The sequence below is a fragment of the Microcoleus sp. BR0-C5 genome (genome assembly GCF_036705045.1).
Classification (GTDB): Bacteria; Cyanobacteriota; Cyanobacteriia; order Cyanobacteriales; family Microcoleaceae; genus Microcoleus.
Window position 1 is genome coordinate 29,513 of sequence record NZ_JAUBTR010000025.1, and the last position, 57,671, is coordinate 87,183.

General features: G+C 46.4%; 46 protein-coding genes (1 of these 46 cut by a window edge). 24 read left to right on the forward strand and 22 right to left on the reverse strand.

The window, feature by feature from the left end; all coding sequences use genetic code 11:
* From QUB08_RS14280 to QUB08_RS14300, 5 genes are all read left to right on the forward strand, one after another.
* Positions 1-1,603 (forward strand): CHAT domain-containing protein (locus QUB08_RS14280; protein ID WP_333225307.1); only part of this gene is annotated, 1,603 nt, incomplete at its 5' end.
* Entirely contained in the window at positions 1,603-1,809 is a 207-nt protein-coding gene (locus QUB08_RS14285; protein WP_333129680.1) for a hypothetical protein, read from the forward strand. The genes QUB08_RS14280 and QUB08_RS14285, both read left to right, overlap by 1 nt.
* 146 nt (positions 1,810-1,955) lie before the next feature.
* The gene (locus QUB08_RS14290) at positions 1,956-4,364 is read left to right on the forward strand and encodes a dynamin family protein (RefSeq protein WP_333225308.1); all 2,409 of its coding nucleotides are present in this window, start codon (positions 1,956-1,958) and stop codon (positions 4,362-4,364) included.
* Positions 4,365-4,421: 57 nt separating this feature from the next.
* Positions 4,422-5,051: a hypothetical protein gene (locus QUB08_RS14295; RefSeq protein ID WP_333225309.1), complete on the forward strand. Its 630-nt coding sequence runs from the start codon at positions 4,422-4,424 to the stop codon at positions 5,049-5,051.
* 11 nt (positions 5,052-5,062) lie between these two features.
* A complete protein-coding gene (locus tag QUB08_RS14300; protein WP_333225310.1) occupies positions 5,063-7,354 on the forward strand; it encodes a dynamin family protein in 2,292 nt (763 codons plus the stop codon).
* A 186-nt stretch (positions 7,355-7,540) separates the two neighbouring features.
* On the opposite strand, the gene QUB08_RS14305 is transcribed toward QUB08_RS14300, so the two are convergent.
* Both QUB08_RS14305 and QUB08_RS14310 read right to left on the reverse strand, forming a co-directional pair.
* The gene (locus QUB08_RS14305; protein WP_333225311.1) at positions 7,541-8,437 is read right to left on the reverse strand and encodes an Rpn family recombination-promoting nuclease/putative transposase; all 897 of its coding nucleotides are present in this window, start codon (positions 8,435-8,437) and stop codon (positions 7,541-7,543) included.
* A complete protein-coding gene (locus QUB08_RS14310; RefSeq protein WP_333225312.1) occupies positions 8,437-8,595 on the reverse strand; it encodes a type I restriction-modification system subunit M N-terminal domain-containing protein in 159 nt (52 codons plus the stop codon). The genes QUB08_RS14305 and QUB08_RS14310 overlap by 1 nt, the downstream gene beginning before the upstream one ends.
* A 262-nt stretch (positions 8,596-8,857) precedes the next feature.
* Here QUB08_RS14310 and ccsB point away from each other — a divergent pair, with 262 nt between their 5' ends.
* Positions 8,858-9,928 carry a c-type cytochrome biogenesis protein CcsB gene (gene ccsB, locus QUB08_RS14315; RefSeq protein ID WP_333225313.1) on the forward strand — a complete coding sequence of 357 codons (1,071 nt, stop codon included), beginning with the start codon at positions 8,858-8,860 and terminating at the stop codon, positions 9,926-9,928.
* Between the two features lie 96 nt (positions 9,929-10,024).
* Here ccsB and QUB08_RS14320 read toward each other — a convergent pair whose 3' ends face one another.
* The gene (locus QUB08_RS14320; RefSeq protein ID WP_333225314.1) at positions 10,025-10,204 is read right to left on the reverse strand and encodes a hypothetical protein; all 180 of its coding nucleotides are present in this window, start codon (positions 10,202-10,204) and stop codon (positions 10,025-10,027) included.
* Positions 10,205-10,223: 19 nt separating this feature from the next.
* Here QUB08_RS14320 and QUB08_RS14325 point away from each other — a divergent pair, with 19 nt between their 5' ends.
* Positions 10,224-10,649 carry a KGK domain-containing protein gene (locus QUB08_RS14325; protein ID WP_333225315.1) on the forward strand — a complete coding sequence of 142 codons (426 nt, stop codon included), beginning with the start codon at positions 10,224-10,226 and terminating at the stop codon, positions 10,647-10,649.
* Positions 10,650-10,775: 126 nt separating this feature from the next.
* Positions 10,776-11,828 carry a tRNA lysidine(34) synthetase TilS gene (tilS, locus tag QUB08_RS14330; RefSeq protein ID WP_333225316.1) on the forward strand — a complete coding sequence of 351 codons (1,053 nt, stop codon included), beginning with the start codon at positions 10,776-10,778 and terminating at the stop codon, positions 11,826-11,828.
* Here the strand turns inward: tilS and hmpF are convergent.
* Positions 11,825-13,570, reverse strand: coding sequence for a pilus motility taxis protein HmpF (hmpF, locus tag QUB08_RS14335; protein WP_333225317.1), 1,746 nt, complete (start codon positions 13,568-13,570; stop codon positions 11,825-11,827). The two genes, tilS and hmpF, sit on opposite strands and share 4 nt — an antisense overlap.
* A gap of 748 nt (positions 13,571-14,318) precedes the next feature.
* Here hmpF and QUB08_RS14340 point away from each other — a divergent pair.
* The 7 genes from QUB08_RS14340 to QUB08_RS14370 all read left to right on the forward strand — a co-directional run bounded on the left by QUB08_RS14340 (position 14,319) and on the right by QUB08_RS14370 (position 29,322).
* Positions 14,319-15,404: an RNA-guided endonuclease TnpB family protein gene (locus QUB08_RS14340; protein WP_333225318.1), complete on the forward strand. Its 1,086-nt coding sequence runs from the start codon at positions 14,319-14,321 to the stop codon at positions 15,402-15,404.
* Between the two features lie 357 nt (positions 15,405-15,761).
* The gene (locus QUB08_RS14345) at positions 15,762-17,000 is read left to right on the forward strand and encodes a response regulator (protein WP_333154718.1); all 1,239 of its coding nucleotides are present in this window, start codon (positions 15,762-15,764) and stop codon (positions 16,998-17,000) included.
* Positions 17,001-17,698: 698 nt separating this feature from the next.
* Positions 17,699-18,232 (forward strand): chemotaxis protein CheW, encoded by a 534-nt coding sequence (locus tag QUB08_RS14350; RefSeq protein WP_039887356.1) that lies wholly within the window; start codon positions 17,699-17,701, stop codon positions 18,230-18,232.
* Between the two features lie 147 nt (positions 18,233-18,379).
* On the forward strand, positions 18,380-21,472 hold the full coding sequence (locus tag QUB08_RS14355; RefSeq protein ID WP_333225319.1) for a methyl-accepting chemotaxis protein: 3,093 nt from the start codon (positions 18,380-18,382) through the stop codon (positions 21,470-21,472).
* Positions 21,473-21,529: 57 nt separating this feature from the next.
* Positions 21,530-22,432 (forward strand): helix-turn-helix domain-containing protein, encoded by a 903-nt coding sequence (locus tag QUB08_RS14360; RefSeq protein ID WP_333225320.1) that lies wholly within the window; start codon positions 21,530-21,532, stop codon positions 22,430-22,432.
* Positions 22,433-22,483: 51 nt separating this feature from the next.
* Positions 22,484-27,805 (forward strand): response regulator, encoded by a 5,322-nt coding sequence (locus QUB08_RS14365; protein ID WP_333225321.1) that lies wholly within the window; start codon positions 22,484-22,486, stop codon positions 27,803-27,805.
* Positions 27,806-28,071: 266 nt separating this feature from the next.
* Entirely contained in the window at positions 28,072-29,322 is a 1,251-nt protein-coding gene (locus QUB08_RS14370; protein ID WP_333225322.1) for a Rid family detoxifying hydrolase, read from the forward strand.
* Positions 29,323-29,384: 62 nt separating this feature from the next.
* Here QUB08_RS14370 and QUB08_RS14375 read toward each other — a convergent pair whose 3' ends face one another.
* The 3 genes from QUB08_RS14375 to QUB08_RS14385 form a co-directional block, all read right to left on the reverse strand.
* The gene (locus tag QUB08_RS14375) at positions 29,385-29,762 is read right to left on the reverse strand and encodes a hypothetical protein (RefSeq protein ID WP_333225324.1); all 378 of its coding nucleotides are present in this window, start codon (positions 29,760-29,762) and stop codon (positions 29,385-29,387) included.
* A 4-nt stretch (positions 29,763-29,766) separates the two neighbouring features.
* Positions 29,767-29,982, reverse strand: coding sequence for a hypothetical protein (locus QUB08_RS14380; RefSeq protein WP_333225325.1), 216 nt, complete (start codon positions 29,980-29,982; stop codon positions 29,767-29,769).
* A 376-nt stretch (positions 29,983-30,358) separates the two neighbouring features.
* Positions 30,359-32,512 carry a polyribonucleotide nucleotidyltransferase gene (locus QUB08_RS14385; RefSeq protein ID WP_333225326.1) on the reverse strand — a complete coding sequence of 718 codons (2,154 nt, stop codon included), beginning with the start codon at positions 32,510-32,512 and terminating at the stop codon, positions 30,359-30,361.
* A gap of 568 nt (positions 32,513-33,080) precedes the next feature.
* Between QUB08_RS14385 and QUB08_RS14390 the strand changes: the two genes are divergently transcribed.
* The gene (locus QUB08_RS14390) at positions 33,081-37,871 is read left to right on the forward strand and encodes an SNF2-related protein (protein ID WP_333225327.1); all 4,791 of its coding nucleotides are present in this window, start codon (positions 33,081-33,083) and stop codon (positions 37,869-37,871) included.
* Between the two features lie 97 nt (positions 37,872-37,968).
* Here the strand turns inward: QUB08_RS14390 and QUB08_RS14395 are convergent, their stop codons facing one another.
* On the reverse strand, positions 37,969-38,160 hold the full coding sequence (locus tag QUB08_RS14395; protein WP_333225328.1) for a hypothetical protein: 192 nt from the start codon (positions 38,158-38,160) through the stop codon (positions 37,969-37,971).
* Between QUB08_RS14395 and QUB08_RS14400 the strand changes: the two genes are divergently transcribed.
* Entirely contained in the window at positions 38,134-38,961 is an 828-nt protein-coding gene (locus tag QUB08_RS14400; protein ID WP_333225330.1) for an SWIM zinc finger family protein, read from the forward strand. The two genes, QUB08_RS14395 and QUB08_RS14400, sit on opposite strands and share 27 nt — an antisense overlap.
* A gap of 275 nt (positions 38,962-39,236) precedes the next feature.
* Here QUB08_RS14400 and QUB08_RS14405 read toward each other — a convergent pair whose 3' ends face one another.
* Together QUB08_RS14405 and queG are read right to left on the reverse strand one after the other, a co-directional pair.
* Positions 39,237-39,875, reverse strand: a complete 639-nt coding sequence (locus QUB08_RS14405; protein WP_333225331.1) for an HAD-IA family hydrolase — start codon at positions 39,873-39,875, stop codon at positions 39,237-39,239.
* A gap of 308 nt (positions 39,876-40,183) precedes the next feature.
* Complete coding sequence (queG, locus tag QUB08_RS14410) at positions 40,184-41,308, reverse strand: tRNA epoxyqueuosine(34) reductase QueG (protein WP_333225333.1); 1,125 nt, start codon at positions 41,306-41,308, stop codon at positions 40,184-40,186.
* 278 nt (positions 41,309-41,586) lie between these two features.
* Between queG and QUB08_RS14415 the strand changes: the two genes are divergently transcribed.
* The 3 genes from QUB08_RS14415 to QUB08_RS14425 all read left to right on the forward strand — a co-directional run bounded on the left by QUB08_RS14415 (position 41,587) and on the right by QUB08_RS14425 (position 43,324).
* A complete protein-coding gene (locus QUB08_RS14415) occupies positions 41,587-42,549 on the forward strand; it encodes an orange carotenoid protein N-terminal domain-containing protein (RefSeq protein ID WP_333225334.1) in 963 nt (320 codons plus the stop codon).
* A 130-nt stretch (positions 42,550-42,679) separates the two neighbouring features.
* The gene (locus QUB08_RS14420; protein WP_333225335.1) at positions 42,680-42,808 is read left to right on the forward strand and encodes a hypothetical protein; all 129 of its coding nucleotides are present in this window, start codon (positions 42,680-42,682) and stop codon (positions 42,806-42,808) included.
* 81 nt (positions 42,809-42,889) lie between these two features.
* A complete protein-coding gene (locus QUB08_RS14425; protein ID WP_333225337.1) occupies positions 42,890-43,324 on the forward strand; it encodes a nuclear transport factor 2 family protein in 435 nt (144 codons plus the stop codon).
* Between the two features lie 341 nt (positions 43,325-43,665).
* Here the strand turns inward: QUB08_RS14425 and QUB08_RS14430 are convergent, their stop codons facing one another.
* The 3 genes from QUB08_RS14430 to rsmH form a co-directional block, all read right to left on the reverse strand.
* A complete protein-coding gene (locus QUB08_RS14430; RefSeq protein WP_006633914.1) occupies positions 43,666-44,088 on the reverse strand; it encodes an ATP-binding protein in 423 nt (140 codons plus the stop codon).
* A 507-nt stretch (positions 44,089-44,595) separates the two neighbouring features.
* On the reverse strand, positions 44,596-46,269 hold the full coding sequence (locus QUB08_RS14435) for a SpoIIE family protein phosphatase (RefSeq protein WP_333225338.1): 1,674 nt from the start codon (positions 46,267-46,269) through the stop codon (positions 44,596-44,598).
* 562 nt (positions 46,270-46,831) lie between these two features.
* Positions 46,832-47,683: a 16S rRNA (cytosine(1402)-N(4))-methyltransferase RsmH gene (rsmH, locus tag QUB08_RS14440; protein ID WP_333225339.1), complete on the reverse strand. Its 852-nt coding sequence runs from the start codon at positions 47,681-47,683 to the stop codon at positions 46,832-46,834.
* 108 nt (positions 47,684-47,791) lie between these two features.
* Here rsmH and QUB08_RS14445 point away from each other — a divergent pair, with 108 nt between their 5' ends.
* The 4 genes from QUB08_RS14445 to QUB08_RS14460 all read left to right on the forward strand — a co-directional run bounded on the left by QUB08_RS14445 (position 47,792) and on the right by QUB08_RS14460 (position 50,998).
* Positions 47,792-48,976: an NAD(P)H-quinone oxidoreductase subunit H gene (locus tag QUB08_RS14445; protein ID WP_333225340.1), complete on the forward strand. Its 1,185-nt coding sequence runs from the start codon at positions 47,792-47,794 to the stop codon at positions 48,974-48,976.
* 86 nt (positions 48,977-49,062) lie between these two features.
* Positions 49,063-49,401: a type II toxin-antitoxin system RelE/ParE family toxin gene (locus QUB08_RS14450; protein WP_333225341.1), complete on the forward strand. Its 339-nt coding sequence runs from the start codon at positions 49,063-49,065 to the stop codon at positions 49,399-49,401.
* Positions 49,394-49,753 (forward strand): transcriptional regulator, encoded by a 360-nt coding sequence (locus tag QUB08_RS14455; protein ID WP_333225343.1) that lies wholly within the window; start codon positions 49,394-49,396, stop codon positions 49,751-49,753. The genes QUB08_RS14450 and QUB08_RS14455 overlap by 8 nt, the downstream gene beginning before the upstream one ends.
* 9 nt (positions 49,754-49,762) lie before the next feature.
* Entirely contained in the window at positions 49,763-50,998 is a 1,236-nt protein-coding gene (locus QUB08_RS14460; protein WP_333225344.1) for a class I SAM-dependent methyltransferase, read from the forward strand.
* A gap of 11 nt (positions 50,999-51,009) precedes the next feature.
* Here QUB08_RS14460 and QUB08_RS14465 read toward each other — a convergent pair whose 3' ends face one another.
* The 9 genes from QUB08_RS14465 to QUB08_RS14505 form a co-directional block, all read right to left on the reverse strand.
* Positions 51,010-51,192 (reverse strand): DUF5615 family PIN-like protein, encoded by a 183-nt coding sequence (locus QUB08_RS14465; RefSeq protein ID WP_333225345.1) that lies wholly within the window; start codon positions 51,190-51,192, stop codon positions 51,010-51,012.
* A 156-nt stretch (positions 51,193-51,348) separates the two neighbouring features.
* Entirely contained in the window at positions 51,349-51,573 is a 225-nt protein-coding gene (locus tag QUB08_RS14470; RefSeq protein WP_333196244.1) for a DUF433 domain-containing protein, read from the reverse strand.
* An 83-nt stretch (positions 51,574-51,656) separates the two neighbouring features.
* Entirely contained in the window at positions 51,657-52,232 is a 576-nt protein-coding gene (locus QUB08_RS14475) for a hypothetical protein (protein ID WP_333225346.1), read from the reverse strand.
* A gap of 2 nt (positions 52,233-52,234) precedes the next feature.
* On the reverse strand, positions 52,235-53,458 hold the full coding sequence (locus QUB08_RS14480; RefSeq protein WP_333225348.1) for an AAA family ATPase: 1,224 nt from the start codon (positions 53,456-53,458) through the stop codon (positions 52,235-52,237).
* A 73-nt stretch (positions 53,459-53,531) separates the two neighbouring features.
* Positions 53,532-54,656 (reverse strand): DNA cytosine methyltransferase, encoded by a 1,125-nt coding sequence (locus QUB08_RS14485; protein ID WP_333225349.1) that lies wholly within the window; start codon positions 54,654-54,656, stop codon positions 53,532-53,534.
* Between the two features lie 96 nt (positions 54,657-54,752).
* A complete protein-coding gene (locus QUB08_RS14490) occupies positions 54,753-55,502 on the reverse strand; it encodes a Uma2 family endonuclease (protein ID WP_333225350.1) in 750 nt (249 codons plus the stop codon).
* Between the two features lie 272 nt (positions 55,503-55,774).
* A complete protein-coding gene (gene hisS, locus QUB08_RS14495; protein WP_333225351.1) occupies positions 55,775-57,052 on the reverse strand; it encodes a histidine--tRNA ligase in 1,278 nt (425 codons plus the stop codon).
* A gap of 151 nt (positions 57,053-57,203) precedes the next feature.
* Entirely contained in the window at positions 57,204-57,485 is a 282-nt protein-coding gene (locus QUB08_RS14500) for a hypothetical protein (protein ID WP_333127370.1), read from the reverse strand.
* A gap of 34 nt (positions 57,486-57,519) precedes the next feature.
* Positions 57,520-57,671: the 3' portion of a photosynthetic electron transport-dependent transcriptional regulator PedR gene (locus tag QUB08_RS14505; protein WP_006633901.1), read on the reverse strand. Its footprint extends 124 nt past the window's final position; 152 of the gene's 276 nt are visible here — the last part of the coding sequence; its start codon lies off the right edge, out of view; it ends in the stop codon at positions 57,520-57,522.

The following is a 57,671-nucleotide window of genomic DNA, read 5'->3' on the forward strand; positions in this document are numbered from 1 at the left end:
CGCACCCACAATTACTCCCAATCCAGCGCCGGTACCCAATGTTTTGCCGATCGCACCCACAATTACTCCCAATCCAGCGCCGGTACCCAATGTTTTGCCGATCGCACCCACAATTACTCCCAATCCAGTGGTTGCGCCTGCTGCTGCGCCCATAAATCTCGCACCGATACCGACACCGGAACTCGTAGCCAACCAGCCTCCCAGCACAAATCGTTTATTTTCCCCCAGCTTGCAAGAGCAAAACCAGATATCTAATTCCTTGCAACAGCGCAATTCACCTCCCGCGTCTGCGAATCTTGACGCTTCCAAGTTGCCACCTAACCTGGGCGCAGTTATTTTTCCCGTCGAGGAGAGATTTACCAGTGAGTTTGTCGATTACCTAAATTTGCCATCAACAAATACGATCGCCACCCTAGAAGATGCCCAAAATACCCTTCGCGGTGTCCAACAAGCCACAGGCATCAAACCAGCTCTCATTTATATCAGCTTTGTACCCAGGGGTTCTACAGTCGATCGGCCTTATAGCAGTTCCCCCGTTTTGCGCGTAGAACAGCAAATTCAAGCCTCTGACGAACTGGAAATGATGGTGATCGCCCCCGAAGGTGTCCCCGTTCGCCAGCGCGTCCCTGGAACCTCTCGCGCCCAGGTAATGGAAGCTATGGAGAGATTTCGCGCAGAACTGACTAATCCGGTAAAGCGCAACACTAAAAGTTATTTGCCCTTGGCTCAGCAGCTCTACCAGTGGATGGTAGCGCCGCTGGAAGCAGAACTGCAAGCCAAAGGCATTGAGAATTTATCTTTTATCTCAGATGTGGGGTTGCGATCGATACCGATGGGCGCCCTGCACGACGGCAAAGGCTTTCTGGTAGAGCGTTACAGTGTTGGCTCAATGCCGAGTCTGAGTTTGACAGATAGCAGCCCCGCTAATTTCAAAAATACCCAAGTTCTGGCAATGGGGGCGTCGCAATTTCCAGAGATGAGTCCTTTGCCTGCGGTGGAAATAGAAGTATCGACTATTACCCCGCAGCAGTGGCCGGGTAAGTCTTTCTTGAACGAAGCTTTCACCCTTGCCAATTTGAAATCGCAGCGCCAGCAGCAGCCTTTTGGGATGATTCACTTGGCTACCCACGCTGAATTTCGATCGGGAAACCCCAGCGAATCCTTTATTCAGTTGTGGGATACTAAATTGCGTTTGGATCAGTTGCGGCAAATGGGATGGCACAGTCCGCAAGTGGAAATGTTAGTTTTGAGTGCTTGCAAGACTGCTGTGGGCGATCGAGAGGCCGAGTTGGGCTTTGGCGGGTTAGCGGTGCAAGCCGGGGTTAAATCGGCTATGGCGACTCTCTGGTATGTCAGCGACGAGGGCAGTTTAGGATTGATGGCGGAGTTTTACGGGCAGTTAAAAACTGCTCCGATTAAAGCAGAAGCACTCCGGCAAGCGCAATTAGCGATGTTGCGGGGAGAGGTGCGAATTGAAGGGGGGATGCTGCACACTTCTGTTGGCAATCTGCCGTTACCCCCGGAATTGGCAAAAACGACGAGTCAGAATTTCTCTCATCCTTATTATTGGTCTGCTTTTAGAATGATTGGTAATCCTTGGTAATGAGGTTTGTTTTAGTCGATCGACTGTTGGCTAATTGTGCAGGAGTTCGATCGGCGGCGTTGGGGAATATGGGTATAATCGATCGCAATTTAGAGCAATCTTTCGGCGTTTGTGCGATCGTTTCATACCTGGATTCAGCAACACCCGCTGATAATCTAATTGAAGACCTGCAAAAATCTGAAGAGCCTATTTGTAAATTTATTTAAATAAAGAAAGTGCGCTCGCCTCTTTATAGGTATGGTATAATACCGTAGAGTCATAATTAAACAGTGCGGCTGTCAGCCCTCTATCAGTTGCGACTCAAATATGTTAACTAGGATACATATTCACTATCAACACCAGTATTTAACACATGAGTAAACAATTATACAAAGTTTTTGACGAAGTAGAATTCAAAGCTCAACTGCTTGCTAAATACTGGAATAATTTTTACACAGAAATTTCCGAGCATTTACCAGATACATATCAGCCGGAAATGCAAGAACTCTCTATGAAGTTAGACGAGGCTTTAAGCAATCTGGTCGATCAACTTCGTAATCCGACTCTGACTCTGGCGACTACAGGAACAACCAGTAGCGGGAAAAGCACTTTGGTGAACTTGTTGTGTGGAGCCGAAATTGTCCCCGTAGCCGTAAGTGAAATGAGCGCAGGGGCAGTCACTATCGAATATAGCAAGGAAAAGTCTCTAATAATCCATGAAACACCAGGAGCATTGTGGGAGTGTGGAGAATGGAGAGGTATCAGAGAGGAGAAAATTTATCAGCGCTTATACGAAGCAATGATAAGTTATATCGAAAACAGAGAAAAACAACCGAATTTAGCTTGTCCACAATCTACAATCTTTTACCCTTTCCGGCTTGTCAAAGAGTCTCAACTGGAACTACCCCAAGGAACAAGGGTAAAAATTCTTGATTTACCTGGTTTAGCGTATGTGGGCGATCGAGGTAACGCAAATGTTATTCAACAGTGCCGAGAGGCATTGTGCATAGTAACATACAATAGTGCAGAAACCGATGCACAGAAAGTAAAAAGCTTATTGCAAGAAGTTGTACAGCAGGTCAAAGATTTAGGTGGTTCCCCTGCGCGGATGCTTTTTACTCTTAATCGTATTGATGTTTTCCGAGCCGATAGAAATTGGCCTGACACAGAAAATCGCTTTGTTGAAAATGCTATCCGCAGTATTAAAACTGAATTGACTGAACAATTAAAAGAATATACAGAAGATATTGAGAAGTTGCAGGTTGTAAAACTTAGTACATGGCCTGCTTTACTGGCTCTTCAGATCCAAAATCATGATGAGATATTCAGTGTTGATGCGTGTAAAAAAGCGGACAACAATTTTAATGGATTAATTGATGAAGATATATTAGAAGACCTGCCACGTAACGTACAAAAATGGTCTAGACACGACCGAAACCGAGTTTCTGAAGCATTATGGAAAAAATCTTATGCAGAAGAGTTTCAGCAGCACTTAAAGGAACATATTACTCAACACTTCCCACAGCTAGTAATTCCACAAATTATAGAACGTTTTAATCTGGCTGCTGGAAATGCAGTAACGGAATGGGCAACACAAACAACAACAGCCATTCTGAATAGTTCAGAAGCACGTTATCAACAGGAATGTAAAAAAATATCAGAGATTAGGTCATCACTTGAAGGCTTCTTAGAAACTAGCGATGGAAACTTAAAACAGCCGTTTGAAAAACTAGATACAAAAGTCAAACAGGTTCTCGCAAAACAGTCACAAGATGACGTTGTGAAGTATATAAGAACCATAATTTCGGAACTCCAGCAGGACAAACCATACAAGGAATTAGGAGAAAAATTATTTCCACTTTACTCATGGGAAAATGAATTTCAAAAAGGAATTAACCAAGTATTGGAAGCAGTGGCAAAGTCTTTAGAAACTGGAAGGGTAGACTTAGACAGCCCGAATTTAAAAAAAGCAAATGTTTTACAGGTCAATTTACTAGCAAAAAACTTGAACCGTTTAGTTGGCTTAGGCTACAAGACTTCCGTTGCTAAAGAAGGAAAAACAATGGAAGCAAGAACGGAGGCTGATAAAAACAAACTCAAACAACTTAATGAGGAACTCAATGAACTAGCTATCCATCTTAACATTGTTATACAGGATGTATTAAAACAGATTTCTACTCAAGAATTAAATAGAATTCATGAGGCTGTGTCCGAATTGTTTCGTTGCCATTTGTCTTATTTTGAAAATAAAGCAAATGATATTGCACCTGACATAGCGATTAAATTTCCTGAATCAGAACTGATTAAAGTCGAGAGTCATTTAACATTTAATTTTAGATTTCAAGCAGGATTTCCTATTACAAAAGAAACTTGGGAGGAAGCAGTACAGGTTGAAAGACAAAAAAGAACTTGGTATACATTGTGGATAGGGAAAAAAACCATTTATGAAACCGAATATCGAACCCGTTCTAGCGATAATGCTGATATACCAAGCGTAGAAAATTTACTTGAAGGGTGGGTAATGCAGGCAAAAGGGGAAGACTCAGAAAGAGTAAATCAAGTTGCAAGCTGGTTACTAGAACTAATTGATTGTCTAAAAAAAAATGTAGACAAAATTCAGACTGATATTATTGACCGTTATCAAGAAAGGCTCGATAAGGCAAACCAAGAAATTACTCTAGATTATGAAAAGCAAAGAAACGTCTGGCAACCTATGAAACAAAAAGCTCAAAACCTAGCAGAAGAGTTTTCTAGCTTAGGAAAAATCTGGAAAATTAACTGAATTGACAATTAATTTTGTTAATTTAAAATCCTTGCTCTATCCCAAAGATATAATGACATGAATCCGCAGATAAATGGTAATATAATTAAGCTGGGGATAGAGATTTCAAAAAATGCACGTAAGTTAGGAAGTAATTTGGAAGGTAATGATATGAACTTATTTCAAAGTATTGGCCAAAGTATTGGCAAATTTGTTGACGAAAAATTGGACAAATGTGGTGAAGAAGTTGGCAAATTTTTGGGAAAAAAAGAACGAGAAGTAGGAGATAGTCGCCAAATTAAGCCATTAGATAGCTCTCCACCACGACCAAAAGTTCCTGTACCTGTAGCTTTGTGTCTTGTTGTACCAGCATCGGTGGTAGGACATTTAAGAAACAATAACCCAATTAATGTGTCTGACATAGAAAAACTCATAGATAATTCTTTATATTTTCTATGTACAACTCCTCAAGAGGCTAATGCTAACCAGCCACGTATAGAAACAACAAACGAAGATATTACAAATGTTAGCGAACAGAGGGAAATTTATGTCAGAATTGACATTGCTGATGGGGAAGACATGATTGGGAAAAAAGTCCCATATAGTTTAAAGAGAAATCTGCCTTCCAATGGACAAGGTGTGGTTAGACAATTAGCTTGTCTGAAATATCTCTCTGTATCTGGCTTAGAAAACTTTAACCGCGTTTAAGGAACCTCAAAATGGATTGGAAAACAGCATCTTCTTACTATGAAGCTCGTCTTAGCGACGCTCTAAACGTACAGCGACACGCGCTTAGTTTGGCTATGTTACCCCAGGCTGAAGTTCCTGCTAGATTAAAAGACGTACTTTTACAAGAAGCAGAACCAACTCGCCGCCAACTTGAAAGGCTCAAAAAGTGCGAGTTTCGCATAGCTGTTGTCGGGTTAGAGAAAGCAGGAAAAAGCACCTTTATTAATGCTTGGTTGCAATGTGATTTACTTCCAGCAAAGGGAGGAAGATGCACATTTACCACAACACAAATTTATTCAGTTGAAAACGAGTCTGAACAAAGGCTGGAAGTACAAGCGAGAACCGAAGAAGAGTTTATCAACTTACTCAAGGAACTGGAGAAAGTAGGGGCGAAAGAAGACCTAAATACTACACGAGTAAACGAAATAACGTTACAACAGGTACGAAAAGAAGGTAATCTGACTTTTCCTTTTACTAGACTCGAAGATATTAGAGAACCACTCAAGAAGTATGTAGCAGATGAAAAGTATGCTCACGCTGTTTTAGAGGCGAGACTTTATACTAACAAACTTGCTCAAGCTGAAGGGATTGTTTTTTATGATGTTCCCGGTTTAGATTCAGGTTTAGCAAAGCACGTTGATGAAGCACAAGCCATGCTCTCTGACTGTGATGCGGTGATATTGGTACAGCGGTTTACTAGCCTCCGAGAAAAGGAACTAGAAATCATCAAGTTTACCGAACTTGGCGATAAAAACGTCACCGTTGCTGATAAACTTTTTGTTTTTTTAAGTCGGATTGATTCATTAGGTAGTGCAGAGGCGCTTAAAACACATATTGAAGAAGCATCTCAAGACTGGTTAAAGCGTGCAAAGCTTCCACCTGAACGCATTGTATATGGTTCAGCCGGAGCCTATCTAATGTTGAATAGTTTAGCAGGAGAACAGACTAAGTTAGAGATTGGGGACGCAACCCATATTCAAGCTCGGTTAAAAACATTAACTGGAATTACCGATGAAGAAACTCTCAATAAAAATGGCACGGGGATTCCAGAAATTAAGGAGAAAATATTTAACTATATCAACACTGAGCGTGTCTCTATTTTAAAGAAAAGATGCGAAGCGTCTATTAATAAAATTTTCAGCAATTCTGAAGAAATTTATCTTACAGTCAGCAAAAAGTATCCAGAAAATCCTGAAGAAGCCAAGCTTTTTGAAGAAAATAATCGGCGGGTTTTATTTACAGAATGGTGGAATCGAAAATGGGAAACCATCAAAGCTGACTTACAAAAATACTATGAATATTCTGTTGTCAACAAATCCTTAGACAGTTCTAATGCTAAGTCATTCACTCAAATAGAAAAATTTAGAGAACGATATTTACAAATCGTTGACAACGAAATGCAGAAACTCAGGGAGGAAACATTTAAAAAGAAAGATACCATCTTTCTTGCTAACTCAAATCCAGAGTTTGACCGCATGAAAGCCAATTTTGCTTGGCGTGATGATTTGTACGGTGATATTAGTAAGCTTCTCTCTGCAATTGCTCATCAACTTGCTTTAGAACTTAAGGATGAAGCATTGAAATTAGTTGAATATATGACAAGTTTATTATGGGAAAGTAATCAAGTAAAACCCAGGCTCATTGAAAATTCAGAGGAATATTTTTTAGCGAAACTAGAGAATAGCTTAAGCGTATTATTTTTACGCTTTGCACGTCCAGTTGCTGAAGCGCTGATTCGCGGTCCCGTTAATAGTGATACTCGAAATAAAATCATCAAAAGTTTAGGGGTAGATATTGAAATTATTGATAACTACTATAGTGGGGAAGAATCTGCATTTAGGGTTCTCAAGAAATATGTAAAATATGGTTCAGATTTACTATTTAATTCGGAGATTCGGCAACAAGTATTAGGAGTTACAGGAGTAGCAACACAAATTGCTGGGTATGTTTATCAAGATATAAAATCGCCCCAAGAATCTGTAGTTTTCGAGGTAGAAAATGATATTAATGCGTTTGAAGAATACTTACGCTATGCAATCTTCAGTGCTGCTGGTTTCGAGTCATACTGTATTCAAGAACTGAAGGGTTTAGTTGATAGTTTCCGAGACAAAGAAGGTACTTGGACTGGCGTTGCTCTCAATGAATGGTTGCAGGGAAATCCACTTCTGTTTGCTGAAATACCTAATAATTTGAAGTCACAAGAATCGAATTTAGAAGTTAGCGAACGATTGAGGCAATTATCTATTGCCTTAAAAAGAAGTCGATCGCCGGAGGTACTGTGAGTGACTGAAACTACAGAAAAGTCGCCGAAAAAATACCCGCCCCGATCGCACCCTTAACATCCTCTCAGCAACGGCGGATGCACCAAAAGAACCCCAAAACCCAGGAAGTAGAGGGGGAGTACGTTTGATGTGTTTGTGCGCGTAAATGGCGCGATCGCCTCCTCAAACGTAATCCCTAACATCGCCTCAATCTTCCTGCGGCAAATTTTCCAGCCAAACCTCTAAATCCTCGATCGACTGAAAATCTAACAATTCCTCTGCTAGAGTTTCAATTTGCTCGATCGACAAATCAGCAATTTGGGTGGTGATAGATTCCGGCAATGTTCCAACTCGCCGATTTAACAGACGGCGATTTAACAGACGTAAAATCAAGGCTCTTCCTTCTTGTTCGCGGCCTTGTTCAATGCCTTGTTCGATGCCTTGTTCGATGCCTTCTTCCTTAGCTTCCCGATAAAACCGAGTTTCCTCAAGCGTAATCCCTAACATCGCCTCTGCCTCCCTTCGGTTCAAATTTGTAAACTTGTAAACCAGTATCGTCGTCAGCATCTCTATTATGGCGCGGCTCGCTGCCTCCGATTCCTCCCGCTGCGATCGCGCCAGCAACAATCGCGCCGCTTCGGGCGTACTCGCTTCGTCGATCGTCGTCAACGCCATCAGCGCCACTCCCAGCGGCAACTGTTCAATATCCCCCAACTCATCCAAATATACGCGATGCACCTGATTGCTGTTCAAGAGCGATCGATACGGATGCGTTTCTGATTGTTCAGTCGATCGACTCGGATAAATTACCACCGCTTCCCAATCAGTAAACCGCTGACGGTTGCGATAAAAATACAAAAACGACTCACCAAACAATCTCTCATAAAGCAATTCATCGCGCTGAAACTGCACCTCACAAAAATATACAACTCCAGGCTCAGCATCCGGCGGCAAAAACACCCCATCAATTTCAAACTTTGGTTCCTTCACAGCAACCGAGTCAAATCGATACTGTTCCGCATTCGATGGTGAGTCTTCCAATAGCTCAAACAGCAGCGTCGGAGCTTCTTGAAATAACTTGTAAAATATTGAATCTCGACGCATTAACTCAACATCTCCTCTAGCCTGTGCAACTTATCCAACCGTCGCAAAAACAGCAAGTCGGTAATCTGCTCAATTAATTCTAAAGGATTCGAGATACTCCCAGACAAAAAAGTATTCCATATTTTGTCAACTGGCGATCGAACTTCACCCCTCAGCATTCGGTGTTTCCCTTCTTTGAACTCGTCGAAGCTCAAGCCGTCAGCCAGAATCAACAAGCGTGACTTAACGGGATCACACTCGTCTGGCGGGTCAATGTTAGCTTGCTTTGTGCGTCCGGGCGATCGCCCGGACGCACCTCAACAACCGCCAAAAACTCATAATTGCCACAAAAATTCAAAATCCCAAACCCAAAACTCCCGAAGCCCAGTACGATCGATCTAGTTAGCAAAAATAAGTAAAAACATTACCGGAGTAATTTTTATGGATCTGGTCGTACTCCAGAACTGGCTGGACAACATCTCCTTCGCCATCTTGTTCTCAACAATGCTCATTTACTGGGTGGGCGCAGCATTCCCCGGCATTCCCTACCTATCCGCCCTAGGCACCGCAGGAATGGCCGTCGCCAACCTCTCCATCGCCGCTTTACTCGGTTCTCGATGGATAGAAGCCGGGTACTTCCCCTTAAGCAATCTCTACGAATCCCTATTTTTCCTAGTTTGGGGAATCACCGCCATCCACCTAGTCGCGGAAAACATGAGCCGTTCCCGCTTAGTAGGAGTAGCCACATCCCCCGTAGCAATGGCAATATCCGCCTTTGCAGCCCTGACTCTCCCCGACACCATGCAATCGGCAGAGCCCCTAGTACCAGCCCTCAAATCCAACTGGCTGATGATGCACGTTAGCGTCATGATGCTCAGTTACTCAACTTTAATGGTAGGAGCATTGCTGGCGATCGCCTTTTTAATCGTCACCCGCGGCCAAAAAATCGAACTCACCGGTAGTTCCTTCGGCACCAACAGCAACCGCAACGGCAACTACCGCCTCCAACGCCCTCAAAACCCCGAACCTCAAATTGCAGAAACCAGCGCCGACAGCGCCTTAGCTTTCAGCGAACCCTCTTTCAACTCCAACAATAACGGTTTGGGCACCACCGCAGTGCTCGAATTAGCAACCGTTCAAACCCCATCAACCGCCCCAACTCAAACCGCAGAACTTCTCTCGCCCCAGCGATTGAATCTAGCAGAAACTCTTGATAACATTAGCTATCGCATCATCGGTTTAGGATTCCCCTTACTGACAGTTGGCATTATTGCCGGTGCGGTTTGGGCTAACGAAGCTTGGGGATCGTACTGGAGTTGGGACCCGAAAGAAACCTGGGCGCTAATTACTTGGTTAGTATTTGCTGCCTACCTGCACGCCCGCATCACTCGCGGCTGGCAGGGAAGACGCCCAGCAATTTTAGCCGCCACAGGTTTTGTGGTAGTTTGGATTTGCTATCTAGGCGTTAATCTGTTAGGCAAAGGTTTACATTCCTACGGTTGGTTTTTCTAATTCCCGATCCACCAAGGGGCCACAGAAGAACAGGATAAGTCAAAGAATCGGGATTAGTCTCATCTCCGGTTGTAGGGTGGGCAATTCCCACCTTACTCAACCAGCGAGATTATAATAATTAACTCCCTCTTCCTTCTTCCCTTTTTTTACCAGATCGCGAAGTCGAAGGGCCTTCCTTCTTCCCTCTTCCCTCTTCCTTCTTCCCTCTTCCTTCTTCCCTCTTCCTTCTTCCCTCTTCCTTCTTCCCTCTTCCTTCTTCCCTCTTCCTTCATTCATTAAAATAGAGACAATTAATATGGACGAATCGCCAATATTTCCCAAACAAGACGATGTTGTGTCTGCCCCTACCAGCGCTTTGATGTATCAATGTACATTCAAAGTCAGCGAATTTATGGCAATTATGCAGGCGAAATTGGTAGACGAAAAATTATTCTCAGACGGCTTGGATTGCGAGCTATTAAGTGCTGGCAAAGACTGGACTAAAGGAAAACTTAGAATGCGTCTGGAGTTCATTCCGCTAGAACCTGAAATCAAAGAACAAAAAGCCCTTCCTGCCGCTGCCGAAATATCAGAACCTGTGCAAAACTACGCCGTAGATAGCTCAAATCAAACCGATATAGATGAGTCATTAAAGCAATGTGACTCTACAGAAATAAGTAATCATTTTCCTATTTCTAGGTATCCAGACCGCGACCCCCAAAGTATAGGAATGTGGAGCTAGGAAGGCAAAGACTGAGAGATTGGGAGAGGGGATGTTTCCCCTTCTTTGCTCAAAATCCATCGGTTAAATCCCGGACACTGCTCGTTTTCTAACTTCCTGATTTTTGCTTAATGAAAAACTGCTCTCATGGCTGAATCTTCCAATTGGACGCACCTGCACGCTCAAGTTCACAGGACGCTGCTGTACCGACAAATATTGCCATCAAATCAGCGATTGCTAATAGCAGTATCGGGCGGACAAGATTCTCTGTGTTTAATTAAATTACTGCTAGATTTGCAGCCAAAATGGGGCTGGAATCTAGCGATTGTTCACTGCGATCACCGTTGGCGTTCTGACTCGCAAGCGTCGGCCAATCATGTAGAACAATTAGCTAAAAACTGGGGAATATCCTACTATTTGGAAACAGCCTCGGAAATTTCCAAAACAGAAGCAGCCGCCAGAAAGTGGCGATATCAAGCTTTAACCGAAATTGCGATCGCCCACAACTACCCCTACATTGTTACAGGCCACACAGCCAGCGATCGCGCCGAAACACTACTCTACAACCTGATTCGCGGCAGTGGCGCCGACGGACTTTCTGCCCTCACATGGACACGGCCCCTGCTCGATTTTCGATTGGGGAATTCCGACGAAAATCTCAAATCTAAAATCTACTTAGTTCGTCCCTTGCTCGAAATAACTCGATCGCAAACAGGTCAATTTTGTCAAGAGCAAAAACTACCCATTTGGGAAGATTCCACAAATCAAGACTTGCAATACACTCGTAACCGGATTCGATCGGAATTATTGCCTTATTTGGAAACTCATTTCAACCCAAAAGCCCAACAAGCGCTAGCTCAAACAGCCGAACTCCTCCGCGCCGACGTAGAATATCTCGAACTTGCAGCCAGCGACTTGCTACAGCGAGCAATGTCTCCAATTGCAGACACTCTGCAGGTGAATTTTCAACTTCCCGTCAAGTTAAATCGCCGGATTTTGCGCGAAGCACCCCTTGCCTTGCAGCGGCGGGCAATGCGGCAACTACTGCAACAAATATTGCCCTCGGCGCCCAGTTTTGAAAGCGTAGAAAAACTAACGAGCTTAATAGTAGCGCCCAACCGATCGCAAACCGATCCATTTCCTGGAGGAGCGATCGGTCGAGTCGAACACCCTTCGATAATTTTACATATTAAATTTTAAGCTGAGAGCAAACTCGAAAGGACTTGCCGCAACTCAGAAACTACCCGATTTTGCTCGTCTCCCGTCTCCTGCACCTGATCGAGTTCCCCCGCCACCGCTTCGAGCTTTTGGCGTAGCGCATTCAAATTGTCCTGCACCGGCTGCAACATTTCTTGATAAACATTCACCCTGCCCCAGAGTTGCGCCACTGCACCTTTCTGGTTGAACAAATTCTGCTCTAACTGCTTGAGTTCGTAGCGTTTCGCCTCACTTTCCCCATTTTGGCGGTTGACATTTGCCTCTATTTGGGATATTGCTTCCTGCACTTGCTGAATTTCGTTTTCCAGTCTTTGCAATTCTTGGCTTTGCTGCTGTCGCTGAGTATTGAGCTGTGCCACAATCGGCCCCAAATCAATATTTCCTCGCTCTTGTTTTGGAGCATTAGCAGTACCCAGCCGCCGCCACAGCACCGCCTGATGCTGCTTTAAAACATCTTCCCGTTCCTGCAACCGGAGGCGCTGTCCCACCAGAGTTTCGTTTAACATCTGATAACTTTCGAGTTCATCTGCCATTTCATTTTCCAAAGCCATGCGATCGTACTCGGAAGCAGCTTGAATTTTCTCTTGCAGCTCCTCGATTGTCTCCCGCTGCAGAGTCAACTCCTCCTCTTGATCGTTAACAAACCGGAACACCTTTTCCAAATCCTGTTGCAGGTGTTGCACCAGCCCTTGTAACTCATCAACAGGCATCTTCTCCAAAGCTGACACATCTACTTTCTGCTCCGTACCCGCAGTACCCGAAGCAGATGCGAGCCTGGAAACTTGCTGGTAAAGCTCCTCAACAGCCCGCACCTGCAAAGACACCGACTGAGCCTGAGCCTGCTTAGCGCTGAGGGTACTTTGCTGTCCTTTAAGCTCCGCCCTAGCCCCGGCCAAAGTATCTTGAGATTGGTACCACTCTTGCCAGCGGTTTTGGAGGCTCTGATTTTGTCGATCGACCTCTTCTTGTTGCTGTTGAGCTATGCTCTGTTTTTGCTCCAACTGCTGCCAGTGCTGATCCAGAATTGCCTGTTGAGCGCCCACGGCACCAAGAGACTGATTCATTTGTTCCCGCACCCCTTGGGCCGAAGCAATTGCCCCTCCCAGCTTCTGCATCAACTCCTGAATCCTCTGAGTCTGCTGCTCATCAACTACTGGCCCCTGCCGAACCTCAGACTGCTGCTGGGCCACCCGTTGCTGCTCGCCCCGCAACTGTTCCCAAGCCGTCTCAATTTCCACGCGACTGCGATCGACTTCTTCTCGCAGTCGGTTAGCTTCATCTCGAGTATTTTCAATTTCCGAGCGCTGAGCCTCCAGCCGCTCCAACTCCTCTTCCATTTGAGCCAACTGCTCTTCGCGGGCTTGCATTTCCATTTCCCGGCGATTGAGTTCCTGACTCGAAAACGTCAGAGAAGCCTTCCACTGTTCAATTTCCTCTTCCTTATCCTTAAACTTGTCCTGCAATCGCGAGAAATTTTGCAGAATGCTCACCAACTGGCGGGCCGCCTCCTGAATCCGCTGCACTTGCTTGCTAGCGCTCAACTCAACCAGCACCAGCGTGCCGTCGTTAAACTTATTAGCTTCCTCAACTGGGATCGCGTCATCACCTGGTACGGCGCTCCAGTTATGTTCGCCCCGCTGACAAGCTAGCAGTTTCAGTTCAGCCTTACCGCCACCGAGACCAAAGCCGCTTCTCTGTTTTTGTACTTCCGCTAGATACAGCACACTAATAGTCCTCTGCTTCGTAAAACCTATCCCAACTTACTTTAAGTTACTTAAAGGCCTAAAAGATAAGTGGTGTTTACTTCCTACGCTGTTGGGTAGACGGCTAATCCCAACATAAGTAGGCTATCCCCCTTAAGCCAAAGGTTCTTGACTAAACATAACACTGCGTGTGATCTTTAGTCAACTTACCTAAAGTAAATAAGTATAGGCAAGTAAGGATAACTTTTTGCCACTTAAGTCTTACTCTTTGGTGTCCTTTGCCCAATCCGGGGATAGCATTTTTTCCTAACTTTTCTTCAGCACTAACGCATAGCACGTTCTCACGGGAGAGCCTCCAGAAAGCACGGCCGCCGCCCTCCTGGACGAATGAGACAGCAGTATCAATGCCGCTTGATTCAAGACTAGCTCTCACTGCGGGGACTGCCATAAGCCAAAGGTGAAAAAGGTCAGTCCGTCAAAAACTTTCTATTGATTGTACCAGGCTTTAGTTGCGGCTCGATCGTCAGAAAAGCCATCGCTGCCCCCAAGCGGACGTCATCCTCCGGCGGACTAGGGATTTGAACCGCGCTGCCTTAGAATAGGGTAATGACGCGAGCCTATGACCCTCGCGGAGGGCGAGCAAAAAGGTCGATCGGCACTGAGGGTGAGAAACTGTAACCAAAATCCTACTCACCTCTACTCATTCCTTCTGCAATGAGTAGGGATTGAAGCAGTATATAGCGTAATTCAAAGCGATAGAGAGGTAAAAATGCTGTTAGGCTTCAAAACCGAATTGAAACTGAATAATCAACAGCGCACATTGTTAGCCAAGCATTGTGGAGTAGCGCGTCATGCGTGGAATTGGGGATTGTGGTTGACCAAAAATATACTTGACCACAATAAAACCAACGAGAGTGAAAAGCTCAAATTTCCCACAGCTATTGACTTGCACAAACTGTTAGTAGCTATGGTGAAATCAAAAAATCCTTGGTACTATGAATGCAGCAAGTCTACACCGCAGCAAGCATTAATGGCATTGCGCGAAGCAGGGAAACGGTGTTTTAACAAGACTGGGGGAGTGCCGAGATTTAAGAAGAAAGGGCGGCGTGACTCTTTCAAGTTAGAAGGCGCAGTTAAAATCTTGGGTGACAATAAAATTCAAGTTCCTGTTATTGGCATTCTGAAAACTTATGAAAGATTGCCACAAGTATTAACCAAGTCTTGCACGATATCCCGTCAAGCCGATAGGTGGTTTATCAGCTTTCGGTTTGACGCCAAACAGCAGGAATCAGGCAATACAAGCATTGTAGGAGTTGACCTCGGCATTAAAGCATTAGCTACTCTCTCAACAGGTGAAGTAATTGGTGGCGCAAAATCATACAAAAAATATGCAGCCAAAACGTCAAGAATGCAATGGCTAAACCGCCATAAAGTTATCTGTTCAAGCAACGGTCAAAAAGCGCAAGTCAAGATAGCGAGACTGCATAGAAAAATAGCTAACATACGTAAAGATACGTTACACAAGTTGACGACATTACTTGCCAAAAACCACGGTGTAATTGTCATAGAGGATTTGAATGTAAGCGGAATGATGGCTAATCATAAGTTGGCTGCGTCTGTTGCTGATATGGGATTATTTGAGTTTCGGCGCCAGTTAACCTACAAATGCGAGTTGTACGGTTCAAAGTTGGTAATTGCTGACCGTTGGTTCCCGTCCAGTAAAACCTGTTCTAACTGTGGAACAAAAAAAGAAACACTTTCCTTGAGCGAGAGAGTGTTTGAATGCTCCCATTGCGGATTGGTGATTGACCGTGACTTAAACGCCGCAATTAATTTGTCAAGAACCGTCAGTTAGGCGGGGTTAGCCTGTGGACTGGTGAGTGCCGACACCGCCCGGATGAAACAGGAAGTAAGCTTCACAATACTACTGAGTAGACTTGTCTAGTCATGAGTAGATGTGAGTAGGTCTTATGTAACGCAATACTAAGGTGAAACTCTACACTTAGAGAATGCCGCGAGTTTCGCGGTTTCAGCTTGTGGACTGGTAGCGCCGCGGAGGAGTGGCAGCAAGTATCGCCCTTTCGTCAATTCCCAATTGTGAGATCAGCATCAGCGCGTAAATTATTGACGGAAACTAAAGTCAATCTTTTCGCCCGCACACAGTCTTTCCGAGCTCAGACGCCAACGGTTTTAAGGAGGATACTTTAGCTGCATGCAGGGAAATTTGAGTGAAATAGACATCCGCAGCATCCTGCAATTGATTGAGTTAGGTCAGCGAACCGGAGAACTGTTCGTAGAGGCCTACACCTCCACCGGCAGCAGCACGGGTACTCAACCTACCCCGCGCTCCCTTGCAGGACAATCCTGGTATGTCTTCTGCTTCAACGGTCAGATTATTTACGCTACCCAGAGTGCGGGCAGTTTGTTTCGGTTGCGCGACTACCTGCGCCGCTACAAAGCAGATACCGCCCTCGACAAAATCCAAGTTCCCTATATGGCATCTACCAATGCCCCAGAATACGGCTATCTATGGGCCCTGCTCGAAAACCACATCCTCACCCCAGCTCAAGGGCGCAACATCATCCAGAGCATGATCCACGAAACCCTATTTGACTTGCTCAGTCTCCACCAGGGTTCCTTCACTTTTGAAATGGGCCCAGCTTTGGCTCCTCAACTGACCAGCTTAGAAATTAGCTCCCTGCTGGCAAAGATTGTCAAACAGGTGCAGCAGTGGAAGCAGTTTCACCCTCACATTCAGTCGCCCAACCAATGCCCGGTGATTTCCGACCCCTCCGAGCTGCGAGTCGCACTGCCTGTCAATACCTTTAATACTCTCAGACGCTGGGCCGACGGGCACACTTCCATCCGCCAAATGGCGCGCTACCTCAACCGAGACGTGCTCACTGTCGCTAAGGCGATTTATCCATTTGTGCAGCAGGGATTGGTGCAAGTATTTTACGAACCCTCTGTGGCCCCGACCAACAACAAAAAAGAATGGTCGTCCCTAGAAACCAAGGTTCCCAGAGTTGTCTGTATAGACGACGACAATACTATTCGCAAAACAGTCGAGTCAATTTTAAATGAACACGGTTACGAAGCTACTACGATCGGCAATCCCCTCCAAGCATTGAGTTTGGTGTTTCAACTCAAACCCGATTTAATTCTGTGTGACATCGCCATGCCGGAACTCGACGGCTACGAAATTTGCGCTATGCTACGTAGTTCGAGCGCTTTCCGGCAGACGCCGATCGTGATGTTGACGGGCATTGACGGATTTATCGACCGCGTTAAAGCCCGGATGGCCGGAGCTACAGACTTTTACACTAAACCTTTTGGTGAAAGCGAGTTATTGATGCTGGTAGAAAAATATGTGGGCCCAGGCTACCCTCGGGTCAATCTCTCGGAAAGATTATTAGAGCGCTCGCTAGAAGACCAATTAGAAGAAAAATAACTATCGCACCGATGCCATGATCGGAGATTTTTTGTACCTGCGGTTAGATCGAGTCTCGGCCGCCACAAGGACAAAGCTGGGGGTATTATTGGCGATCGCACCATAAACTAGAATGTATTAATCCGCGCGCTGGCATAAGGGCGTCGGTAAAACTCTGTTCAATTTCTAGACCCAAGTGGGTCTAACACGCTCAAAGTGCAAATATAATATACTTGTTCTCCACTTGTAGCCGCTCCGAAAAACTGATGCACAGAGCTACTTATGGCTAGGTATTTCTGTACAAAGTCAGAGAGTCCAATTCTCAGTCTTAAGTGACTCCGTTCATGATTGTCGCGACACCAGCAATGTCAACAAATCCTCGCTAATCCGAGTATCGGTTTAGCATTCATCGCAGAAATTACCCAGAGTTTTACCAATTGAGACGGCGGTGGGAGTACAAAGTGAAGCTTTAGGGGTTTCAAATTAATTGTTCGTAGTCGATTTGAGCTAATTTGCCAGCAGAAGTCGCGCGAATTTATTGATGGTAGTCAATTATTGACGGAGCAAATTTATTGCCAAGCACCTCCGGCCGTCGCGCCATTCACCCCTTGGCTGTGTCAAGCTTGGCTGTGTCAAGTTTCGACCATCGAAGTTTCGATCAAGTTCTTCTTGGCGGGAAACCTCAACAATTTGCTAGAAATGCAGGTGTCAGAATTATGATTAGCGGTAGCCCAGACTTTATATTACCAGGACTAGGCGTAGATCCGGCTCCGGAATTCCAAGAACTAGAAACTCCCGAAGGCGAGCTGCACCTGCGGTTCTACGTTCCTTCGGGGAACGAGTTCGCACTGCCGGCGACAGGGATTAGAGAGGTCCTATCCCCGTCCCCAGACCGCATGACACCGATCCCCAACGTTTCCTCTTTGCTTTTAGGTACGCTAAATATGAGAGGACGAGTGATTTGGGTGGCAGACCTCGGCCAGTTTCTGGGAGATCAAACACCTCTGAACACAGATAGACCAGAAATCCCGATCGTGGCTGTGGAAGACCAAGACACGATTTTGGGGCTGGCAGTCGATCGAATTGTGGGGATGGACTGGCTCGACGTAGAGCAACTGCACTCTCAGAACAATGCACCAGACGGCATGATTCCATTTCTGAGGGGAGAATGGATGTTAGGTGCACCAGCTCAGAAAGTGCTCCGACTGCTAGATCAAGTGAAAATTCTGCGCTCGGCGCGGTGGGCAGCGTGAAATCGATTTTAGATTTGCGATTTGCGATTTTCGATTGGGGTCTAACCATCAACAGTCACACGACTTGAGGCGCGCATCTAAACATTCAATTCAAGATAAAAATCAAAAATCTCAAATCTAAAATCTAAAATCCAAAGAGGGCGGCAAATGACAACAAGTACCAACTTTCAGCAGGACTACCAACGGGCAGAAGCGGCCTACATGGATGGCAATTATTCAGAAGCCGCAGCCCTAGTTTATCAATTAGTAGAAGATTTTCCCGAAGACCCCAGCGCTCGCCTGCTGTGCGGACACATTTACTGCTACGGACTCCAACAGTATGAGGTGGCGCGCGAACAGTACACGGTTGTGCTAGGCCTGAGTGACGACCCGAGTTTGGTGGAACACGCTCACAACGGAATTACCTACACAGACCAATTTTTATCTGGAGAGCTGCAAACGGAAAATTTCGAGGCTTTGTCTGCTGAAACGGAATTAGAATTCTACCCAGACTTATCACTCGATGAAGGGTTAGAAGACCCGGATTTGGGACTTTTCCAAGGAAATTCCCCATCCCTTTCCTATAGAAGTCAATCCCCAGACGACATGGAAAACGAGGACTTGGCCGACTTGGGCATGAGTGGCTTGGAGTGGGAACCCGAAGACGACGATGGCGCAGGCTCAGTCCCAGATTTAGGCTCACATTCTAACCCCTTTGGTGGCGACAGTGGCGGAATGGCAGCTTATGCTGAGAACTCCGGCTCCCTAGACATAGACGAATTGGCCGACTCGGACTTTGGAGACCCTTTTGCCTTAGATGATGGAGGGTTTGATGGTGCTGACTTGTCTAACAGCAAAGTCTCTGGTTCAAGCGCACCTTACTCAGGAGATTCGTTTTCAGAAGCTCCGACTCAGATGCTCAACGGTCAAAGTTTTGCCTCTTCAGACAGCGGGAATTCCTTCGACTCGAACCAACTAGACTCCCCCATCGGGCCCTCGGACAATTTTGGCGAACCTTTTGGTGCGCTCGATTTGCCAGACGAATTCGACGATAACTCCGACTACGACTACCAATCCCCGCCCCAGAGTGGTCAAAATTACGGTCATAACGCACCCTATGCCGAAGAGGAAGACCCTTTTGCCGAGGCGATGCCCTCGTCGGGTTTCGGGTCTTCTCGACCTCAAAACAAACAGCCGAATAACGGGTCGGACTACTCGTCAAACTATTCGCTGGCGGAAGACGAAACGCTGTTGATGGGAGGTGCTGTCCCCAACTCTCAAAGTCAAAGGTCGAGCCGGGGACAATTTAATTCAGTCGATCCACCCTCTGCCAACAGCAACGGTTACAGCGACTCGGAACCCCCGGCATTTAGCTCTAGAGACAACTTCGAGTTAGATGCTTTTGAAGACGACGCTTTTAGCGATTCTTTCTCTTTCGACGAAAACGAACAAGCAACAGCTTTCGGGGCGTCCGACAAGAACCACAGCGCCTGGTCCTCCAAAGCTGGGAACGCTCAAGAACACAGCGACTTTTTAGACGAATTTGACGAGTTTGACGATTTGGGCAATTTGCCCGACTTTGACATCTCAGAAGATGCCACCAGTTCGATCTTGACTAGAAATAACACCAATTTCGGCAACTCGACCAGCGGCATGATGGGAACGACTGGCAGCAGCCTGGACTTTGACAACAGCGATGGCTCAGCAATTCGGGATGACGAAATATTTAGCATCAGCGGCCCGGCTGATGCGTCTGTGCCGACTTTTTCTCCCACAGAAACAGAAGCGGTCGATACTTCGGTAACAGTAGAACAGGGGGGACTGGCTTTCTTGGAAAATGCCCCTTTGTTTACAAAACAGTTGTACACGGCAATCGGGGCGGGACTGGTTTCTCTGGTAGCTGTGGCTTTCGTCACCAACATTGCCTCCTATCAAGCTCTGCGGCAAGACAAACCGGAGGCGATCGTTTACCTGCGCCAAACAGGCTGGGTAATGACCGCAGCTGCAGGCTTTACCAGCTTTTTAACTTCTTGGGGCATCGGCCAGTTGATCGCCAAGCAGGTACGCAAGTCGTCGGATAATTTGCAAGCTCAGTTCGATGCCGTATCTCAAGGAACTTTGGACGCTCGCGCTACGGTTTACTCGGAAGATGAATTTGGCAAAATGGCTGCTAAATTCAACCACATGGCGAAGGTCATCCAAACCACGATTAGCGATACCAGGCGCAAGTCTGACGAGCAGGAACAGGCAAAAGAAGACTTGCAGCGCCAAGTGATTCGCTTGCTAGACGACGTGGAAGGAGCGGCACGGGGTGACTTGACGGTGACTGCGGAAGTGACTGCAGACGTTTTGGGCGCTGTTGCTGACTCGTTTAACTTGACAATTCAAAATCTGCGCGAAATCGTCCATCAGGTGAAGCAGGCGGCTCGGGAGGTCAGCAAAGGCGCGACAGATAGTGCTAAGTTTGCGGGCGATTTGTCTTCCGACGCGCTGCGGCAAGCTGAGGAACTGGCGGCAACGCTGAATTCCGTGCAAGTCCTCACCGACGCGATTCAGCGGGTCGCAGAGAGCGCTAGAGAGGCAGAAGAAGTGGCCCGGGGCGCGGCGGCAACGGCTCTGAAAGGGGGCGAGGCTGTGGAGCGGACGGTGGCTGGGATTTTGGAAATTCGAGAAACTGTAGCAGAAACTACGAGAAAAGTCAAGAGGTTGGCGGAAGCTTCTCAAGAAATTTCTAAGATTGTGGCTTTAATTGCGACGATCGCCTCTCGGACGAATTTGTTGGCCCTCAACGCCAGTATTGAGGCGGCGAGAGCTGGGGAAGCGGGCAGGGGTTTCGCGATCGTGGCAGATGAGGTGCGACAATTGGCAGACCGATCGGCTAAGTCTTTGAAAGAAATCGAACAGATCGTGATGCAAATTCAAAGCGAAACCGGCGCGGTAATGACGGCGATGGAAGAAGGGACGCAGCAAGTTATTGAGGGGACAAGATTGGCAGAACAGGCGAAGCGATCGCTTGAAGATATCATTCAAGTAACTAACCGAATTGACGTGTTAGTGCGATCGATTACTGCCGACACTGTAGAGCAAAACGAAACAGCTCGCGCCGTGGCCAGTGTGATGCAAGCTGTCGAATTAACTGCTCAGGAAACGTCCCAAGAAGCGCAGCGAGTTTCGGGTGCTTTGCAAAATTTGGTGGGCGTTGCTCGCGACCTTTTGACATCGGTGGAAAGATTTCGAGTAGAAACAGCAGAAAGGCAGTAATCAATTGTCTAATGCTTGTTTTGCTGGCTGATTTACAAGCACGTTAGTGTGGCAACAATGGCAGAAAAAAAGCAACCTCGCAGTCTTGAAACCGCTGCGGGGATGCCAATCCAACACCTAAAGGAAGTAGGAGTTGCACAGATGGACGACAACATAGTAGAGGTTATTCCTGGTATATTTGGTGAAATACAGCCGACGGGCTGTATTATCTGTACCCTATCAAAAAACAGCAGGGGCTATGCCAACAAAAGACTTCGCATTAACGGTGAATGGAAAACGCTGACTGTTCACCGTTTAGTATTAGAAAATATCTTAGATCGTCCGATTAGACCGGAATACTTTGCTTGCCACACTTGCGATGTCGGCAACTGCATTAATCCCAACCATTTATGGGAAGGTTCTCGGCTGGAAAATTCTCAAGACAGGTTTAAGAAAGGACGGATTAAAGATGTAGGAAGTACATCGGCTCCTCAACCTCAAAAACAAGTGCGAGGCCTAGAAGTAATTCCAGGCATTCGCGCTGAAATACAGCCGAACGGCTGCATGATTTGTACCTTGGCTAAAAGAAGTGATGGTTACGCCATTAAGGGTACTAAAATCAATGGCAAAACAAAAAGTTTCTACGCTCACAGACTTGTACTGGAACACAAACTGGGAAGGCCTGTTAAACCCCGTTATTTTGCGTGTCACAGTTGCGACGCTCGCGGTTGTGTCAATCCTGACCATTTGTGGGAAGGAACCCCCGCCGATAACTCCCGCGATGCCATAGAAAAAAACCGCTTTCCTTTCGTTCCCGGCAAGATATGTCCTAACCGCAAACTCCAACCCGAACAGGTGCGAAAGATTCGCTATCTTTTAAGTGAGGGTATATCGAAAGCAAAAATAGCCAGAACATTTGCGATATCTCGCAGTCAGATTATTCTCTTGGCAAGGGGCGAGATCTACAAAGAGCTTCTCTAGAACTACTAACATAGACCCAATACAATAACGCTTAAAATCAGGAATAAAACTATGCTGCCGGAGCAACAACAGAGGATAATGGGCTACTTTATTGAGGAGGCAAAAGACCACCTCAATACGATCGAACAAGGCTTGCTGAATCTGCAAACCACGATCGAAGACCCAGAACTGGTCAACGAAGTATTTAGGGCCGCTCACTCAGTCAAAGGAGGAGCAGCAATGCTGGGGCTGACGAGCATTCAGCAAACAGCTCACAGACTAGAAGATAGTTTTAAAGTATTAAAAGAGTGCAGCGTTAAAGTAGACCAACAGCTAGAGTCCCTGTTTCTGCGAATTTTTGACACATTGCAAGGGCTGTTAGAGCAACTGTCGGGGCCTTTTGGACTGACAGAGGAATTGGGAGAACAGATGGTTCGAGAATTAGAACCAGTATTTGAAGAACTTAACGGGCACTTGGGGGGACTCGTTGGACACGGAGAACACCATGCAGACGAGAGCTACGCGATGCCAGTACCCGAACCAGTTATGGCGGGGGTGGGAGTCGGGGCCTTTGCCTCATCAAAGAGTTTTCCAGATGCGCGGTCAGTTTACGCACCTGATGTTAGAGCAACAGAAGACAGCGCGCTGCAGCTAGTATTTGACTCGGACGTGCCGGCGAGGATGCGGGAACTCCTGCAAGAGTTTAAACAGCCGGAGGGGCCAGAAAGCAGGCGGCAACTCAAGAACATTTGTCGGAACTTGCTCAGGGCAGGGGAAGAATTTGAACTGCCCTGCTGGATAGAATTGATCCAAGCTGTATCCAAGGCGATCGCCAACCCAGAAAATACTTACCGTACTTTAGCCCCAACGGTGATCAAAGACATCAAACAAGCGCAAGAACTGGTAATTTCTGGTCTAGAATCGTCGATCGTACCAAGCGCAAAACTTCTGGCGCTGCTGCCGGCTGTTCTGGTTCCCGAAACGGATTTTGAAGATTTGCTGGCCTTTGCTCAACCGAGTAAATCCGGGAAAAATGTGGTTTCTGTTGAGGATGAGGCTTGGGATCTGGTGGGTTCGGGCGATTCCCAGGATGGATTGAACAAGTTGCTGCCGACTATTTCTGGGCTGAGTATAGACGAGCTGTTCGACCAACTAGACAGCGGCGACAGCAACGAGGACAGTGGCATTCGATCTGCCCAGTTCGACGATGCCGCCTTCGCAGAATCGGATATGGAGACGGGTGCTTTTAGAGGCTCGACCCGCACCGGCCCGGAAGTGGGCGCTGCAGAACTCAACACTTTAGCTGACTTGTTTGACGGGGAGTCCCCGGATCTCGACGGCGCTTGGGAAGAAGAAGAAGACCTCGACTATGCACAGTCTTCTGGGATATCGGCGGCGGGAATGCTGGGGTTAGACGAAGACAATTCCGGCGATTTTACTGATTTGTTGTTTGATGAATACGATGCGGAAAGTTCCGAAACGAACACGAAGCCTCCGATTGACGACCTGACGAGTTTGTTTGGGGAGGATTTGCTGTTTGGAGAGGAGGCAGAGGGCTCGGCAGTAGCTGGCGGTCAGAAAAATGCGGGTTCGAGCCAGCGGTTAACTCGCAAACAGGTTAAAACGGGTAACGGTAGGGGCGGTTTGGATCGGCGAGACGACAGGGTGGCCCCAGCCAGAGGACAAGCTGACGAAGATGCTCTCGGTACGCTGTTGGACGAAGTGGCAGCCCAAACTTCTGCTGGTGGTACGGAGGACAATGCTGATTTCGAGAACTTGTTCGGCGATTTAGGCTTATCTGAGACAACAGGTGTGCCTGCAGTCTCTTCGGAGTATTCCCTGAAGTCTGAGGCTTTAGACGGAGAATCGAAGGAGCCTGCAGCCGGGGGGGGCAATGATTCAGCGGAGGCAGAAGCGCTTGCTCTGCCTGAAATGGATGATTTCGAGTTGTTCTCTGAGCTGGGCGAGGAATCGGATTTGAGCGAGCTGTTGGCGATTACTTCTAATTTCCTTTCTTCAGAAGACGAAGGTACGGAGAACGGGGGCGATCGAGATCAAGCTGCAGGCATCGCACAAAATGAGGAAATGGGCAACGTTCTTAACATGACATCAAATTCTGATTTAGATATCTCGGCGGATGAAAACTGGCTAGAAGATGCTTTCGGCATGGAAGACGAGTCTGTGCAATCGCCCCACCTGGAAGTCGAGGATACGGATTTAGATGCGCTGTTTGGGGATATGACCTCGGACGCGATTTCTGAGGATGAACAGACTGGGCGGGATCGGCAAGGAGCGGGTACTTCCCGAGAAGCCGCAGATTTGGCTGAGCTGTTCGGTTCTGTACCTACGGGTACCGAGTATGACGGAGAAGCTTCGGGGCAAGCCCGTGGGGGTTGGCCCAATGATGGGAATTCAGAATTGCTGAGTGCGGATTTGGGAGTTGATGAGGGCGACTTGGGGAGTTTGTTCGACAATAATAACAATGGTGCGGCTGTTTCCGACGAAGGCTTGACAAATTCGGCAGAGGTTGAACTTGGGGCTTTGTCCGACGATCGTCCTGAGTCGGAAATTTCAAATGTCGAATCTGATGAGGGCGCAGCTTTCGATTTCTTGGAGGATATGTTTGGGGAAAGCATGGTGCTGCAGGGCGATGCTGGATCGGCGCCAGATGACGGCGCGGCTGTGGATGTGAAGGAGTTGTCGGCCCAACCTACCGAGGGTTTGGCAGGCGAGGTGGGTGCGGATTTGTTCGATCAATCTCAAACAGATGCCGCCGGGGAGTTTGAGGGCGAAGATGATTTGTTTGATGCCCTGGAAACGGATTTTTCGAGTGTGGATTTAGAGGCACTGCCTGCAGAATCTCTCGATGGTAGTATGTTTGAGGGCGATGCTGACTTGCTCTCGGCGATGGAAACTGGGGCTACTCTCAACAACGAAGAGTTGGAGGGTTTTGATGATTTGTTGGATTCGATCGATGCTGAGGTTCTGGTGACTTCAGAACTGACGACGGGCTTTTGGGACGCTGAGGACGAGTCGGCCGAGGCCGATTCCTCGGAGTTAGAAGAGGGGTCGCTGGCAGACTTTTTTGCCGAGGGCGAATCAGACGATGAGGATGCCGAAGGTAATTTTGACGATTTAGAAGCACTGTTAATTGCAGGGGGTGCGGTCGCTGTCATAGCAGCTTCTGGAAGCACAAATCAGAGTCCGGTAAATACAGAAGTTTTCTCGGATCTCGAAGAACTCCTCAGCGAGAGCGCAACTATGCCGGAAATTCACGGGCTACCGGCGACAACTGCTAGTAAAGCTCCGCGCGCTGCTGCCGATGAGAGCGACGACGAATTTGGCGATTTGGAAAAACTGTTGGAAGATCCCAAGGACAGCGGCCGCCAAGGGGAAGGCAATATGGGGCCGTCGGCGATCAACAGACCCAGGCGGAATGCCCGCGCGGGCGGGTTCGGCGACCAGACGATGCGGGTGCCGGTCAAGCAACTAGACAACCTCAGCAATTTGATGGGGGAACTGGTGGTAAACCGCAACAGTTTGGAGCAAGACCAAGAACGGATGCGGCAGTTTTTGGACAATTTGCTGCACCAGGTAACGCTGCTGAGCGATGTGAGCCAGCGGACTCAGGATTTCTACGAGCGGAGTCTTTTGGAGATTGCTTTGCTGGCAAACCGGCAGGGACACCGATCGGCATGGCGCTCTGAGGATTCGGCGCACACCCGCGAAAGTGCCTGGAGACCGGAGGAAATGGACAGGTTTACTCCTTTCCACAGTTTGGCTCAAGAGATTATTGAGCTGATCGTGCGGGTGCGGGAGTCGGCAGCGGACATTGAGTTTTTGGTGGATGAGGCGGATCAGGTGACTCGCCAACTGCGGCAAGTTACGACTCAACTGCAAGAAGGTTTGACTCGCGCCCGGATGAAGCCGTTTGCGGAGACGACGGACAGGCTGTTCCGGGCGGTGCGGGAAATCGCAATTAAGTGCGGGAAGCAGGCTCAGTTGCAGGTTGAGGGTAAGGAGATTTTGATCGACAAGATGATTGTGGATCAGCTATATGACCCGATGACTCATTTGGTGAACAATGCGATTACTCACGGGATCGAACCGCCGGAGGTGCGTCTGGCGGCTGGGAAGCCTGCAGTCGGCAGGATTACCATTCGTGCTTTCCACCAAGGGAACCAAACCGTGGTTTCGGTTTCTGACGACGGGGCCGGAATTGACCCGCAAAAGGTGAAGGCGAAGGCGATTAAGCAGGGTATGCTGACGGCGGCTCAGGCTCAGAGGATGTCTCGCTCGGAAGTTTACGATTTGCTATTTATGCCGGGTTTCAGCACTCAGGAACAGGCTACGGAGTATGCCGGCCGGGGAGTCGGTATGAATGTGGTGCAGACTTCCTTGCAGGAGATTCGCGGTACTGTGTCGATCGATTCAACGATCGGCAAAGGGACTGTGTTTACCATCCGTTTACCTCTGGTGTTGAGTATTTCTAAGGCTCTGACTTGCATTAGCGATCGCGCTCGCATTGCTTTCCCGATGGATGGGGTCGAGGATATGATCGATGTGCCTCGCGATCAGGTGACGACGGGGGCGGATGGTTTGCCTTGCATTGAGTGGCGGGGTCAAAGCTTGCCGTTCCGGCCGCTGCGGGATCTGCTGGCTTACAGCCGCCATTTGGGTCGGGGCAGTGTTTACGGGTTTAATACTGACGATGACATGATTTCGGTGATTGTGCTGCGCTCTGCTGGCAATTTCTTGGCGGTGCAGGTGGATCAGGTTTCGACGGAACAGGAAATTGTGATCAAGCCGTTGGAAGGGCCTGTGCCGAAGCCGATCGGGATTGCTGGGGCCACCGTGCTTGGGGACGGTCGGATCGTGGCGATTGCGGATGTTCTGGAGCTGATCGATTTGGCTACGGGAAGGCTGCGGAAGGATACTGGCGGTACGCTTTGGGATGAGGGCGATCGGGCTGCTGCCGAGGCGGAAATCGAGAAGACTGAGCCAACTGTACTGATTGTTGATGATTCGATTACCGTGCGATCGCTATTGTCGATTACTTTCGAGAAGTCTGGCTATCGTGTGGAAGAAGCTCGCGACGGTAAGGAAGCTTGGGAAAAGATGAAATCTGGTCTGCCTTGCGATATCGTTTTCTGCGATATTGAAATGCCGAGAATGGATGGTTTGGAACTACTTTCTCGGATGCAGAAGGATGCGGTTTTGTGTGAATTGCCGATCGCGATGTTGACTTCTCGGGGTGCTGACAGACACCGCCAAATGGCTTACAGTTTGGGCGCGAAAGGTTATTTCACTAAGCCTTATTTGGAGGAGCAATTGCTTGATGCTGCTTCTCGGATGTTGAAAGGTGAGGTTGTTGGTGCTCCGGTTGGTGTGTAATGTGTAAATCTGCGTTTATCTGCGGTTGCAAAAAAGGAAATTTGTTAACCGCAGATGAAAATGGATTAACGCGGATAAACGCAGATAATCTTTAATTCATCTGCGTTTATCTGTGTTGCTTCTGCCTCTATCTGCGGTTGAAAAAGGCGATGTTTAACCGCAGATGAAGATGGATTGACGCAGATTAACGCAGATGTTCTATCGCGCTTTCGGTTTTGGTGGTAGGCTGGGAAAGTGGGGTGTAACGGAAGGGCGATCGGTGATTTATGGATGCTGAAGAACTTTTAGAAAAATATGCTAAAGGCGAACGGAACTTTGGGGGAGAACAGTTAAGCGGGATAGACCTCAAAGGTGCCAACTTGAGTGGCATAAACCTCACGACTGCAAATCTGTCGGGATCTGAGTTGAATGAGGCAACTTTGAACAATGCAAACCTCGGAGGAACAAATTTCAGTAGAGCATCCCTGCTAGGAGCAAACTTAAGTGGGGTGACAGGTAATGTCAACTTTAGTTTTGCAGACCTCAGCGGTGCTGACTTGAGTATGGCAAACCTCACTGGAGCCGATTTGAGTAATACTAAGCTGGACAATGCAAACCTAAGTGGTGCTCAATTAACCTCTCTATGGTTAACTAAAGCTTCCTTGAAGGAAGCAAATTTAAAGAGAGCCAATCTGAGCAAGTCAAATTTGACGAGGGCAAACTTGACAGGAGCAGAATTGATTCAAGTGAACTTACAGGGTGCTAACCTCCAAAATGCCAATCTCCAGAAAGCCAAACTCGGAGGTGTCAATCTATCTGCACTTAACTTATCAGGCACGAATCTGGCTGAGGCGGATATTAGTGCAGCAGACCTCACAGGGACAAATTTGAAAAAAGCCTGTCTGGCAGGGACAAATCTCGAAAGAGCGATTCTTCAAAAAGCAAATTTAATAAGAGCAAATCTGGAGGAAGCCAACCTTCAGGAAGCAGACTTGACTGATGCTCAAACCTATGGCTGGAATATCAAAAATGTAGAGTTCACTGGTACAATAATGCCCGATGGAGAAATCTACCAGTCAGAAATCTCAGAACCAGAAATCCACTACAAACCGGAAACCAGTCAACAAGAATCCCAAAAAGTGACATCTATGACGCGCAAAATTATTCGTACTGACAAAGCACCGGCACCCGTGGGCCCTTACAATCAAGCGATCGCCGCTACGGGCACTATGCTGTTTGTAGCCGGTCAAATTGCGATCGACATTAGACTAAACGATATTGTCTACACCGACGACGTGGCCAAACAAACCGAACAAGTTATGGCAAATCTCGAAGCGATTCTCACAGAAGCCGGCGCTACTTGGTTGGATGTGGTAAAAACTACGGTTTTCCTCAAAGATATGAATGATTTTGCCGCTGTGAATGCGGTTTATGGGAAATATTTTGATGCGGAAACTGCACCGGCGCGTGCTTGTGTAGAGGTTTCGCGTTTGCCGAAAGATGTGTTAGTTGAAATTGACTGTATTGCTGTGATTTGATTTCATCTTCTTTTAGATGCCAGACTTTTTCAAGAAGTCGGGCATCTGGATATTCTGTTTTTTTAATGTTTTTGCAGTTGGGAAATTTGAATTTTCGGCAATTCTTTCCATTCGGGCTCAATAGGTGAGTAGCAACAGTAGCACACCGCTAAACAGTCGTATTCAGCATTCGGAATTTCAGGCCTGTACTCTTCTACGCGCGAAACCTCCCAATCTCCCCAGCGAACGTGAGTGCTCGCAGCAGGGGATTTAGGATCTGCACTCTCCTTAAATTGGGCAAAGTTTCGCAGGCGATCGCCCGTTTGAGGGAGAGGTTTGTTTGAGTAGTCGTAGTGTTCTGCTAGGATACTCGTGAGAGCACCTGTATGGGAAAGCAATCTCTCCTCCCATCCAGGGGAAGAAAGTGATTCTGTTTTGAAAATGATCAACCGTTTTGGCATTGATTTATTCCTTTCTCTCGTGTTCGGGTTCGTATGGACTCGGTGGAAACTCTGTCAACCCTTCAAAGACACAATCAACCTTAAGTATCGAATCGTTTGTTTTTTCCCATCGGATTAATTCCCATCCCTGACGCTTGGCCATTTGATCGCATTTCTCTGGATCAGTGGCACTATGACGGCTAATATTCTCGTCTGGATCGTAGCGAGGTCTTAATGTCATCTTTATCTGCGTTTTTCTACAGACGCTGATGAAAATCAAACCTGCTATTTTTACCTGCGATCTCTGCGGTTTACAAGCCTAGATCATATCCTTTATAGTAACTATCTAAGCATACTTTATATTTTATTCAGTCCCTCTCTGCTGGGACTTCATTTATGTAGTTGCGGTTTCACCCGCCGAGGGTAAAGTGCGCGACTGTATTAACTTCTACAGCCGATCGCACTTTTGTCGATCTGTCGCTGTCGCGCACCTACTCCCAAATCAATCTGAAACAATCAGATTTAATCTCAATTAGCAATTAGCAATTACTAATCACCAGTTACCAATTAGCAATTAGCAATTACTCTATAAGTAATTACCAATTACCAACCGTAAACTATTTATTCAGCGCTTCGCGGGCGGCTACCGCTTCGTCGGGATGAATATTCAAGCGGGTCAAATTAATTCGACCTTTATTGTCAATTTCTCGCACTTTGACAATCACTTCATCGTTCACAGCTAACTCGTCTTCCACTTTCCCAACGCGGTAGTCCGCTAACTGGGAAATGTGAATCATTCCTTCTTTTCCTGGCAAAATTTCCACAAAAGCGCCGATCGGAATAATTCGAGTTACGCGGCCAACATACACATCTCCAGCATTTAACTTGCGCGTCATGCCTTGGACAATGTTGTAAGCCCGTTGAGCTTTTTCGCTGTCGTTGCCAGCAATTGTCACGGTTCCGTCGTCTTCGATGTCAATCTTGACACCGGTTTCTTCGGTGATGGCTTTGATCGTTTTGCCACCAGGCCCAATTACCAAACCGATAAATTCTGGATCGATTTTCAGGGTTAGCAAACGTGGTGCAAACGGCGACATTTCCTTGCGGGGAGTGTCGATGGTTGCCAGCATTCTTTCTAAAATGTGCAGTCTGGCAGGTTTGGCTTGGCGGATGGCGGTGGCAATCACATCTAAGGGTAAACCTTTGATTTTCATGTCCATCTGCAAAGCAGTAATGCCGGTGTCGGTACCGGCTACTTTGAAGTCCATGTCGCCTAAGAAGTCTTCAATTGCCTGAATGTCAGTCAAAATTCGGACTTCATCGCCTTCTTTAATTAAGCCCATTGCCGCGCCGCTGACGGGTTGGGAAAGGGGAACGCCTGCATCCATTAATGCTAGCGTTGAGGCGCAAACTGAACCCATTGAGGTGGAACCGTCGGAAGAAAGGATTTCTGAAACTACGCGAATCACGTAGGGGAAATCTTCTTTGGATGGCAAAACCGGCAGTAAAGCGCGTTCTGCGAGGGCTCCGTGACCGATTTCTCGGCGTCCGGGCGATCGCATCGGCTTGGTTTCTCCTACCGAAAACGGCGGGAAATTGTAGTGATGCAAGTAGCGTTTGTCTTGCTGCGGGTGCAAGTCGTCTCCTAAGTCTTGGGCGTCGCCTGGGGTTCCCAGGGTAGCTGCAGACAAGACTTGGGTTAACCCCCGATTAAACAACGCACAGCCGTGTACTCGCGACGGCAGCACGCCTACGCGACAAGAAACGGGTCGCACCTCGTCTAGCTTGCGGCCGTCTACACGGACGCCATCTTCGAGGATTTGCTTCCGCATCATTTTTTTGGTAACGTCTTTGAAAACGTTGCCGATCGCCTTGGTGTTGGCGGTGGCGGCTAGTTTTACCGGATCGTCTTCCGAGAGTTCGGCGATCGCAGATTCGACTTCATTTGCCTTAACTTCGTCCAAAGCTGCATTCCGTATGGTTTTGTCTTTTTCAAATCTTGACAAAATGATGCGGATGGGTTCTTGGGCGCGATCGCGAATAAAGTTTTCCAGGGCCGAATCTTGCGATGGCCGTTCCTCTACCACCAAATCGATGCCCAATTCCGCCATAATTTCGCGCTGGGCTTGAATCAAGTCACAGGCTGCTTCATAGCCGAAGTCGATCGCCTCGATGATATCCTGTTCGGGCAACTGGTTGGCGCCGGCTTCTACCATGATTACTCCGTCAGGAGAACCAGCTACCACGAGATCCAACTCGCCTTCTCTGATTTCGCTGTAGGTTGGGTTGATGATGAAATCGTCCCCTACCAAACCGACTCGCACAGCAGCCATCGGCCCGTAAAACGGCATTTTCGCCAGCAGTATCGCCACCGAAGCCCCCGTCACTGCCAAAACGTCCGGTGGCACTTGTTCGTCCATCGAAACCGTTGTTGCTACAACTTGGATGTCATCTCGCAGCCAGCTTGGAAATAGCGGGCGCAGCGGTCGATCGATCAAACGGCCAGTCAAAGTCACTTTTTCTGGGGGACGCCCTTCCCTTCGCAAAAATCCACCGGGAATTTTACCGCCAGCGTAGAGTCTCTCTTCGTAATCCACCAACAGGGGCAGGAAATCAATTCCCTCTCTCCCCTGCGATCGAGTCGCTGTCACTAAAACCGCCGTGTCACCCGACTGAATCAAAACTGCACCGCCTGCTTGAGGCGCTAGTAAACCAATCTTCAGTCTAATATCCCGTCCATCGAAGGATATTGACTTGTCTATCTCTACCATGTAGCACTGCTTCCTTATCTACCACATTCTTTCTCTGTCGGGATCGTAACATTACCACAGGATGTTTGAGAGTCCGACGCCAAAACACAGGGATAATCGCCTCGCGATCGACTGTCTGTGTCTCGATTCTAAGCATTTATACTCTAGAATTATTTTTTGCTGTCTGGGGTCTATTCTCCGGTCGATCGTCCGCTAAACGCCTGAAATAGATGGTACGATGAATTTTCGTTTGGGAATTGGGACGTTGAAGGAAGAAGGAAGAAGGAAGAAGGAAGAAGGAAGAGGGATTTAGTTATCTAGGTCAGGGAATAAGCGGTAAGGTGTGCCATAAGTACCTAAATATATAGCAGTTCTCAATAAAGTGAGGTATGCCCTATGCCCTATGCCCTATGCCCTATGCCCGCTTATCAAGCGTGCACCTCATGTTACTGAGAAAGGCTATACCGGTTCTACCTAATTCCTATCTGGCTCAAAATTTCCTTGGTTTGTTTTAAATAAAATTTTCATAAATCCCATATAAATGCTGTAGTCAACCTCGCACTTAAATACAAATATCAGGGTAAAAAAGATGGCAATTTTACACGGCAGTTGGCTCATAGATAATGACAAAAATTGCTTATTTATTTGGGGAGAAACTTGGCGAAAAATTGGGGCAATTGAAACCAGGGAATCGGGGATAAATTTACCGCATCCTTTAGCAATGACCGAATTTGAATTTAAGAATTTCCTAAATTCCTTGCAACAGTCTGGAAAACTGGATTGGCAATTACCGGAAACCGCAGAAACTCCACCGGAAAAAAGCAAAAAAACTAGGCGATCGCCCAAAACTCAAAACGCAGAAATTATCGCCCAAAACTCCTCAATTCAAAAGGAAATTCGGGCGATCGCACTTCCCACCCAAATCTCAGAATCGAACGGAAATCTGATGCCGCAGCACTCAGCAGCAGCACTTGAGGAACCCGCCCAAACCGAGGAAATTTACCTTTATCCCTGGCAAGTCGAGGGTTTTTGTCTCAACCCTCAAGCAGCTTTTGTTTTCTTGCAATCACTACCGCTTAACAGCACGGAACCCGACTCTTTTGTCGGCTCAGATTTACGTTTTTGGTCTCATATTGCTAGGTGGAGTTTGGATTTGTTGGCAAGATGCAAATTTTTGCCTGGATTGGAGAAACAGTCGGACGGTTCTGCTATTGCTAAATGGCAACCGTTGTTAGATAGTTCTACAGATACACTCCGCCTTGCCACTTTTGTCAAGCAAATGCCGACTGCTTGCAGAACATATCAGAAGAAGGAAGAAGGAAGAAGGAAGAAGGAAGAAGGAAGAGGGGAAAAGGAAGAAGAAGGAAGAAGGAAGAAGGAAGAGGGAAGAGGGGAAAAGGAAGAAGAAGGAAGAAGGAAGAAGGAAGAAGGAAGAGGGGAAAAGGAAGAAGAATCCAGTCAATTGCCTTTAGCGGTGGATTTGCCGATGGGGGCGGAGGAATTAGTATTAGGCTTTTTGAGTAGTATTGTAGATAGTCAAGTGCGATCTGCTGGTAGCTCTACTTTAGACATCAAAGCAGTTTCTCCTGTGCGCGACTGGCTGCAAGCTTTGCAGCAGGAATCTGGGATAGTTCAAGTAGAAACAGCAGCATTGGAAAACTTGGCAACCAAGCTGACTGCTTGGACTGCACCGCTGCAAAACCAATTATCTCAACAAAGTCAATTTCGCACTTGCTTTCAACTCATACCGCCGTCTCCTGGTAAAGCCAACTGGAGTTTAAATTATTGCTTGCAAGCAGCAGATGAAGCGGAATTTTTGGTAGACGCGACAACTATTTGGAACAACTCAGTCGAGCGTTTGGCTTATGCGGGGCGGACAATAGAATTGCCTCAAGAAACTTTGCTCAGCGGCTTGGGTTTAGCCTCGAAACTTTATCCGTTAATTGAACCGAGTTTGCAAGCACAGCGGCCTCAATCTTGCCAATTAAATCCGCTGCAAGCTTACGAGTTTATTAAGTCTGTAGCTTGGCGCTTTGCTGATAGCGGGTTGGGTGTAGTTTTGCCGCCGAGTTTGACAAAGACAGATGGTTGGGCCAGTCGTTTGGGTTTGAGCATTCAAGCGGAAACTCCGAAAGTGACTCCGGCGAAAGGTGGGCTGGGATTGCAAAGTCTGCTAAATTTTAAGTGGGAATTGACGATCGGCGGACAGCGCCTTTCTAAGGCAGAGTTTGACAGATTGATTGCGTTGAATTCGCCTTTGGTGGAAATTAACGGCGAGTGGGTGGAGTTGCGCGCGCCGGATGTGAGGGCGGCTCAAACTTTTTTTGCCAGCCGCAAAGAGCAAATGACTCTTTCTTTGGAGGATGCTTTGCGTTTGGCGTCGGGCGATTCTCAGATGATCGAGAAATTGCCTGTGGTGAATTTTGAGGCAACCGGCCAACTTCAGGAATTGTTGAATACTTTGAGCGATAATCAAGCGGTAAGTGCGATCGCAACTCCGGCTAGTTTCCGAGGACAATTGCGACCTTATCAAGCCCTAGGAGCGGGCTGGTTAGCATTCTTAGAACGCTGGGGTTTAGGTGCTTGTCTCGCGGACGATATGGGTTTGGGAAAGTGCATTGTACCACAAAGTGTGCTTTTTGTAAATGGTTTTTTACAAAAAGCTGAAAAAATATGGGAAGCTTATGCCGGAAAAACAGAATTCGATGGTGAGGGCTTTTGGTCTGAACCTAACGAGCAATTACTGGTAAATTCCATAAATCAGGAAACAGGCAAAATTGTACAGGCGACTATTCGACGACTTTACCGCCAGCAAGTGCAAGAAAAGTTGCGAACAATCAAACTGCAAGACGGTAGCAGCATCACAATTACCCGCCGCCACAAATTGTTAGGACGCGATGGCTGGACAAATGACCTCAAGGTTGGAGATTATGTTTGCGTTCCTGCTAAATTGTATTGGGAAGGAAAGCCGGAAGATCCCGATTTGGTCAAGTTTCTGGCTTGGCAGATTGCTGAGGGATATGAGCAGCGCGATCGGGCAATACTCACAATAACGCAGAAAGATGTGGCAGTTCTTGAAGAATTGCGTTTCACACTTCACCATTTAAGCAAAAAGTATGGGATAGAAATAAATAATCCTGCTGTTCGTACTCCCGGTAAGCAAAGAGCAGCATATTTAGCTGTGTGTAGTCGATCGTACCAAAGCTTTCTTGAGTCTAAAGGCTACGAGTGGGGGAAACTGTCAGCCGAGAAAAGCTTCCCAGAATTTATCATGCAAGCCAATCTGGACAGCATACGGATTTTTCTCAAAAACTACTTTGATGCTGAAGGTTCTGTCATTCCTAAAATGCGGACTGTCGAAATTAGCACCGCTTCGCATTTAATCATCCAACAACTTTCTACACTGCTGCGGCGCTTTGGAATTTGGCTGCGAATCGCCACTAAGCAGAAACGCGCCACCAATGGCAGCGGGATTTTTCGCACTTATTATATCGGTACTTTCGGCGGTAACTCAGCGCGCATATTTTTGCAGGAGATTGGCTGTGGTGATCCAGAAAAACAGCGTAAATTAGAGGAAATTTGCGAAGTTACTGCCAATACAAATGTCGAAGGAATTCCGGTTTCGGATATTGTTGCCGATGCAGTGGAGATGACCAAACTGCCGTTACGGCATTTCGGAATTCACAATCCTGTTTATATTAACGGTTCCCAGCAGTTTTCCCGCATCAGTCTAGAAAAGGTGGTAGCAGGTATGGAAAATGTGCTTGGTGGTTCCGCAGAGCATGAGTACCGCCAGCTAAAGCCTTCTAAATGGACGAATCAGACCCTAGAGGCTTATGCAAATCTCAATGTAGCGCAGCTAGATACTGTCCGAGAAAATTTGCAACTTATACTCGATCGCGAAGTATTTTATTGCCGAATAGAGGAAATTGAGGATTTTGAGTACAGCGGGTGGGTTTATGATTTTGAGGTGAGCAAGCATCACAATTTTGTTGCCAATAATATCTTGTGCCACAATACTATTCAGTTAATCACTTTTCTCCTGCACTTACAAGAACAAAATGCCCTAGAAGCACCGACATTACTGGTTTGTCCAACATCAGTATTGGGTAACTGGGAGCGCGAAGTCAAGAAATTTGGCCCGACGCTGAAAGTATTAGTTCACCACGGAGACAAACGCGCTAAAGGCAAAGCATTTGCGACTGAAATTAAAGGAAAGCATTTAATAATTACCAGTTATGCCCTGGTGTTTCGCGATGCGAAGGAAGTTCAAGGCATTAAGTGGCAAGGATTGGTTTTGGATGAAGCGCAAAATATTAAAAATTCCGAGGCGAAGCAGTCGCAAGCGGTGCGGCAAATCGAGGCATCTTTTAGAATTGCGCTGACAGGAACTCCGGTGGAAAATAGACTGCAAGAATTGTGGTCTATTTTAGAATTTCTGAATCCAGGTTATTTGGGCCCGCGCAATTTCTTTCAGCGCCGATTTGCAATTCCGATCGAGAAATACGGCGATCGAGAATCATTGCAGACTTTGCGATCGCTCGTTCGGCCTTTCATCCTCCGCCGCCTGAAAACTGACAAAGAAATCATCCAAGATTTGCCCGACAAACAGGAGATGACTGTATTTTGTGGGCTGGCGGCTCAACAGGCGGAATTATATCAGAAAATAGTCGAAGAGTCAATAGCTGAATTAGACTCAGCCGAAGGTATTCAGCGCCGGGGAATGATTCTGGCTTTGCTGGTAAAACTCAAGCAACTTTGCAACCATCCGGCTCTTTTGAAAGCAGAAGCTAAGCCGAAAGAATTGGGGATTAAGAGTCAGGAATCGGGGAAATTGCAGCGGTTGGTGGAAATGTTAGAAGAGGTGATCGCTGAGGGTGATCGGGCTTTAATTTTTACTCAATTTGCCGAATGGGGAAAACTCTTGAAACCGCATCTAGAACAGCATTTAGGGCGAGAAGTTTTGTTCTTATACGGAGGAATTAAGCAACAGCAGCGGGAAGAAATGATCGATCGCTTCCAGCACGACCCCCAAGGCCCGCCGATTATGATTTTATCTTTAAAAGCAGGCGGCACAGGCCTGAACTTAACCAGAGCAACCCACGTTTTCCACTATGATAGATGGTGGAACCCAGCAGTAGAAAATCAGGCAACTGACCGCGTATTTCGCATCGGTCAAACCCGCAATGTGCAAGTCCACAAATTTGTCTGCACGGGTACGTTAGAGGAGAAAATACACGATATGATCGAGAGCAAAAAAGCTTTAGCCGAACAAGTGGTCAGTGCCGGTGAAAACTGGCTCACCGAACTCGATACAGACCAACTTCGCAATTTACTAATTCTCGATCGCAATGCTATCATAGAAACGGAAGAAGAATAAGGTGCTTAATTTTCTTCGGTTTCGGGTGAGGACTTTAGTTCTCAACCATCAGAGGAATTACGCACTCTGACCACAGAAACCGGGTTTTATAACAGGATTAAAGGTTATAGTCCTGTTTTTTCGTAAAAAACCCGGTTTCTGACTCTCCTAGATAACTAAAGCTTTCTTCCTTCTTCCTTCTTCCTCCTTCCTTCTTCCTCCTTCCTTCTTCCTTCTTCCTCCTTCCTTCTTCCTTCTTCCTTCTTCCTTCTTCCTTCGGCTTATGATTGACAGAGAATGGTGGACACAACAGTGGTTAGATTTAATAAATACCTACCGCTTCAAAAAACGCTTAGAACGTGGCTGGCAATACGCGCGCGAAGGTAAAGTTCTTAGCATTAAGTTCCCTAACCAAGAAGTAATCGCCGTAGTTCAAGGAACAGATCCCAAACCCTATCAAGTTTCTTTAGGACTCGACACATTGAGCGATGAAGATTGGGATTATGTGATTGAAAATATGTCGCAAAGAGCAGTTTTTTCAGCTAAATTACTAGCAGGAGAAATGCCGCACAATATTGAGGATGTATTTGCGGCCGCCGGCAAAACGCTATTTCCGTTAAGTTTATCTGATATTCGATCGCGCTGTAGCTGTCCTGACCCCAAAAACCCTTGCAAACACATCAGTGCAGTATACTACTTATTGGGCGATCGCTTCGGTGAAGACCCTTTCGTACTCTTTCAACTGCGGGGCCGAACCAAAGAGCAAATCTTGACAGCACTTCGTCAAAGACGAGGTACGCAAGGAGAGGAAAATTCCCAACTAAACTCCGGCGAAAATGCCCCCACTACCAATTCTAAATTGCCGAAGGTCGATCGCTTTTGGGAATACAACCAGCAGCTAGAATCATCTTTAGTAGTCATTGTACCCCCGCCCAGCAGCGAAACAGTATTAGATATCTTAGGCCCAATTCCCCTCGCCACCGACGGAAAAGGAACCGCTAGCAAATCCTCCCCTGCATCAGACGCCCTGAAGCAGCATTTTAGCAAAATCTACCAAGCAGTTAGCCAGCAAGCAGTTTTAGCAGCACTGAAACGGAGCGAAGGAGATTAACCTAATTTCATCGCACATAAGCTGTGTTGCATCTAGATTGCCTATGGTATTAGAGAGGGAGAGGGGGAGAAGAGGAGAGGGGGAGAGGATTTGAGGATTTTTGATCGAGACTCGAAATATACAATTTAAATGCACAACAGCTTAGGATAATAGGACTATGGCTGATAACAAATCAGGCTTTAATACCCCTTTTATTCTTTAGTCCCTCTTTGGTGTAACGAGAGTTTGTTGAGAATAGATTTCAACCGACGAGTCTTACTTTTTGCAATTTCAGTTTACACTTCCCCTAAATTACTCATAATCTCTATCAATTCCTGGGGGCGTTTAATAAAAAAATCTGGATTGTGTGCAGCCAAAGCCTCCTGAGAATTAAAACCCCAAGCTACAGCAATTACCTTAATTCCGGTTTTGCGAGCAGCTTCTATATCTCTAATCTCATCTCCCACATAAACGACTTGTTTAGGATTTATATGTTCTCTTTTTAGCCAGCTATTAATAACTTTATGTTTGCCAAAAGTTGAACCCGAGTAAATAAACGTGAAAGTGTCTTGCAAACCATTTTTTTCCAGCGATGCCAAGACGTTTTCTCTGGAATTAGATGTGATTATCCCCAGTTGAAATCCCCGTGTTTTTAACTCCAGTAAAACTTCTTTAATCCCCGGAAATAATTGAATATTGGGAATTTCGGTGCGTAACTCTGCTTTCAACATTCTAATCAACAGCGGGAATTTGAAGATAGAAATGCCCGAATACTGAAGAATTTGCCAAGAAGTTAAATTGCTCAGTTGAGCGATTTGCTCTTTGGTAGCAGACTTAAAGCCCAATTCTGCTGACAAACGGTTGGTGATGCTTAGAAGAATATCGATTGTATCTGCTAAAGTACCGTCAAAATCAAAAATAATTACTTTGGTCATTGGACAATAGCAAATAAGGAACGGGGAAGCATACAATTTTCGATTTTCGATTTTCGATTTTAAATGGGAATGATTTACTGCATAATGTATTGACTTTTAGCGATGCGTTTTAGATTTTAGATTTTAGATGGTAATGACTTACTGCATAATTTATTAACTCTTAGCGATGCGTTTTAGATTTTAGATTTTAGATGGGGGAATGACTTACTGCATAATGTATTGGCTCTTGGCCATCCGTACATACCCTAGGGTTATTATCTATAGGGTAAGGTGCCCCCTAAGCACCCTGAGCGCGAACATCTCAACTTTTAAGGGTGAATTTGATTTGCTTTCGCATTTCGCCGCAGCATTTCGGGTTTTATGCGCCGCAGCGCCGAAGCTGTAAATCTGCGGTTCCATTCTTCGTCGGAAATGTCGGCTAATTCTGCAAGTGTCGGCGCTATATTTTCAGGATAAGGCTCAAACTCTGCCACATTAGTTGGTTTAGCAAACCGCTGATTCCAAGGACAAACATCCTGACAAATGTCGCAACCTGCTACCCAGCCTTGTAAATTAGATGCAATTTCGTCGGGCAATTTTTCGGCTCGATTCTCGATCGTGTGATAAGCTATACATCGATCGGCATTCACCACAAAAGGTTCAGTAATTGCTCCCGTTGGACACGCCTCAATGCAGCGAGTACAAGTACCGCAATGTTCCGTATGAGGCTCATCCGACGCTAACTCCAAATTAGTCAAGATTTCGCCCAAAAACACCCAAGAACCGTATTCGCGCGAAATTACATTACCATTTTTGGCAATCCAGCCAATCCCAGCACGCTGCGCCCACATTTTATCCTGAATCGGCCCGGTATCAGCATAATACCGCGCTTCAATTCCCTCGCCTTGCGATCGCACCCAATTTGCCAAAACCTTCAGTTTTTTATGCAGGATTTTGTGATAATCCCTTCCCCAACCGTAGCGAGAGATTTTAGCATATTCGACCCCTGCCTCGACCCCCCTGCCCTCACAAGGCAGGGCGGTTTCATTCTTGGTAGGGGCCGTGCCCCCGTGCCGGCCCTTTTGGCCTGAAACCCCCATTCGATGGTTGGTGGCGGGGGTAGGCACGGGGGCACTACCCCTACAAAAACCTCGTTTTTCGTGAGAATGAAACAGCCCTGCCTCACAAGGGGGATTTGAGGGACGTTGGTGAGGTGTGTAGTAGTTGATGGCGACACATATTAATGACTGCACCTCTGGCATTATTAATCGAATATCCTCCCGTTTCGGGTTCGCCATCCATGCCATATCCGCCTGATAACCCTTGTCCAGCCAAGCTTGCAATCTTTGTTTTTCTAGATCGAAATCCATGTCTGCTGAGGCGATCCCGACTTTGTGAAATCCCAACTCAAGGGCTTTTTGCTTAACCAAATTGCTGCTAATTGGCGCTTTCATTTGACACCAGGCAAATATTTACCTTTTGTATTGACTATTTTGATTTTATATGATAATGCCAGCGATTTTAATGATTGGTTTCCTAAATAAACTAATTCGGCGCACAGTCTAGTGATGGCGATCGCAATTTACCAAAACATTGATTATAGTTTTGTAACTCAGCTATATTTAATTTATATTTGCACTTTTTAACAAAAAGTTACATAATTTTACTCAAGGGAGCTTGAGATTCCCTAACTCAACTACCTCACTAAAACCACAAATCCCACAGCATACACATGGCAGTTAGTATTCAATCAGCTCAATCTATTTTCTCCACCACAGAGATTGCTAGCGTTGTTCCGGCTACCACCGAAGCGTTCTACAAACTCAGCGTTGAAGACCAACTAGCCTTGCTCTGGTATGCCTACACCGAAATGGGCGTTTCCATCACCGCAGCAGCTCCCGGAGTAGCCAGCATGGCGCTTGTTGAAGGCATACTGAGCGAAATCAAGCAAATGTCGCCGGCTGCTCAAAGCAAAACCATGTTTGACCTAGCCAGCAACGCCGACACAACAATTGGCCGGATTTACACTTCCTTGCGCGTCAACACCAAACTCGGTTTCTGGTACGAGTTGGGACAGTTGATGAAACAGGGCGTTGTCGCTCCGATCCCCGCTGGCTATCAAATGTCTCCCGAAGCCACCACAGTTCTAGAAACCATCAAGAAACTAGATCCCGGTCAGCAAATTACCGTACTTCGCAACACCGTAGTTAACATGGGCTATGACCCTGCTTTTAACCAAGAGTACGGCAAACGCTCAGCCCCCCGCAGCACTCCCACCGCTCCAGAAGAGCGGGTGAAAACCCAAATTGAGGGTATCAGCGAGCAGACAGTGCTCAGCTACATCGACTACATGAACGCCTTCGACTTCACCCCAGCCGTCGGTTTATTTGCTGAAGAAGGTGCCCTGCAACCACCTTTCCAAAAGCCGATCGTTGGTCGCGACGCTATCCTCAACTATATGCGGGAAGAGTGCATCGGACTGAAAATGATGCCCCAGCAAGGTGTATCGGAACCCGCAGAAGATGGCTACCGCCAAGTGAAAGTCACTGGCAAAGTCGAAACTCCCTGGTTCGGATCGAATGTGGGAATGAACATCGCGTGGCGGTTTATGCTAGATCCCCAAGGTCAAATTTTCTTTGTGGCGATCGACTTGTTGGCATCTCCTAAAGAATTGCTCAATTTGATCCGCAAATAGAATATTCTGGTTGGCTCTGTTAAACAGGCTTGCCCAGAAACCCAGATGCCTTTATGTGTCTGGGTTTCTATCATTTTAGGTTTTAGATTTTAAATTTTAGATTCAAGAATTGAAGGATGGGAAATGACTGATGGTATCAGGGTTTACAGCTTGGCTACCCTTACATTTTTTGAAAGTAGTATTGATTTTGGTCGATCGCTCTGAAAGCTGCGATCGACGCTCTCCGGTTCCTCCTTTTTTCGGAGAATTATTTTCCTAGCCCTACTTATATCTTTTGAGGGATTTGCTGCGACAAAGAGAATGATTACAGTATAATCATTCATCTAAAATCACTTGTTTTATGACAGCAACAACTCAACCTATTTTAACTACCTCTATAAAGATTGCAGGCATCACAAACCCAACGGTACTGCGATATTTTGAAACTTTAAACGCGGGCGATTTTGACGCGACGGCTAATTTATTTGCCGATGACGGGGTTCTGCACGCGCCGTTTGAAGATCCCATTATCGGCAACATCTCGATCGCCACTTATCTCAAAAAAGAAGCGCGAGGAATGCAGCTAGAACCCCAGAAAGGTGTCAGCCAAATTTTAGAAGATGGCACTGTAGAAGTTCAGGTCAGCGGCCGGGTGCAAACTTCCGCCTTTGGTGTTAATGTCGGATGGCTGTTATTGCTCAATTCTGACCAAAAACTCCTTTCTGTCACGGTCAAACTGTTAGCTTCTCCCCAAGAATTGCTAAATCTGCGGTCGCAGACGAAATTTGATGTTTGATAAGCTGTTTCACATTTAAATTGTCTATTTTGGTTTGACCTGTCGATCGCACGTCATAGCTAAAGTCGTGCGATCGACAGGTTAATCGGCTTTTTATGGCCAGAATGAGGCAGAAACCGGGTTTTTTACCCAAATCTCTGGTGAAGCGTCGCTAACTGTTCAAAAACCCGGTTTCTTGGGTATTTGTGCTATCGGAAATTTACCCCTACAATCTTACAGTCTCGCCTTGGGCTGACACTACTTGACGGAAAACTGGCTGTCACCGCAGCGCGTGCGACAGACAGCCAAAGCGAGCCAAAAAGTGCATTGCCAATCATTAATGACTAATGACTAATGACTAATTAAGATTTTTCCGGCAAACTCGCTTCCAACTTCAGACAGTTGCGACCGTCTATTTGCAAAGTGTAGTCCACCCGATCCATAAGTCTGCTCATAATCAGCCAGCCGTAGCCGCTTTCCTGTTTAGCTTCCGGCCTCGGGGGATTGTAAGTATCCATTTCGTAACCTTTACCGTAATCCCAAATTTCTAAACCAATATCCCTATTTTTTAAATTCAAGCGAATTAACACGGGCAAATTGGGTTGATCTTTGTGAGCATGGCGGATCACGTTAGAATAGGCTTCTGCTAACACCAAGCGCAAACGATTCGACTGACGCGGCCAATCGACGTGCTCTCCTAGCTCTACTTCCAAACTGCTCAGCAACCAATTTTCAACAATTGTTAAAAACCGCAAGTCGCTTGGCACATGAAGCTCAGTATTCATAAAAAAATCCCGTAAGTTTGAAAACCCTGTGTCTTCCAGGTATGAAATACGACGCGCCGAATGGATTCGGCCTCAATACTTGTCGCTACTCGGGGGATACTAGCCTTTTCTGTTTAAAAATCAGGCATTCGTCATTCGGTAGAAGGCAGAAGTTAAGAGTATAGTTGAAAACTTTTGTTATGAGCTTAAAGCCCCTTAACAATTGATAATCATACCGAGACTGCAAGCAGTGAGGCATAAAAAATCTGTGTTTCAATCCTTGGCTTTTAAGCGTTGGTTTTTTCTGACGAATGCCTTCTACCTTAACCCTTGACAGGTATTTAATCCCCCAGGAAAGCGATTCAGGAAACTAGCTGCGCCATCGCCGGCTAGGTTTTTTTACTGTGGTTTTTTACTGTTGACCATAACGCCGTCCTTTGCAGGACTACTCTATGGGCCGTCAACAAGCAGGGCTTAAGTTTTTTCGGCTGCTCACCCCCGACTATGCGTCGGGAGTCGCTGACAGATTCAAAGAACCTCCAGAGAGAGTATGGTTTGGTCGTCTTCCTGAACGGGATTGTCGGCTCGGATGTAAGCCAACAAATTGTCCAAGTTGAAAGAACCAGGTTCCTGAATCAAGAGTTGCCAAAGCCCTTCTTGTTGTAGCATAGAACGGGTTGGTACACCCCCTGCGACCGCTTCAGTCGTCACGCTAGCTTCAGTAATTCCGTCACTCGTCAGCAGAAATACATCTCCTGACTTTAATTCGATCGCACCCGCTTTGCCTCTCCAAACTGGTAGTATCCCCAAGGGAATGCCACGAGCTTTCAGGAAATTCGGCTCGGCTGGCGTTTTACCACTAGCGGCTTGAGCTTTCACCTCCGAGTGAGACCAAACGATCGGGTAAATGTGACCGGCATTAGCAAAAGCGAGGTGTCCCGTTGACGGAGTGTAACGAGCTACAACCATTGTAATAAAATGGTTGTTGCCGATCAGGTCGTCAGACATACTGCTATTCATGTTCTGCATAACTTGATCGGGCTCTGGAGAAACTTCTTGGGAAAGTTCCCGCCGCATCACCGAAATCGCGCTGGCCATAAATAGAGCAGCCGGAACTCCCTTACCCGAAACATCTCCCACCGCTATCCAAATATCCCCTTGGGAGTGGACGTAGACTTCAAAAAAGTCGCCGCCAACTTCCCGCGCGGGATAGCAGCAAGCTTGCACCCTGACTGTTTCAAAATCCGGCCAACTTTGGCGCAACAAGTTTGTTTGGATTTGGCGAGCCACTTCCAACTCGTTTTGCATCTGCTTGGCTAAATCCAGAGTGCGCTGGTATAGCTTAGCTTGAGACAGGGCGAGAGCAGCTTGAGCTGCTACACCTTCTATTAACTCTATCTCTTCTGCTGACCAAGGGTTAGTGCCGCCAATCTGGGACAAAGCCAGTACCGCCAGCAATTCTTGCTGGTAAGTCAGGGGCACGGCAATCTCAACCGAGTTACCGTCCCCCCCACTGTTGGAGTTCACTTGAGTTTGGCGAGTGGCTACAGCTTGAACCAGCAAATTTTCATCAAAAGAAAAGCTACTGGCTTCAGAGGTTTGGGCTTGGTAGGGGAAGGTACTCGGCAATAGTCGATCGGCTTCTACCGGCCGCAGCATACAATAGTTGGCCTCAAAAGTTTGACCTACGGTTTGAACAATAGTTTGTACCATACTAGAGTAATCTAGCGACCCGCGAATCACGCTCATTACCTCATTGAACAGAGATTCCTTGCGTAAAGCGCGGCGCAATGCAACGCTGCGCTGCTTGTAGTATTTGTAAGTTTCTGAGGCTTGATTGATCACCAATTTGAGTTCTTCTGGATTCCACGGTTTGGTGATGTATTTGAAAACTTGACCTGAGTTGATGGCCTCAACCAAATCTTCAACATCGGTGTATCCCGTTAGCAGAATCCGAATCGTATCGGGAAATCGCTCGACGGTTTTCCCCAAAAACTCGGTGCCATTCATTTCTGGCATCCGCTGGTCAGATATAATCACGGCCATCTCGCCCTGTTCGTCTAGAACTTCCAGGGCGCTGAGGGCGCTATCTGCTTTGTAAACCTGAAAGTCGCGTCGAAACGTCCGGTACAATAAATCCAAGTTGTCGGGTTCGTCATCGACTACCATCAGTTTCAGCTTGCTTCCATCTCCCCGACTCATCTTTCTTCCCCCTTGAAAACCCCCACCATAGCTGTAATCAGCAAGGTGGCGGGAGGAAAAGGGGGGCTGGATATATGCAACATATCAGTTACGTCAAGTTGAGTTAAAGAAACCCGTTTTACCTCAAGGTGAGCATTCCTTTCGCACCATCTGTTCGCACAGATGAGAGGCTTTCGATACTGTAACCCGCCTCGGTAGGCAGCTTCAATAGGGAAAATTCCCGAGTCAGCTTTCACGCTGTGATACGAGCAATGATCTTGTTAGCAGTCGGTACTTTTCTAAACACACCAGCATTCAAAACGGCTAATTAATGCTCTGATTGCAGAGTTCTTAACTAGCTGGGCACTGTGCTCGGTGTGAATTTTAACACTTACTACTAACGCAGGTATTGCTACCTAAGTCTGGTCAACACCGGCTGTATTTCAAGCCCCACTGTACCCGGAGGGTTAGTGGTGGGTTGTTGGCGCTATTCCCTACATCTTCGCCGAATCGTACTTGATTGCTGCATCCAAGTCTCCCTAATCTCTGAACTTTTTGCAGCAAGCATATTACTACTGCCGAATCAAGTTATTCTTTCTGCCAGTCTGAGCTTAGCAGAACGAGAGCGGGGATTTCTAGCGACTTCTTCGGATTGTGGGACGATCGGCTTTTTTGTCAGTACCTGCAAATTGGGTGTTCCTCTGAGTTGGTGCTTGACTGGTCGGTCTTCGAGACTGTGAAATGTAATGATTCCGATTCTCCCACCTGGTTTTAACCACCTTGGGGCAACGTTTAGGAAAGTTTCTAAAGACGACAGTTCGGAGTTGACGGCTATCCTTAAAGCTTGGAAAGTGCGGGTTGCCGGATGGATTCTGCCGTTGCGCTGCTTGGGGGGGAAGCTGGAGGCGATCGCCCCTGCAAGTTCTGTTGTAGTTTGAAAAGGACGGCTTTGCACAATCCGCCTCGCGATGCGCCGCGACAGTCGCTCCTCGCCGTACTTGTAAATAATATCTGCTAGTTTAACTTCTTCCCAGTGGTTGATAATCTCTTCTGCCGTCAAAGATTGCTGCTGGTTCATACGCATATCTAGTTGAGCTGGGTGGCGAAAACTAAATCCCCGTTCCGGTGTATCGAACTGAGCAGAGCTGACGCCCAAGTCTGCTATGATACCATCAAATTCGGCCTCTGGGGACTGATATTCAGCAAAGTTGCCGTGCCAAAACTTAACGGGCGAGTTGGCAAATCGGTCTTGGCAAAAACGGATGGCTTGTTCGTCGCGGTCGATCGCCACCACTGTAACATCTGGCGCCGCCGCTAAAATCAAACTCGTGTGTCCGCCGCCCCCAAGCGTCGCGTCCAAATAGTGCCCGCCTGCACGCACAGCCAAACCCGCAATTAACTCGCTTCCCAAAACTGGAACGTGATAGGTGTCCATACTGACATCCGATCCAAGGGTCTCCTTCTCAGAGAGCTCGATATCCTTCATAATCATAAAAGCCAAACAAAAATCAACAATAGCTAGTAATCATTAATTCATTTAATTATGTCAAGAATTGAGACTAGAACCGAACCGATGGTGCTCAACATGGGGCCGCACCACCCTTCCATGCACGGGGTACTCCGGCTAATCGTCACCCTGGATGGGGAAGATGTGGTGGACTGCGAGCCTGTTTTGGGCTATCTGCACCGGGGGATGGAAAAAATTGCCGAAAACCGCACTAACGTGATGTACGTGCCCTACGTGAGCCGCTGGGACTACGCTGCGGGGATGTTTAACGAAGCGGTGACAGTGAATGCACCGGAAAAGTTGGCAAATATTGCTGTCCCCAAACGGGCTAGTTATATTCGGGTAATTATGCTGGAGTTGAACCGGATTGCTAACCACTTGATGTGGGTAGGGCCGTTTTTGGCGGACGTGGGCGCGCAAACTCCTTTTTTCTATACTATGCGCGATCGCGAACCAATTCTCGACTTGTGGGAAGCAGCCACAGGTTATCGAATGGTTAATAATAACTATTTCCGCATTGGCGGAGTTGCCGCCGATTTGCCTTACGGTTGGGTAGATAAGTGCCAAGATTTCTGCGATTACTTCCTTCCAAAAATTGACGAATACGAACGTTTAATTACCAACAATCCAATCTTTCGCCGCCGGATTGAAGGCCTGGGTACTATTTCTCGCAACGAAGCGATTAACTGGGGACTTTCCGGCCCCATGTTGCGCGGTTCCGGCGTAAATTGGGATTTGCGGAAAGTTGACCATTACGAATGTTATGACGACTTCGACTGGGAAGTCTGTACCGAAGCTGCTGGCGATTGTTTAGCCCGGTATTTAGTACGGATTCGGGAGATGCGCGAGTCGGTTAAGATTATCTATCAAGCCTTGAAAGGACTCCCCGGTGGCCCTTACGAGAATTTGGAAGCCAAGCGCTTAGAAAGCGGGCCAAAATCGGAATGGAATGGTTTTGACTATCAGTTTATTGGCAAAAAAGTTGCGCCGACTTTTAAGATTCCCAAGGGCGAACATTATGTCCGCGTTGAAAGCGGCAAGGGTGAGTTGGGGATTTATATTATCGGGGATGATAGTGTGTTTCCTTGGCGCTGGAAGATTCGGGCTGCGGATTTTAATAATTTGCAGATTTTGCCTCACATTGTGCGCGGTGTGAAGATTGCGGATTTGGTGGCAATTTTGGGCAGTATCGACATTATTATGGGCTCGGTTGATAGGTAGAAGGAAAAGGGCGATCGCATTTTTTAGCTGGTTGCTAAGGAGTGCGATCGCTGCTTTTTTCAATCCTTGATCGGCTACTATAAATTATGGAAGCTCAACCAAAAGAAATTCAGCGTTACGTCACACCAGATGGAAAAATTCCTTTCACTGAATGGTTGAAGTCTCTTCGAGATATCAAAGCTGAAGCCAAGATTCGCGGGAGGCTAGAAAGAATTAAGCTCGGCAATTCGGGAGATTGTCGCTCAGTAGGAGAAGGTGTTTTTGAATTAAGAATTGACTGGGGCCCAGGCTACCGCGTCTACTTTGGGCAAATAGAGCAAACGATTGTTCTCATCCTCTGTGGTGGAGATAAAAGCACTCAAAATCGAGATATTCGTAAAGCTATTGAATATTGGATAGATTACAGGAGTCGAGATAATGACTAAAAGTGTAAGTTACCAAGATGACTTGATTGAATTCCTGAAAAAACCTGAAGCTGCTGCTGCTTATATCGAGGCGATTTTGGAAGAGAAAAATGTAGAAGCGGAACTTTTACCACTAGCACTTAGTAATATGGTTGAGGCTCGCGGGGGCATAACTCAGCTTTCAGAGCTAGCTACGTTGCATTATGAAAAGTTAAAAAATCAGCTCTCAAAAACAGGAGGAGATGAAGTTTATCTGTTGGTGGCGTTGCTGGATGCTTTGGGATTTCAGCTAACAATAGGGGTTAAATCCGATCGTTCAACATTCGAGGGTGAGGGTGGGATCGCAGTTGCAGACCATCTTCCCACAGTATAACGGTTAATTATGAAAGTTCAGCAATCAGATATCAATGACAGTAACTCGGATCTCTGCGCTTTAATCTGCGAAAGAATTGCCGCCAGCCCGCAGCAGCGTATTACTTTTGCTGAATATATGGATTTGGCATTGTATCATCCGCAGCACGGTTATTACAATAGCGATCGCCAGTCGATCGGCAAACAAGGCGATTTTATCACGTCGTCTCATTGGGGTGCTGATTTTGCGGAGGTTTTGGCGGATCAGTTTGTGGAAATGTGGGAATTGCTCGTTAGCGGAGCCCTCGAAGAGGATCGCCCTTTCAATTTCGCGATCGTAGAAATGGGCGCTGGGCGGGGAAATTTTGCCAAAAATGTGCTGCAATATCTGCAACGGCAACATCCCGATTTCTTTCATATTTTAGAATACATTATTGTTGAACTTTCCCCTGGGCTCCAAGCGGAACAGCGGCAAACTTTAGCCGATATTAAGTGTGTTAAGTGGTGTAATTGGGATGAGATAGTTAATAACTCAATCGTCGGTTGTTTCTTTTCTAATGAGTTAGTAGATGCTTTGCCAGTGCATCAATTCTTTCTGCAAGAAGGGCAAGTTAGGGAGATTTACGTTGTCGCAAATACCCCAAAAAATGAACAAGAAGAGATAAAATTTGTTGAGGTTATTGGCGAAGTTTCCACGCCTAAAATTGCCGAATATTTGGATTTGGTAAGCATCGATTTGTCGGCGAGTGCTTATGGGGATGGTTATCGCAGTGAAGTAAATTTGGCGGCTTTGGACTGGATGAGTACAGTTGCTCAAAAGTTGCAGCGGGGATATTTGTTAACTATTGATTACGGCTATCCGGCGCACCGCTATTACAATCCGAGGCGCAGGGAGGGGACGCTACAGTGTTATTATCGCCACCGATATCACAGCAATCCTTATATTAATGTGGGGCGGCAGGATTTAACGGCTCATGTTAATTTTACGGCGTTGGAAAGGCAGGGTGAATTGTGCGGTTTGGATGTGGTAGGGTTTACTCAGCAGGCTTTGTTTTTGATGGCGTTGGGTTTGGGCGATCGTATTGCTTCTCTATCTACAAATGATGCGGAAGTATTGGATGTGGCAACGTTTTTGCGGCGCCGGGAGGCTTTGCATCAGTTAATCGATCCGATGGGTTTGGGGGGTTTTGGGGTTTTGGTGCAGTCGAAGGGGTTGAGGGAGGAGGAAAAGGGGAGAATGTTGAAGGGTTTGATGGTGCCTGATTAGTGATTAAAAGTTTAACTTCCACTAATCTCCACCAGTGGTTCACCTGCTTTCAATATTTCCAAAGCTTCAGGTAATGTTGCACTCAAAATCTCTCGCAACCGAGCGTTTGATGTATTGCCACACGTCAACCAAATAATCTGTGGCGGTGAACCAAGGCGATCGACCAAATCAACAAAGTCACTATCTTTAGTCATTACGATAACTCCCTGCGCTCTCGATGCCTCAAAAATTTCAGTATCTTCGGGCATCTCTCAAGCCAATCTCGCGCAAGCCTACTGCTGTGACACCAAATGTGTTTGTAATCCAGGTTGCGATCGCCGGTGACAGATGTGCATCTACCCAAATTATTGTCATGCAACCAATACCGGATGATTGAGTTTGCGCGAAGCATACAAAAGAGATGCTCTCAGATCGTCTGCTTCAAGATCGGGCATTTCTTCTAGTATTTGTTCCGCACTCAAACCAGCCACAAATAAGTCCAGTACGTCTGATACCCGAATTCTCATGCCGCGAATGCAAGGGCGACCGCCACACTGTCTAGGATTAACCGTGATTCTTGCGAATAGCTCCGACATTAAAGTTAGCTCCTACAACGCTTAGTTATAGTATGAATGAGTGCGATCGTAATTGTCAACAATTGGATTCCCATGATTATTAACTAATTAAGCTGTTTTTTAACCGCACGAGCGATTAAAGGCGCTTTCTTTTCTAACCCTTCTAAATTAAGTTCGTTCTCTAGATACATCCGATACCACTCCTGACGTTGTTCTATCACCCATTCACTATTCTGAAGCTGTAACTTTTTGAGGGTAAATTCGGCTCGATCACGCTGGTGGGAAGGAATCGCATCAGTCAAAACCAACTGACAAGAAGGTAGGATAATCTCAAACCAATTATCTTCTACTTCAAACGGATCGAGAATTTGTCTATCGTAAGTTCCTTTGCAGCTATTTACCCGTTGCAAAGCATAGCGATAGTTTTTCCAGTCATAAATCAAATGCCGATTTTCTGCTTTACTTTTACTCAAATAATGATCTACAGTACCCATCCGACTCGGTATGTACATAACTGAATAGCCACAAAGATTTTGGAAGTCTTTAGCTAATTGAGGTTTGAAGGTAGACCAAAAATCTTTTGGTTCTTTACCAGGATTTTTAACTAACCAATTATTGCCTGCTTTTCGCACCTGTTGCTCAAAACCTGTTGGTTCCGGTGGCGGAATAAATCGCATCATCTTTACTCTACCTCGGTGCTCACAATCCATCGAGGCCAGAAGCGATCGTGTTCTGGTAAAACTCGCAGGAGTTCCTGATGAATTTGCTCCTTAGTTCTGAGGTATTCAGGAAAAGTTTCCATGCTTTCTCCTCGCATGAAAGTATACGCAGCCTCAATCGCTATTTCTGCTTCGCGGGAACGAGCCTGTTTTAACCCAAAAATATCTGAAGTTAGCCACCCAACAGCATCCCCATGTTTTGTCCAAGGAACTTCATTAAGAGTTACATCTTTACCTTGTAACTCAAACAAAAATAATTTATCTTGTTCCTCATCAAATTCAGGCTCGATTGAGGCAAGTAGCAGCGGAGAATGAGTTGTAGCTATGAGCTGAAGTTTCATTTCATTTTCGAGGTTTGTCGCTACTTCTAAGATGGCTGGCAAGATTGATCGTTGCCACTGTGGATGTAAATGAGCTTCAACTTCATCGATTAAAAGAATTATCTTATCCAGAGGTTCTTGTTGCCGCAACTTAGAAGCCATTGTGTGTTCATACCAAGTCCATACTAACAAATAAGCTAATCCTAAAATTCGCTTAATGCCCGCTGATGCGTATATAATCGGAACATTGCCATAGGGAAAATTTAAGGTAGGAATCTCACGCACATCCTCAACAGAAACCCTGATTGGTTCTCCCGGTTCCATCCACTCATCAGCATCGGGAGAAAGTTGTTTAATGACTCGAGATAATGCTTGGAATTGAGATCTGTCTGGTTGACGTTGCCAGTTCACCCAATCATGAATTAGACCATTACAGATAAATTTTCCTTCTGAATTAATCAATCCATTCCAAAGACTATCATAATTGAAGTGATAAGCTGCTAAGCGATTACGGGCAGGATCTAAGACGGAAAATCCATCAACCCGGACGTAAATAATTAACCCTTTGAAACTAGAATACTTGCCAATTTCTAACCACTTTTGTTCGGAAAAACTAAACAGACTTCGATATTTATCGGATTTTTTTTGATTGCTTAAAAGAGAAGTGATTTCCGGGGAATTGCCCTGTCCCTGCTGTGGCCAAGCTGGACTATCCGCCCATTTTCCAGTTAGTACCCACCAAGCAACATCAAGCAAAAAAGTTTTCCCCAAACCATTGTCGCCAGTAAATAAATTAATGCGATCGGCAAATTCTACATCGAACTGGGGGGCGGTTCCGACTTGTTTTAGATGAAGTTCTTTCAGCATTTTGAATATTCACTCGATCAGCTACATAATTAGCTCAATATTTAGAAATATTGTACTATAAACTACTTGCTGATTATAAAATATTTTCACTGGGTTCTAATTCAGCCCATCTCAATCGCTCTTGAATTGACATACCCTGCAACTTTTTACTCATTTCATATAAATCCACTTTCGGATAATTCCCATTAAATAGCGGAATTAAAGCCTCAACAACAGCCGCGATTCCCTGCGGCGGTACTGCATTGCCAATCTGCCGCCGTACTTCAGTCGTAGAACCTTCAAAAACAAAATCATCGGGAAATGTTTGCAATCTTGCCCTTTCACGATTTGTCAAAGAACGCGGTTCTAAATAATGATAACCCCAAGTTCCGCCACCTCCACCAGCAATGATTGTCGATGATGGTTTATCTGGATGAATTCGCCGATAAACGTGACTGATCATGCCTTTGACATAGTATGGACTATCCTTGGGAATATCAGAGAAATTGCCTCCCGGTTTAATTCGATTTAAAATTTCAACGGTGCGGGCTTGAATTTTATGATGTTGGTTATTGTCAAGAACTGCTTCCACATTTTTGAGTGCTTCGCCCGCTGTTCGATAAGGATTTTTGCGATTTTGACCGTATTCTGGCTGAGGATGCACAAAGTTAAATCCTGTATCCATCCGAATGCCAACTAATAACACTCTTTGGCGAAATTGGGGTACTCCGTAATCGGCAAAGTTGTATAGTTTAGGTTTAACTAAGTAGCCGGGAGCGATACTTTCAAAGTCAGAAATTATTTGTTTTATTGCTTGATAATTATTGGCACTTAATAAGCCTTTGACATTTTCTGCTACAAAAGCTTTGGGCTTTTTTTTATTGACAAAATCGAGAAAATATGTATATAAATTGCCTCTGGTTCCTTCAAGTCCGGGGCGCTTCCAAATTAGGGAGAAATCTTGACAGGGGAACCCTCCTATACATATTTCAGCTTCGGGAACTTGTGCAATGTCTATATTTTCTATGCTGTCGTTGATGATGACATCAGCAATGTTTCTGCTGAATGTTTGGCAGGCGTATTTGTTGGAGTCGATCGCCCAAACTACCTCAAATCCGGCTTGGTGGAATGGCAAATCCATGCCGCCGCAACCAGAAAATAAGGATATGAGTCGCGGTTTTTTTGTCCAGGCGATCGGCTGGAGACGTTCGATTAACATAGGAGTGTAAAGTTAGCCAAGGGCGGGCTGGATGCCCGCACCACAAGAGTGTCATCATACCAAAACACGATCGAACTCGACTCATCAATTGATATTTCACTCTTCATCCTCTAACTCGATCCCGGCTTGACGCAGTTTTTCGGCTAATCTTTCAGCGCGGAGTCGTTCGCGATCGGCTCTTTCTTCCGACCACAGCAATAACTCGCCTTCTGCATCCCACCACCTCAGCCAACAGCCTGTCCTTCCTTCGTGCGTTCCTTCCCAAATACCTAAAAACAAGTCTAATCCCGGTATCCAATAACGTCCATTTTCATCAGGTTTTTGCAAGTTGTAATGCTCTGATTGTAAAGCGTAAACTTCTAAATGAGCTGTTTTTGCTCGGAATATGACGTATCGAGGGACTTTGATTACTTGCTCGTAAAAATACCACTTTCCCACCCGTGAGGTAAATTCAACGGAGTATTCTTCTCCATAGGTTTCTGAAAGAAATTCCATCACGATTTGGGGGATGGTTCCTTCTGTGTGCGGTGTGTAACTGCGGCGGACTTGCGAGACATTTTTGGGATTGACGGGTTTCACGTACATCCAATCTGGTGCTTTGCAGATAATGCGCTGTTCGTCGCTGGTGGAACCTGGGAAACTTATGCCGGCACACAAGGCAAAGTTGGAAACAATTAAGGCATCCTGCATTAATTCAGGAAATCCTGTTAGCGGCTGGCGCAAAGCGGCGGCTAATAATGGTTGGCTTTCGTCTTCCAGGGGGTCGTCTGGTAGTTGGAAATCTTCTGGTAGTAGCGGCCAGGTGATTGTGAGTTTTGTTTCAGGATTTTTAGTTGCTAAAGACATAGTTTATCAGAGGTTAAATGTTTTAATGCTTAAATTATATCTCTTGGTTTTTGGGATTAATGTTAATGGCTTAATGACGAGGCCGAGCCTCTGGATATGCGTTACCGGGCAGAGCCAATTAGTAACGACTTAAGCCGACAGTCCGCCACGGGTTGAAACCCCTGGCTAATAGCTAAAGTCCTCTTAAGAGGACTGAGAAGAAGACTGTTAAAATAATTAGTCCTCTTCAGAGGACTTTAGCTTTGAGGCAGGGAATTCATTCCCTGCCGGACTTAATATGCAGCTATGATTTTCTGCTGTAGCTCGTTTGTCATTGCTAGTAGTTCCGATTGTGCGATCGCACTTTGTTCACCACTCGCCAACCACTTCAATTGTACCGTCTGGTTTTCAGCTTCCGCATCTCCCAAAACTAAACACGCAACCGCACCGCTTCTGTCGGCTCTTTTAAACTGTTTTCCGAAAGCACTGCCGCTCAAATCTATCTCGACACTAAACCCGGCACTTCGCAATTTTTGAGCTAACAATACCGATTGCTGTTCGGCTTTTTCGCCCCTGGATACCAAATAGAAATCTAACTTCGGCGCGGGCAAAGGTTGCAACTTTTGCAGCAGGATAATCAACCTTTCGATACCCATTGCCCAACCGACTGCCGCCGTATCTGGGCCGCCCAATTCCTTTACTAAACCGTCGTAGCGGCCGCCTCCGCAAACTGTGGCTTGCGCTCCCAAATCGTCGGAGATAATTTCAAATGCGGTGTAGGTATAGTAATCTAAACCGCGCACTAATCTGGGATTTAACTGATAGCTAATTCCTAAATTTGTGAGCATAAGCTGCACTTGCTCGAAGTGATCTCGCGATTCCTCTCCCAAATATTCTAAAATGCTCGGCGCACCAGCTACAATTTCTTGAGTGCGCTGATTTTTGCTGTCCAATATCCGCAGCGGATTGCGAGTCAAGCGGTCTTGAGAATCCGCGTCTAATTCGTCTTTGTGCGGTGTAAAATAATCTATCAAAGCTTGTCGGTAATTTTGTCTGTCTTGCTTATTTCCGACAGAATTAATATCGAGGCGCAAATTTTTTAAACCGAGTGTTTGCAGGATATCACAGGCGATCGCAATTACCTCGACATCCGCACGAGGATTCGCACTCCCCAAGACTTCCACGCCAATTTGATTAAACTGCCGCTGTCTTCCCTCTTGCGCGCGTTCGTAGCGAAACATCGGCCCCGCATACCACAGACGCTGCACGTCTCCCGCCGCGTACAAACTGTTTTGAATAAAAGATCGGACTACCCCGGCGGTGCCTTCTGGACGCAAAGTAGTCGATCGATCGCCCTTATCCTTAAAAGTGTACATTTCCTTGCCGACAACATCGGTAGCTTCGCCGATGCCGCGTTCAAATAAAGATGTCTGTTCAAAAATTGGCGTCCTAATTTCTCGATAAGCCGCTTTTTTCAAAATTATTCTAGCGACTTCTTCTATATTTTGCCAATATTGAATTTCTGCGGGCAAAATATCCCGCGTTCCCGGTAAAGTTTTAATTGCACTCATTTTGTTAGTCAGTTGTCAGTTGGCAGTTGTCAGTTGGCAGTTGGCAGTTGTCAGTTGTCATTAGTAATTCGTCATTAGTTATTAGTTATTAGTTATTAGTCAACAGTCAACAGTCAACAGTCAACAGTCAACACCTAACAATTCCCAATAACTAATGACTTAATAATTCCCACGCTCCGTAACGATCGCCATAATAAGCCAAAATGCGATCGACCCGCTCGCGACCTGCCAAATCGAACCCTTCAGGATACTGTATCCACAAACCCCCAACTTGGCTGTCGCAGTAATCAAACCGCTGCGACTGCTGCGGAATTAAACCGGTTTGCACCCCTTCAACTTGACGCAAATGGACCGCCACTTCGCGATACACCGCCAGCGGCAATCCAGGGCTTTGAATTTGATAGCGGAGTTGTTTTTCTTGTGCCGTTTGCATCATTTCTTTGCCTGTCCCCAACCAAAATCCCTACTTAAGATACTTCTTTATCGATCGGCCGCGGTAAAGGGCAGCAGTTAATATTGTCCAAACATACCTTTCCCCACTGCAACGCCCAGCGTACAAGCGTAACTCGATTGTCAGCGCGCGTCTTGTTCAAGATATTGCTAATGTGGTTGTCAACTG

Bases quoted from the DNA above. Each gene is read 5' to 3' on its own strand.
- QUB08_RS14405 (WP_333225331.1), bottom strand. From the start codon at position 39,875: ATGACCAAAGTAATTATTTTTGATTTTGACGGTACTTTAGCAGATACA.
- QUB08_RS14400 (WP_333225330.1), top strand. From the start codon at position 38,134: ATGATTGACAGAGAATGGTGGACACAACAGTGGTTAGATTTAATAAAT.
- QUB08_RS14430 (WP_006633914.1), bottom strand. From the start codon at position 44,088: ATGAATACTGAGCTTCATGTGCCAAGCGACTTGCGGTTTTTAACAATT.
- QUB08_RS14285 (WP_333129680.1), top strand. From the start codon at position 1,603: ATGAGGTTTGTTTTAGTCGATCGACTGTTGGCTAATTGTGCAGGAGTT.
- tilS (WP_333225316.1), top strand. From the start codon at position 10,776: ATGGCTGAATCTTCCAATTGGACGCACCTGCACGCTCAAGTTCACAGG.
- QUB08_RS14445 (WP_333225340.1), top strand. From the start codon at position 47,792: ATGTCAAGAATTGAGACTAGAACCGAACCGATGGTGCTCAACATGGGG.
- QUB08_RS14485 (WP_333225349.1), bottom strand. From the start codon at position 54,656: ATGTTAATCGAACGTCTCCAGCCGATCGCCTGGACAAAAAAACCGCGA.
- QUB08_RS14340 (WP_333225318.1), top strand. From the start codon at position 14,319: ATGCTGTTAGGCTTCAAAACCGAATTGAAACTGAATAATCAACAGCGC.
- QUB08_RS14385 (WP_333225326.1), bottom strand. From the start codon at position 32,512: ATGGTAGAGATAGACAAGTCAATATCCTTCGATGGACGGGATATTAGA.
- QUB08_RS14290 (WP_333225308.1), top strand. From the start codon at position 1,956: ATGAGTAAACAATTATACAAAGTTTTTGACGAAGTAGAATTCAAAGCT.
- QUB08_RS14305 (WP_333225311.1), bottom strand. From the start codon at position 8,437: ATGCGTCGAGATTCAATATTTTACAAGTTATTTCAAGAAGCTCCGACG.
- QUB08_RS14310 (WP_333225312.1), bottom strand. From the start codon at position 8,595: ATGCTGAGGGGTGAAGTTCGATCGCCAGTTGACAAAATATGGAATACT.
- QUB08_RS14360 (WP_333225320.1), top strand. From the start codon at position 21,530: ATGGCAGAAAAAAAGCAACCTCGCAGTCTTGAAACCGCTGCGGGGATG.
- QUB08_RS14380 (WP_333225325.1), bottom strand. From the start codon at position 29,982: ATGACATTAAGACCTCGCTACGATCCAGACGAGAATATTAGCCGTCAT.
- QUB08_RS14300 (WP_333225310.1), top strand. From the start codon at position 5,063: ATGGATTGGAAAACAGCATCTTCTTACTATGAAGCTCGTCTTAGCGAC.
- QUB08_RS14365 (WP_333225321.1), top strand. From the start codon at position 22,484: ATGCTGCCGGAGCAACAACAGAGGATAATGGGCTACTTTATTGAGGAG.
- QUB08_RS14455 (WP_333225343.1), top strand. From the start codon at position 49,394: ATGACTAAAAGTGTAAGTTACCAAGATGACTTGATTGAATTCCTGAAA.
- QUB08_RS14390 (WP_333225327.1), top strand. From the start codon at position 33,081: ATGGCAATTTTACACGGCAGTTGGCTCATAGATAATGACAAAAATTGC.
- hisS (WP_333225351.1), bottom strand. From the start codon at position 57,052: ATGAGTGCAATTAAAACTTTACCGGGAACGCGGGATATTTTGCCCGCA.
- QUB08_RS14475 (WP_333225346.1), bottom strand. From the start codon at position 52,232: ATGATGCGATTTATTCCGCCACCGGAACCAACAGGTTTTGAGCAACAG.
- QUB08_RS14435 (WP_333225338.1), bottom strand. From the start codon at position 46,269: ATGAGTCGGGGAGATGGAAGCAAGCTGAAACTGATGGTAGTCGATGAC.
- QUB08_RS14325 (WP_333225315.1), top strand. From the start codon at position 10,224: ATGGACGAATCGCCAATATTTCCCAAACAAGACGATGTTGTGTCTGCC.
- QUB08_RS14320 (WP_333225314.1), bottom strand. From the start codon at position 10,204: ATGAATGAAGGAAGAGGGAAGAAGGAAGAGGGAAGAAGGAAGAGGGAA.
- QUB08_RS14375 (WP_333225324.1), bottom strand. From the start codon at position 29,762: ATGCCAAAACGGTTGATCATTTTCAAAACAGAATCACTTTCTTCCCCT.
- QUB08_RS14295 (WP_333225309.1), top strand. From the start codon at position 4,422: ATGAATCCGCAGATAAATGGTAATATAATTAAGCTGGGGATAGAGATT.
- queG (WP_333225333.1), bottom strand. From the start codon at position 41,308: ATGAAAGCGCCAATTAGCAGCAATTTGGTTAAGCAAAAAGCCCTTGAG.
- QUB08_RS14490 (WP_333225350.1), bottom strand. From the start codon at position 55,502: ATGTCTTTAGCAACTAAAAATCCTGAAACAAAACTCACAATCACCTGG.
- QUB08_RS14420 (WP_333225335.1), top strand. From the start codon at position 42,680: ATGGTATCAGGGTTTACAGCTTGGCTACCCTTACATTTTTTGAAAGTA.
- QUB08_RS14460 (WP_333225344.1), top strand. From the start codon at position 49,763: ATGAAAGTTCAGCAATCAGATATCAATGACAGTAACTCGGATCTCTGC.
- ccsB (WP_333225313.1), top strand. From the start codon at position 8,858: ATGGATCTGGTCGTACTCCAGAACTGGCTGGACAACATCTCCTTCGCC.
- QUB08_RS14425 (WP_333225337.1), top strand. From the start codon at position 42,890: ATGACAGCAACAACTCAACCTATTTTAACTACCTCTATAAAGATTGCA.
- rsmH (WP_333225339.1), bottom strand. From the start codon at position 47,683: ATGGACACCTATCACGTTCCAGTTTTGGGAAGCGAGTTAATTGCGGGT.
- QUB08_RS14465 (WP_333225345.1), bottom strand. From the start codon at position 51,192: ATGACTAAAGATAGTGACTTTGTTGATTTGGTCGATCGCCTTGGTTCA.
- QUB08_RS14345 (WP_333154718.1), top strand. From the start codon at position 15,762: ATGCAGGGAAATTTGAGTGAAATAGACATCCGCAGCATCCTGCAATTG.
- QUB08_RS14500 (WP_333127370.1), bottom strand. From the start codon at position 57,485: ATGCAAACGGCACAAGAAAAACAACTCCGCTATCAAATTCAAAGCCCT.
- QUB08_RS14370 (WP_333225322.1), top strand. From the start codon at position 28,072: ATGGATGCTGAAGAACTTTTAGAAAAATATGCTAAAGGCGAACGGAAC.
- QUB08_RS14415 (WP_333225334.1), top strand. From the start codon at position 41,587: ATGGCAGTTAGTATTCAATCAGCTCAATCTATTTTCTCCACCACAGAG.
- QUB08_RS14480 (WP_333225348.1), bottom strand. From the start codon at position 53,458: ATGCTGAAAGAACTTCATCTAAAACAAGTCGGAACCGCCCCCCAGTTC.
- QUB08_RS14470 (WP_333196244.1), bottom strand. From the start codon at position 51,573: ATGTCGGAGCTATTCGCAAGAATCACGGTTAATCCTAGACAGTGTGGC.
- QUB08_RS14450 (WP_333225341.1), top strand. From the start codon at position 49,063: ATGGAAGCTCAACCAAAAGAAATTCAGCGTTACGTCACACCAGATGGA.
- QUB08_RS14355 (WP_333225319.1), top strand. From the start codon at position 18,380: ATGACAACAAGTACCAACTTTCAGCAGGACTACCAACGGGCAGAAGCG.